The organism is Streptomyces sp. NPDC000878 (genome assembly GCF_053599695.1).
Genome location: NZ_JBSFMT010000053.1, coordinates 1 through 57,671, shown reverse-complemented (window position 1 = coordinate 57,671; position 57,671 = coordinate 1). Strand labels below are relative to the sequence as shown.

General features: G+C 70.4%; 40 protein-coding genes, 1 tRNA gene and 1 pseudogene (1 of these 42 running past the window's edge). 25 read left to right on the top strand and 17 right to left on the bottom strand.

Annotated elements, in window-relative coordinates:
• The 12 genes from ACWDR4_RS34755 to ACWDR4_RS34700 all read left to right on the top strand — a co-directional run.
• Window positions 1–1,551, top strand: the 3' portion of a protein-coding gene (locus tag ACWDR4_RS34755; RefSeq protein WP_450414333.1) for a DUF5682 family protein. Its footprint begins 2,442 nt before the window's first position; the window shows 1,551 of its 3,993 coding nt (coding positions 2,443–3,993); its start codon lies beyond the left edge, outside the window; its stop codon occupies window positions 1,549–1,551.
• A complete protein-coding gene (locus ACWDR4_RS34750; protein ID WP_450414332.1) occupies window positions 1,548–3,443 on the top strand; it encodes a hypothetical protein in 1,896 nt (631 codons plus the stop codon). The genes ACWDR4_RS34755 and ACWDR4_RS34750 overlap by 4 nt, the downstream gene beginning before the upstream one ends.
• Before the next feature lie 193 nt (window positions 3,444–3,636).
• Window positions 3,637–3,864 (top strand): hypothetical protein, encoded by a 228-nt coding sequence (locus ACWDR4_RS34745; RefSeq protein WP_450414330.1) that lies wholly within the window; start codon window positions 3,637–3,639, stop codon window positions 3,862–3,864.
• 79 nt (window positions 3,865–3,943) lie between these two features.
• Window positions 3,944–4,177: a hypothetical protein gene (locus ACWDR4_RS34740; RefSeq protein ID WP_450414329.1), complete on the top strand. Its 234-nt coding sequence runs from the start codon at window positions 3,944–3,946 to the stop codon at window positions 4,175–4,177.
• 79 nt (window positions 4,178–4,256) lie between these two features.
• Window positions 4,257–4,433 carry a hypothetical protein gene (locus ACWDR4_RS34735; RefSeq protein ID WP_450414328.1) on the top strand — a complete coding sequence of 59 codons (177 nt, stop codon included), beginning with the start codon at window positions 4,257–4,259 and terminating at the stop codon, window positions 4,431–4,433.
• Window positions 4,434–4,780: 347 nt separating this feature from the next.
• Window positions 4,781–5,014: a hypothetical protein gene (locus tag ACWDR4_RS34730; protein ID WP_450414326.1), complete on the top strand. Its 234-nt coding sequence runs from the start codon at window positions 4,781–4,783 to the stop codon at window positions 5,012–5,014.
• Between the two features lie 298 nt (window positions 5,015–5,312).
• Window positions 5,313–6,098 carry a class I SAM-dependent methyltransferase gene (locus ACWDR4_RS34725; protein WP_450414324.1) on the top strand — a complete coding sequence of 262 codons (786 nt, stop codon included), beginning with the start codon at window positions 5,313–5,315 and terminating at the stop codon, window positions 6,096–6,098.
• Window positions 6,099–6,107: 9 nt separating this feature from the next.
• Window positions 6,108–8,000 (top strand): ABC transporter ATP-binding protein, encoded by a 1,893-nt coding sequence (locus ACWDR4_RS34720; RefSeq protein ID WP_450414323.1) that lies wholly within the window; start codon window positions 6,108–6,110, stop codon window positions 7,998–8,000.
• Between the two features lie 96 nt (window positions 8,001–8,096).
• Entirely contained in the window at window positions 8,097–10,001 is a 1,905-nt protein-coding gene (locus tag ACWDR4_RS34715) for an alpha/beta fold hydrolase (protein ID WP_450414322.1), read from the top strand.
• On the top strand, window positions 9,982–10,563 hold the full coding sequence (locus tag ACWDR4_RS34710) for a hypothetical protein (RefSeq protein ID WP_450414320.1): 582 nt from the start codon (window positions 9,982–9,984) through the stop codon (window positions 10,561–10,563). Before ACWDR4_RS34715 ends, ACWDR4_RS34710 begins: the two co-directional genes overlap by 20 nt.
• Window positions 10,560–11,456, top strand: a complete 897-nt coding sequence (locus ACWDR4_RS34705) for a M23 family metallopeptidase (RefSeq protein WP_450414318.1) — start codon at window positions 10,560–10,562, stop codon at window positions 11,454–11,456. Before ACWDR4_RS34710 ends, ACWDR4_RS34705 begins: the two co-directional genes overlap by 4 nt.
• Window positions 11,453–12,952: a phytoene desaturase family protein gene (locus ACWDR4_RS34700; RefSeq protein ID WP_450414317.1), complete on the top strand. Its 1,500-nt coding sequence runs from the start codon at window positions 11,453–11,455 to the stop codon at window positions 12,950–12,952. Before ACWDR4_RS34705 ends, ACWDR4_RS34700 begins: the two co-directional genes overlap by 4 nt.
• A gap of 168 nt (window positions 12,953–13,120) precedes the next feature.
• On the opposite strand, the gene ACWDR4_RS34695 is transcribed toward ACWDR4_RS34700, so the two are convergent.
• From ACWDR4_RS34695 to ACWDR4_RS34685, 3 genes are all read right to left on the bottom strand, one after another.
• Window positions 13,121–13,309, bottom strand: a complete 189-nt coding sequence (locus ACWDR4_RS34695; RefSeq protein WP_450414316.1) for a DUF397 domain-containing protein — start codon at window positions 13,307–13,309, stop codon at window positions 13,121–13,123.
• Between the two features lie 225 nt (window positions 13,310–13,534).
• The gene (locus ACWDR4_RS34690) at window positions 13,535–14,392 is read right to left on the bottom strand and encodes a helix-turn-helix domain-containing protein (RefSeq protein ID WP_450414314.1); all 858 of its coding nucleotides are present in this window, start codon (window positions 14,390–14,392) and stop codon (window positions 13,535–13,537) included.
• Between the two features lie 457 nt (window positions 14,393–14,849).
• The gene (locus ACWDR4_RS34685; RefSeq protein ID WP_235477808.1) at window positions 14,850–15,611 is read right to left on the bottom strand and encodes a GOLPH3/VPS74 family protein; all 762 of its coding nucleotides are present in this window, start codon (window positions 15,609–15,611) and stop codon (window positions 14,850–14,852) included.
• Between the two features lie 206 nt (window positions 15,612–15,817).
• Between ACWDR4_RS34685 and ACWDR4_RS34680 the strand changes: the two genes are divergently transcribed.
• Window positions 15,818–18,727 (top strand): D-alanyl-D-alanine carboxypeptidase, encoded by a 2,910-nt coding sequence (locus tag ACWDR4_RS34680; RefSeq protein ID WP_450414312.1) that lies wholly within the window; start codon window positions 15,818–15,820, stop codon window positions 18,725–18,727.
• A gap of 78 nt (window positions 18,728–18,805) precedes the next feature.
• Here the strand turns inward: ACWDR4_RS34680 and ACWDR4_RS34675 are convergent, their stop codons facing one another.
• From ACWDR4_RS34675 to ACWDR4_RS34660, 4 genes are all read right to left on the bottom strand, one after another.
• The gene (locus tag ACWDR4_RS34675) at window positions 18,806–20,545 is read right to left on the bottom strand and encodes a hypothetical protein (RefSeq protein WP_450414310.1); all 1,740 of its coding nucleotides are present in this window, start codon (window positions 20,543–20,545) and stop codon (window positions 18,806–18,808) included.
• A gap of 273 nt (window positions 20,546–20,818) precedes the next feature.
• Window positions 20,819–21,718 carry a MerR family transcriptional regulator gene (locus ACWDR4_RS34670; protein ID WP_450414308.1) on the bottom strand — a complete coding sequence of 300 codons (900 nt, stop codon included), beginning with the start codon at window positions 21,716–21,718 and terminating at the stop codon, window positions 20,819–20,821.
• A 77-nt stretch (window positions 21,719–21,795) separates the two neighbouring features.
• A complete protein-coding gene (locus tag ACWDR4_RS34665) occupies window positions 21,796–22,311 on the bottom strand; it encodes a glutathione peroxidase (RefSeq protein ID WP_450414307.1) in 516 nt (171 codons plus the stop codon).
• A 9-nt stretch (window positions 22,312–22,320) separates the two neighbouring features.
• Window positions 22,321–23,319 (bottom strand): ArsR family transcriptional regulator, encoded by a 999-nt coding sequence (locus ACWDR4_RS34660; protein WP_450414305.1) that lies wholly within the window; start codon window positions 23,317–23,319, stop codon window positions 22,321–22,323.
• A 91-nt stretch (window positions 23,320–23,410) separates the two neighbouring features.
• Here ACWDR4_RS34660 and ACWDR4_RS34655 point away from each other — a divergent pair, with 91 nt between their 5' ends.
• The 3 genes from ACWDR4_RS34655 to ACWDR4_RS34645 all read left to right on the top strand — a co-directional run bounded on the left by ACWDR4_RS34655 (window position 23,411) and on the right by ACWDR4_RS34645 (window position 28,332).
• Entirely contained in the window at window positions 23,411–24,700 is a 1,290-nt protein-coding gene (locus ACWDR4_RS34655) for an MFS transporter (protein WP_450414303.1), read from the top strand.
• On the top strand, window positions 24,687–26,657 hold the full coding sequence (locus ACWDR4_RS34650) for an ABC transporter ATP-binding protein (protein WP_450414301.1): 1,971 nt from the start codon (window positions 24,687–24,689) through the stop codon (window positions 26,655–26,657). The genes ACWDR4_RS34655 and ACWDR4_RS34650 overlap by 14 nt, the downstream gene beginning before the upstream one ends.
• Before the next feature lie 181 nt (window positions 26,658–26,838).
• Complete coding sequence (locus tag ACWDR4_RS34645) at window positions 26,839–28,332, top strand: hypothetical protein (RefSeq protein WP_450414299.1); 1,494 nt, start codon at window positions 26,839–26,841, stop codon at window positions 28,330–28,332.
• Between the two features lie 89 nt (window positions 28,333–28,421).
• On the opposite strand, the gene ACWDR4_RS34640 is transcribed toward ACWDR4_RS34645, so the two are convergent.
• On the bottom strand, window positions 28,422–28,943 hold the full coding sequence (locus ACWDR4_RS34640) for an FG-GAP-like repeat-containing protein (RefSeq protein WP_450414345.1): 522 nt from the start codon (window positions 28,941–28,943) through the stop codon (window positions 28,422–28,424).
• Between the two features lie 617 nt (window positions 28,944–29,560).
• Window positions 29,561–32,011, bottom strand: coding sequence for a DNRLRE domain-containing protein (locus tag ACWDR4_RS34635; protein WP_450414297.1), 2,451 nt, complete (start codon window positions 32,009–32,011; stop codon window positions 29,561–29,563).
• A 491-nt stretch (window positions 32,012–32,502) separates the two neighbouring features.
• On the opposite strand from ACWDR4_RS34635, the gene ACWDR4_RS34630 reads away from it, so the two are divergent.
• Window positions 32,503–40,575 carry a polymorphic toxin-type HINT domain-containing protein gene (locus ACWDR4_RS34630; protein WP_450414295.1) on the top strand — a complete coding sequence of 2,691 codons (8,073 nt, stop codon included), beginning with the start codon at window positions 32,503–32,505 and terminating at the stop codon, window positions 40,573–40,575.
• A gap of 5 nt (window positions 40,576–40,580) precedes the next feature.
• On the top strand, window positions 40,581–40,850 hold the full coding sequence (locus ACWDR4_RS34625) for a hypothetical protein (protein ID WP_450414293.1): 270 nt from the start codon (window positions 40,581–40,583) through the stop codon (window positions 40,848–40,850).
• An 83-nt stretch (window positions 40,851–40,933) separates the two neighbouring features.
• Here the strand turns inward: ACWDR4_RS34625 and ACWDR4_RS34620 are convergent, their stop codons facing one another.
• Together ACWDR4_RS34620 and ACWDR4_RS34615 are read right to left on the bottom strand one after the other, a co-directional pair.
• Entirely contained in the window at window positions 40,934–41,959 is a 1,026-nt protein-coding gene (locus tag ACWDR4_RS34620) for a hypothetical protein (protein WP_450414292.1), read from the bottom strand.
• 410 nt (window positions 41,960–42,369) lie between these two features.
• The gene (locus tag ACWDR4_RS34615; RefSeq protein WP_450414290.1) at window positions 42,370–42,699 is read right to left on the bottom strand and encodes an HD domain-containing protein; all 330 of its coding nucleotides are present in this window, start codon (window positions 42,697–42,699) and stop codon (window positions 42,370–42,372) included.
• Window positions 42,700–43,007: 308 nt separating this feature from the next.
• On the opposite strand from ACWDR4_RS34615, the gene ACWDR4_RS34610 reads away from it, so the two are divergent.
• Window positions 43,008–43,370 (top strand): hypothetical protein, encoded by a 363-nt coding sequence (locus tag ACWDR4_RS34610; protein WP_450414288.1) that lies wholly within the window; start codon window positions 43,008–43,010, stop codon window positions 43,368–43,370.
• A 394-nt stretch (window positions 43,371–43,764) separates the two neighbouring features.
• Here the strand turns inward: ACWDR4_RS34610 and ACWDR4_RS34605 are convergent, their stop codons facing one another.
• The gene (locus tag ACWDR4_RS34605; protein ID WP_450414286.1) at window positions 43,765–44,130 is read right to left on the bottom strand and encodes a beta/gamma crystallin domain-containing protein; all 366 of its coding nucleotides are present in this window, start codon (window positions 44,128–44,130) and stop codon (window positions 43,765–43,767) included.
• A 338-nt stretch (window positions 44,131–44,468) separates the two neighbouring features.
• Here ACWDR4_RS34605 and ACWDR4_RS34600 point away from each other — a divergent pair, with 338 nt between their 5' ends.
• On the top strand, window positions 44,469–45,890 hold the full coding sequence (locus tag ACWDR4_RS34600) for an ATP-binding protein (RefSeq protein WP_450414284.1): 1,422 nt from the start codon (window positions 44,469–44,471) through the stop codon (window positions 45,888–45,890).
• Between the two features lie 7 nt (window positions 45,891–45,897).
• On the opposite strand, the pseudogene ACWDR4_RS34595 reads toward ACWDR4_RS34600, so the two are convergent.
• Window positions 45,898–46,945, bottom strand: a pseudogene (locus ACWDR4_RS34595) (saccharopine dehydrogenase family protein).
• A gap of 98 nt (window positions 46,946–47,043) precedes the next feature.
• Between ACWDR4_RS34595 and ACWDR4_RS34590 the strand changes: the two are divergent.
• The 4 genes from ACWDR4_RS34590 to ACWDR4_RS34575 all read left to right on the top strand — a co-directional run bounded on the left by ACWDR4_RS34590 (window position 47,044) and on the right by ACWDR4_RS34575 (window position 52,836).
• Complete coding sequence (locus tag ACWDR4_RS34590) at window positions 47,044–48,021, top strand: helix-turn-helix domain-containing protein (RefSeq protein WP_450414283.1); 978 nt, start codon at window positions 47,044–47,046, stop codon at window positions 48,019–48,021.
• 123 nt (window positions 48,022–48,144) lie between these two features.
• Window positions 48,145–49,842, top strand: coding sequence for a cellulase family glycosylhydrolase (locus ACWDR4_RS34585; protein ID WP_450414281.1), 1,698 nt, complete (start codon window positions 48,145–48,147; stop codon window positions 49,840–49,842).
• Window positions 49,843–50,000: 158 nt separating this feature from the next.
• Window positions 50,001–51,137 carry a Clp protease N-terminal domain-containing protein gene (locus tag ACWDR4_RS34580; protein WP_450414280.1) on the top strand — a complete coding sequence of 379 codons (1,137 nt, stop codon included), beginning with the start codon at window positions 50,001–50,003 and terminating at the stop codon, window positions 51,135–51,137.
• 154 nt (window positions 51,138–51,291) lie between these two features.
• A complete protein-coding gene (locus tag ACWDR4_RS34575) occupies window positions 51,292–52,836 on the top strand; it encodes a hypothetical protein (RefSeq protein ID WP_450414278.1) in 1,545 nt (514 codons plus the stop codon).
• 154 nt (window positions 52,837–52,990) lie between these two features.
• Here the strand turns inward: ACWDR4_RS34575 and ACWDR4_RS34570 are convergent.
• Both ACWDR4_RS34570 and ACWDR4_RS34565 read right to left on the bottom strand, forming a co-directional pair.
• A tRNA-Arg gene (locus tag ACWDR4_RS34570) sits at window positions 52,991–53,063 on the bottom strand.
• Between the two features lie 278 nt (window positions 53,064–53,341).
• Window positions 53,342–53,971 carry a hypothetical protein gene (locus ACWDR4_RS34565; protein ID WP_450414277.1) on the bottom strand — a complete coding sequence of 210 codons (630 nt, stop codon included), beginning with the start codon at window positions 53,969–53,971 and terminating at the stop codon, window positions 53,342–53,344.
• 440 nt (window positions 53,972–54,411) lie between these two features.
• On the opposite strand from ACWDR4_RS34565, the gene ACWDR4_RS34560 reads away from it, so the two are divergent.
• A complete protein-coding gene (locus ACWDR4_RS34560; RefSeq protein WP_450414275.1) occupies window positions 54,412–54,585 on the top strand; it encodes a hypothetical protein in 174 nt (57 codons plus the stop codon).
• Window positions 54,586–55,031: 446 nt separating this feature from the next.
• Here the strand turns inward: ACWDR4_RS34560 and ACWDR4_RS34555 are convergent, their stop codons facing one another.
• Both ACWDR4_RS34555 and ACWDR4_RS34550 read right to left on the bottom strand, forming a co-directional pair.
• Window positions 55,032–56,399, bottom strand: a complete 1,368-nt coding sequence (locus tag ACWDR4_RS34555) for an aldehyde dehydrogenase family protein (RefSeq protein ID WP_450414273.1) — start codon at window positions 56,397–56,399, stop codon at window positions 55,032–55,034.
• Window positions 56,399–57,499 (bottom strand): phenazine antibiotic biosynthesis protein, encoded by a 1,101-nt coding sequence (locus ACWDR4_RS34550; protein WP_450414271.1) that lies wholly within the window; start codon window positions 57,497–57,499, stop codon window positions 56,399–56,401. The genes ACWDR4_RS34555 and ACWDR4_RS34550 overlap by 1 nt, the downstream gene beginning before the upstream one ends.
• Between the last annotated feature and the right edge of the window lie 172 nt (window positions 57,500–57,671).

Here is a 57,671-nt window from a genome sequence, read left to right as displayed (position 1 = left end):
CCCCTGCTGGACCGCATCGGCGAACTCACCGACCAGGCGTTCCTGGACCGCCTGCCCGCGCTGCGCGGCGGCTTCGACACCCTCTCCCCGGCGGCCCGCGACCGCCTGCTGCTCACCGTGACCGAACGCCTCGGCGACCGGCTCGACCTCACGCTGGCCGCCCCGCCCGAACTCATCGCCCTGTGGACCGCCGCCGACACCGCCGGGCTCGCCGCGCTCAACGCCCTGGGCCTGCCGGTACCGGCGGCCGACGCGGCCCTGAACGCATCCGAAGGCGGACGCGGATCGGCGCAGTCGGCCGAGACCGCCGGAACGGCACCCGAGCGCACCGAGCCGGAAGCCGCGAAGGGAACACCCGCGGATGCCGGGCCCGCGCCCGGAGCCGTGTCCGCAGCAACCAAGGGCGCCGCACCGGCACCGGCAAACGCGGCGGAGCCGCGCCTCGCTCCCACCGACCGGTGGCGGCTGCTGCTCGGCCGGGAGACCGACCGGCTCCCCGCCGGAGGCCGCCGTTACGCGCACGCCCTCGACGAGTTGTACGGGGCCGGGCGCGGCGAGGGTGCCACCGACCTCTGCGACGGGTCCGGTGGCGGCCAGGAGGGGTCCTTCCCCACCGCCCGCGAATGGGCCGCGGAACTCGACGCCCTGTTCGGGGCCGAGGTCCGGGAGGAGGTCCTCGGCTGGGCCGCCGGCACAGGCCGCACCGACGTACTCGCACAGCTCGACCCCGACGCCGTACGCCCCTCCGTCGAACTGCTGACCTCCGTCCTCTCCCTCGCCGGAGGCATGCCCGAGCAGCAGCTCGCCCGGCTCCGGCCGCTCGTGCGCCGCCTGGTCGACGAGCTCGCCCGCGAACTCGCCACCCGGCTGCGACCCGCCCTGACCGGGCTTGCCACCCCGCGCCCGACCCGCCGTCCCGGCGGCAGGCTCGATCTGCCCCGCACCCTGCGGGCCAACCTCGCCCACACCCGCCGGCTCGACGACGGCCGGACCGTCGTCGTTCCCGAACAGCCGGTCTTCAGCACCCGGTCCCGACGCGAGGCCGACTGGCGGCTGATCCTCGTGGTCGACGTGTCCGGCTCGATGGAGGCCTCCGTCATCTGGTCGGCACTGACCGCCGCCGTACTGGGCGGCGTACCCACCCTCTCCACCCACTTCCTCACCTTCTCGACCCAGGTGATCGACCTGACGGACCGGGTCACCGACCCCCTGTCCCTCCTCCTGGAGGTACGGGTCGGGGGCGGCACCCATATCGCGGCCGGGCTCGCGCACGCCCGCTCGCTGGTGACCGTGCCGAGCCGGACCCTCGTGGTCGTGGTCAGCGACTTCGAGGAGGGCTACCCGCTCGGCGGGCTGCTCGGAGAGGTACGTTCCCTGGCCGCGTCCGGCGTCCACCTGATGGGCTGCGCCGCCCTGGACGACACCGGAGCCCCGCGCTACTCGGTGCCCATCGCCCAGCAACTCGTCGCGGCCGGAATGCCCGTGGCAGCCCTCAGCCCACTCGCTCTCGCCCGCTGGGTGGGCGACCGCCTCCGCGGAGAACCCCGATGAACGACCGACTCCCGCCCGTCACCCCGGATGTGGTCGCCACCGCCGTGGAGAGCCTGACCTCCCGGCTGCGCAAGAAGCTGGACGCGGCGATCGAGCAGTACGCAGCCGTGCGCGCCGCGGCCGACGGCGACACCGTCTCCGTCAGCTGCGGCGAGGACGCCGTGGTCACCCTGGCGCCCGGCCCCTCCGGCACCGTCACCACCGCCGAGCAGGCCCGCTGCACGTGCCTGCTCGCGCCGCGCTGCCTGCACCGGGCCGCCGTCCTCGGTGCCTGCCCGGTCGCTGACGCGGAGACCGCGACGGCGGACAGCGCGGCCACATCCGCGCCCGAACCCGTCGCGGCGCCGGAAGCCCCGGCGCAGGCGACCGCCGCCCCCACCTCGGCCCGGACCGAGGACGGCGGCCCGGTACGGACGGCGGCATCCGGCCTGTGGACGGCCGCCGCGACCGTCCTCGCCGCCGGGGTGCCCGCCGCCGGCGCGGTGCCCCAGGCCGAACTGCTGCGGGCCGCCCACACGGCCCGACTGGCCGGCCTGCACCGGGCCGAGGCCGCCGCCCTGCGCGTCGTACGCGGCCTGCGGAGCGCCCGAGCCCGGCACGACAGCCACCGCCTGGCCGACCTCGTCGCCGATCTGCGCGAACTCCTCCTCACCACCCGCCTGCTGGCGGCAGCCCACCCCGACCCGGCACTGATCGGCACCGCCCGCCGTGGTTACCGGCCCGGCGACGGCGCCCTGCGCGTCCACGGGGTCTGCCGCGAGCCGGTGATCAGCGCCACGGGTTACGGCGGCGTGGTCACCCACCTCATCACCGACGACGGCCGCTGGTTCTCCGTCGCCGACGTCAAGCCCGGCGGTCCGGCCCGCGCCAGGGGCGCCGCCACGGCCCCGGTCTCCCTCGGCCCGGCCGCGCTCAACCACGCCCAACTCGCCCGCGGCGGCCTGCTGATCACCGGGGCCACCGTCTCCCCGGACGGCCGCCTCGGCTCCGGCAAGGGCGTCCGGGCCACCCCCCTCACCGGCCTTGCCTGGTCATCGGCCCCCTTGGCCGCCCTGTTCGCCCGCCCACTCGCCGAGACCGTCGCCGAACGACTTGCCACGGCCCCCGACCCGTATGGCCGGAACGGGCGGACCGGCGAACCGATCGGCTGCGACCTGCTGGTCGTCGGCGCCTCCGGCGACCACCTCCTGGCCCACGAACTGCCCGCCGCCAACGGCCCCCTCGTCCGCCTGGCCCCCGCCAACGCCCACCCCGACCTCGCCCACACCGCCAACCTCAGCAGACTCGCCTCCCGCCCCGGCCTCCGGATACGTGTGGTCGGCCGGCTCGACCCCGACCGGGCCGCCACCCTGCACCCCCTCGCCGTCGGCCCCGTACCGGGCACCGAAGCGACACTCCGCCTGCCCTCGGAGTGGCTGGGCCGCGCCGATCTCGGCTACGACCGCATCCAGGGCGCGCATCTTCCGCCCCCCGACGCCGGCCCGCCCGCCGAAGCACTCACGCCGTCCCCGCCCGACCCCCTGGCCGACTCACCGCTGTGGCGGGTGCGGCGTCTGGTCGAACTGGCCGTCGCCGGAGGCCGCGGTGCGGTCGCCGAGCCCGCCCGCAGCGGCGATCCCGGCCGCGACGGGGCTTCGCTGCGCCGTACGGGATTCCACTCCGCGGCCGACCTGGCCGCGGCACTCACCGCAGCGGCCGACCGCCGCACCCGCGACGTCTTCGGCCGGCTCGACGAAGCCGACCCCGACCGTTACGCGTCGGCCTGGCTTGCCGCGGCAGTCCATCTGGCGAGCACCGAACGGGCTTTGGTCCAAGCCACCTGGCGCATCCGCCAGGAAGCGCCGGCGGCATCGGTGACACCAGGCGGAGGGACGAACACGCGCGGGTCCTGAGCTGCGTACGAGTCGCGTACGAGTCGCGTAATTCTACGGATGGTACGTCTCGTGCGGGTCTGTGAAAGTCATTGCGAAGACGCGTTCACGACAACTCCGCAGCAGATTCCCGCGGCCTTCGCTGCCGAGGTCGTGACACACCAGTCACGCGTACAGGGCTTGTCCTCCCACCCCACTGAGGAAAGGAACCCCAATGACCAGCATCTCTGATCGCATCAACGACGTCTCACCGCAGCTGTTCGGTGAGTTGACGCTGACGCGCGGAGCCCGGCACCTGTCGGATCTGACTCCCGTCATGGCCACTCCCGCCGCCTTCGCCGCCGGAGTGGCCGTCAGCGTCGCCGCGTACGGCGCCGGTTACGCCGTCGGGGCCATCGGCGGGTGCGGCGGTGGCCCCCAGCCCCCCAAGCAGGCCTTGTGAGGCACGACTGAGGCCGAGTTGTCCGGCGATGGCGCGGCCTGACCGCCGGGATCACCTTGACACGACGTTTGGAGTTTTCATGTCCGTTCTGACAGAGCACGTGAACACCAGTAGCGCGCTGGCCGAGTTTCCGCTGCGGGCCGACCGGGCCCGGCAGTTGGGTGAGCTCGCGCCGGTTCTCGCGACCCCTGCTGCCGCTGTGGCCTTCGCCGCCGGAGTGGCGGTCGGGGTCCAGCTCACCGGGGCGTTCGGCGCCGGCGTCGCCGCCGGCGGGTGCGGCGGTGGCCCCCAGCCCCCCAAGCAGGCCTTGTGAGGCACGACTGAGGCCAGGTTGTCCGGCGGCGGCGCGGCCTGATCGCCGGGATCACCTTGACACGACGTTTGGAGCTTTCATGTCCGTTCTGACAGAGCACGTGAACACCAGTAGCGCGCTGGCCGAGTTTCCGCTGCGGGCCGACCGGGCCCGGCAGTTGGGTGAGCTCGCGCCGGTTCTCGCGACCCCCGCTGCCGCTGCGGCCTTCGTCGTCGGGTGCGGCGGCAGCATCAAGCCCCCCATCCCGACCCAGTGACGCACGACTGAGGCCGATGCGACCCACCGGGCCCGGTAGACGGGCCCGGTGGGTGGGCGAATTCGCGCCGGTCCAGATCTGCGCATGCCGTGCGTGGTTCTACGGACGGCACATCTCCCGCAGGTCCCAACAACGTGTCCGAGGATCTGTTCGGCGACGTGGACAGCGCCCAGGATTCCCGCGATTTGTCTGCCCTGGCCCTCTGATGGCGAGTTCTGCGGCTTTCGCCGCCGAGGTCGTGATCGGTGTCATGGACTGCACCGTCCACGGGCCGTTCTGACGGCAGTGACACAGCGGGCACGCCCACACAGGTGTGCCTTCCCCCGAACGCCAGGAACGGAAGCCCGATGACGACTATCTCTGATCGCATCAACGACGTCTCACCGCAGCTGTTCGGTGAGTTGACGCTGACGCGCGGAGCCCGGCACCTGTCGGACCTGACTCCCGTCATGGCCACTCCGGCCGCCTTCGCCGCCGGTGTGGCCGTCAGCGTCGCCGCGTACGGCGCCGGTTACGCCGTCGGCCTCGCCGCCTGCGGTGGCGGGGGCGGCGGCGGCATCACCCCGCCCAAGAACAAGTGACGCCCAACTGAGGCCGAGGTGCCAGGCGGTGGCGCGGCCTGATCGGTGAGCTCGCGCCGGTTCTCGCGACCCCTGCTGCCGCTGTGGCCTTCGCCGCCGGAGTGGCGGTCGGGGTCCAGCTCACCGGGGCGTTCGGCGCCGGCCCCGCCGGCCCCGCCGGCCCCGCCGGCGGCGACAACAGGACGAACTGAGGCGCCACGGGAGGGTGCACGACGGACGGTGTGCCCTCCCGTGTTCCTCGGCAAACGGAGTTCGCCGCTGGGCGATCTCCGAAACCATTGCCTATCGAGCAGGCGGTATGAGCGACATTCAGGATCTCGGGTACGGGCGTCAGTTCGCCGACTTCTACAACCAGATCTTCCCGCCGGGGGACGACACGGCGAAGTGGCTCGCCGGTCTCCATCCCGGGAACGGCGCGCCGACACTGGAACTCGGCGTCGGCACCGGACGCATCGCTCTGCCGCTGGCGGAACAGGCCGGTGAGGTGGTCGGCGTCGACTCCTCCCCTCAGATGCTGGAGGTGCTGCGCGGCGCCCTCGCCCGGGAGCCGCGGCCGGTCACCGCGGTGCACGGCGACATCCGGAGCTACCGGAGCGAGCGGAAACACGGGCTGGTCTACTGCGTCTGCGGAACGTTGTCGATGCTGCTCGACCCTGCCGAGCAGCAGCGGGTGCTGGAGAACTGCGCGCTGGCTCTCGCACCCGGCGGCGCGGTGGTCATCGAGACCCACAATCCGGCGTTTGTCGAGGCGATGCACGAGGGACGCCTCCGTGACACGTTCTTCGTCCCCTGCGGGGAGGACGTCGGCCTGCAGTCGTACTCGGCCATCGACCCCGCCCAGCAGATCTGGCACCTCTCGCACATCTGGCACCAGGGCGGCAGCACCCGGCTCGCGTCGGAGACCAGCCGGCTGACGACACCGACCGAGATCGACACGTACGCCGAACGTGCGGGGCTGCGTCTGGAGGCGCGCTACGGGGACTGGCAGGGGTCGGCCTTCACCGGTACCGAGCCCATGGTGATCGGCGTGTACCGAAACAAGGACGAACAGGTCGGTTCCGCGGTGTCGGACCAGGAGCGGTGAGGACACCCGATGGCAAGTACTTCACTGAGCACCGAGGCCCCGGAGACCGAGCCGGTCAAGGACGAACGGGACACGGGTGCGCACGAGCGGCAGACGGGTGTGGACGCCACCGGCACCGCCCCGGGGGACGGGCTCTCACTGCGGGAGACGTTCACAGCCTTCCGCGACTATGTCCGCCCGCACTGGCGGGAGGTCGCCCTCGCGGGCGGGCTGCTGGTGGGGGCGGGGGTGCTCGGCCTGCTCCAGCCACTGGTCGTGGCGGACCTGCTCACCGCGTACGCCCAGGGCCAGGAGGTCACGCCGGACCTGCTGAAGCTCGTCGCACTGGTGCTGGTGGCCGCGATCGCGCTGGCGGTCGGTGACTTCCTGTTGCTGCGTGCGGCCGAGCGCGTGGTGCTGGCCGGGCGCCGTGGGCTGGTGCGCCACATATTGCGGCTCCCGATGGGGGCCATGCGCCAACAGGCGCCGGGTGATCTGCTCTCCCGGGCCGCGGGAGACACCTCGTTGCTGCGGCAGATAGTCACGCAGACCTTGATTCAGGCCCTCACCGGCCTGGTGATGATCATCGGCACGCTGGTGATGATGGCGATCGTCGACGCCGTGCTGCTCGCCATCACCGTCGGCGTGGTCGTGGTCCTCGGAACCGTGGTCGGCGTCATCATGCCGCGGATCCGGCGGGCTGCGCTGCGTGCCCAGGAGTCGGTGGGCATCATGGGTGCCGCCCTGGAGCGCGCGCTGAGCGCGTTCACCACGGTCAAGGCCTCCGGCGCGGAGGAGGTCGAGGCCGAGCGCGTCGACGAGGCGGCACGGGACGCGTACGACGAGGGCGTCGTGCTCGCCCGCTGGGGCTCGGTGGCGGGCACCACGGCCGGGCTCGCGATGCAGGCGGCCTTCCTCATCGTGCTCGGCGTGGGCGGGGCGCGGGTCAGCAGTGGCGCCATCTCGGTGGCCTCGCTCATCTCGTTCCTGCTGTACGTCCTCTATCTCGCGCAGCCGGTCATGTCGCTGACCGATGTCGGTACGTACTTCCAGGCCGCGCGGGCCGCCGTACAGCGCCTGGCCGAGGTGACCCGGCTGCCCACCGAGCCCGTGGACCCGGACTCTTCGCCGGCACTGGCCGCCAACGGTCCACAACCACAAGGGACCCGCCTCCCAGGGGCGACGAGGGAACTGGCCCCGCTCGTCTTCGAGGACGTCTCGTTCACCTATCCCGGCCGGACCGCTCCCGCGCTGGACGGCTTCTCCCTCGAAGTCCCGGCCACCGGCCTCAGCGCGCTCGTGGGTCCTTCCGGCGCCGGCAAGACCACCGTGCTGAGTCTCATCGAGCGCTTCTACGACCCGGACCGGGGCCGCATCCTGCTCGACGGACGGGACCTGCGCGACTGGAGCCTGAAGGATCTGCGCGCGGGCATCGGCTACGTCGAACAGGACGCGCCGGTGATGGCCGGCACCCTCCGCGACAACCTCGCCTATGCCGCACCCTCCGTCGGCGACGAGGAACTCCACGCGGTCCTTGAGACCACCCGGCTCCAGCCGCTGCTGGAACGGCTCGGCGGCGATCTCGACGCCGAGATCCAGTACCGCGGCACCTCGCTGTCCGGCGGCGAACGCCAGCGCATCGCCATCGCGAGAGCACTCCTGCGCCGTCCGCGACTGCTCCTTCTCGACGAGGCGACGTCGCAACTGGATGCCCTCAACGAGGCCGCGCTGCGCGAGGTCGTCCAGGAGCTGTCCACCCGTACGACGGTGCTCGTCGTGGCGCACCGGCTCTCGACCGTGCGCTCGGCCTCCCGTATCGCCGTGGTCCAGGACGGCGGGCTTCGAGCCGTCGGCACCCACACCGAGCTGCTGCGCGACGACCCCCTGTACGCCGAGCTCGCTTCGCACCAACTGCTCGGCTGACAGCGGCACCCGCGGCACAACACCGCATGTCCGCCCGCAGGGACCGGGCCCCGGTCCCTGCGGGCAAGCCCCGACGACCCGAAAGGAACTCACCTCATGGCGCGATTGCCGAAGGTGATACGTGCCGTCCTGTCACCGCCGTCCGTGAGCCGGGCCAAGGCCCTGTCGCTCAGCGAGCGGCTGAGCGCGACGACACACCTTGTGGCGAGCCTGGAATATCTGAGGACGGAACGCGACCGACGACACGGCGGACTGAACAACTGGGAGGTCAGCCGGGAAGCGTTCGTGACCTGGTCCCCGCTGGTCGGCAAGGTGCTCGATCTCGCCGCCCGTCCGGACGCCACCCGCGTTCTGCATGTCGCGCGAGTAGCCGCCGCGGCGGCTCTGCTGGCGCCGCTTCCGCGCGGGCCGCGCATCGCCGCGAACGCCGTGCTCTCAGGCACCTCGCTGCTGCTGTACCCGCTCAACCACTACGGCACCGACGGCTCCGACCAGGTGTCCTTCCTGGTCCAGTCCGTCACCACGGTCGCCCGGATCGGCGAGCGGAACCCGCGGGTCGTCGACGCCTGTCTGTGGTTCGTCGCGCTGCAGTCGACGCTGTCGTACGCCGTGTCGGGCTGGGTCAAGGTGGCCAGCTCGACCTGGCGCAGCGGCAGGGCGCTGCCCGGGGTGATGCGGACCCTGACCTACGGGGACCGCACCGCCTGGGAACTGGCGCGCCGCTACCCGCGTGCCGCGCACGCGGTGTGTGCCGGCGTGCTGGCTCTGGAGTGCGCCTTTCCCGTCGTCTTCCTCGCCAAGGGCCGACCGGCCCCGCTGATGGTGGGGTCGGCGGCGGTCTTCCACCTCGCCAACGCCCGCTTCATGGGGCTCGGACGCTTCCTGTGGTCGTTCGTCTCCATGCACCCGGCCGTGCTCTACGCCGCCGGCCCGCGCGAGCGCACCGTGGTGGACGGCCGGGTGGAGCGGCGTGACGACGCCCTGCCGGTGCTGGCGCTCGGGCTCCTGGCCGCCGCGCTGGGTGCCCTGCAGGTGGAGAAGGGCCGCCAGAACCGCAGGGTGCTGCGGGGCAGGGAGGACGAGCAGGAGTTCACCGCTTCGTCCGGGAACACGCTCGCCTACCGGCGCACCGGTCCGGACGATGCGGCGGACGACGGCACACAGCCGGTCGTCATCCTGGAGAACGGACTGGTCGCGACCGCCGAGCACTGGGAGTGGATCGTACGGGGGCTCTCGGAGCGGTTCCCCGTCGTGACCTACCACCGGGCGGGCTACGGCCGCAGCACCTACGCCGGGTCCGAGGACGAGGCGTACAGCCTCGATACCGCCGTGGACGATCTCGTCGACCTGATCGGGCACACGGCGGCCGGCCGCCCGGTCGTCGTGGCCGGCCATTCGCTGGGCGGCTATCTGGCGCTGAAGGCGGCCGGCCGGCTGCCGGAGCAGATCGTCGGAGTCGGTCTGCTCGACTCCAGCCATCCCGCGGAGCTCCAGCGCTCGTCCCGGCAGGCGCGGGGCCAGGAGATGTTCAGCAACTCGCTCTCCGTCATGACCACTTCGCTGAAGCTGGGCATGGGAGCGCTGCTCAGTCACCCTGCTTGGGTCGACCGGCTGCCCGAGGAGGTACGAGGGCTGTTGGTGGCGCACTACCGGGACTCGCGGATGTGGGCGGCCGGGCGCCGTGAGTGGCGGGCCGTACAGGAGGAGTTCAACTCCTTCGACGGGAAGCTGCCGGACTCCGGTGTCCCGTCGCTTGTCATCACGGCCGGGCACACCGCCTCTCAGGATCCGGTCCAGAAGGAGCTTCATGCGGAGTTCGCCGCGGCGGCGGCGCACTCCGCGCATCACGTCATCGACGGCGCCGACCACGACTCGGTGCTGACGGACCAGGGGTTCGCGGAGCGGGTCGTCACATTGATGGCGGACTTCGTCGTGGACCTCGGCTCAGGCGTGGCGAAGACCGCGAAGGAGGAGGACTCCCATGGCAACCCCGCGAATTGAGGGCGGCCCGGTGCCGGCGGGGTCGCGCGGAGCCGTCGGTCTGCTGGTACTCGGCGGGCTCGCGGTGTGGTTCGGCGCGACCGCCGCGAGCCAGTATCCGCACAGCTCTTTCGAGCGCGTCCGTGACCGCGACAGGACCGGACTGCTGATCCCGAACTGGAAGTTCTTCGCCCCCGAACCGGCTCAGCACGACTTCCATGTGCTGCATCGCGTGCTGACGGCGGACGGCAGCCAGACCTCCTGGGCCGAGACCACGCGGATCGCGCCCCGGGCCTGGGCCCAGGTCCTGTGGTTCCCGCACCGGCGCCGGGAGAAGGCACTCTTCGACGTGTGCGCCGAGCTGATCATGCTCATGAACAAGCCAGGCCTGGATGTGACACGGTTCCCCGTGTACCGGTTGCTGCGGGACTTCGTCGCGCTGGCCGTGCGGGAGACGTACGACGGTCAGGAGCCGCCGCGGGGGTTCCAGTTCCTGATCGCCAGACACACCGGACATGATCAGACCCACGAACCCGACTACGTGTTCCTCTCACCGTTCGTCGCGACGGAGGAGGCGGCGTGAGCGGCGTGAACGGTGTGCGGGATACCGCGGACATGCCGCAGCCACTGCCTGCCTGGTACCGGATCAACGCCCGGGTCAGGGGGGTCTCCACCGTGCTGGGTCCCGTCGTGCTGGTCACCGGTGTGCTGGGCCCGTCGGTGCTCCCTTCCGTGGTCACCCCGGGGCCGGCGTCCGGCCTGCGGGTGGCCGGGTGGGCGGTGCTGGTACTGGGGCTGGCTCTGACGTTCCTGCCGACCGTGCCCCGGATCGTGTCACGCTCCGTGGGAGCTCCTGTCACCGGCCGCTGGTCCGCCGTCAACAGCCCCAGGACCAGGGTGCCGAGTCATCGCACGCACGCCTACGGCCAGACGTTCGCGGTCGACCTGGTGTACGAGCCCGAAGGCCGTTCACGCCCGGCGTTCGGCGAAGGCCCTGGCTTCCGGCCGCCGGAGGACTTCCCGGCCTTCGGCGAGGAACTGGTGGCCCCGGGCGACGGCCGGGTCGTGACGGTCCGGGACCGCGCAAGGGACCATCGCAGCCGCTCGACCCGGCAGGCGCTCGCCTACATGATCCTGGAAGGCATGGTCCGGGAGCTCGCAGGCCCCCGCCACATACTCGGGAACCACATCGTTCTGGACCTCGGGGACGGCACGTACGCGGTCTTCGCACACCTCCAACGCGGGTCGGCCACGGTTCGCCCCGGCGAGACGGTCCACCGCGGCCAGGTGATCGGCCGGTGCGGCAACTCCGGCAACTCCAGCGAACCGCACCTGCACTTCCAGCTGATGGACCACCGCCGGCCGCTCGTCGCCGCCGGACTGCCCTTCGTCTTCACCGAGGTCAGCGTCGACGGCGGGGAGCCCGGAGAGGATGTCCCCGCAGACGGCCAGACCATGGTCGCGTCGGGCAGGTGAGCTCGCCATGTGACAGGTGGCCCGGGGACGGGTCCAACGGCGAGGTGGACGCCGTCGTCGTCGGCGCCGGGCCCAACGGGCTGGCCGCGGCGATCGTCCTCGCCGGGGCCGGGCTGGAGGTGGTGGTGTACGAGGCGGCGCCCACCGTCGGCGGCGGCGCCCGCACCGCCGAACTGACCCTGCCCGGTTACCGCCACGACGTGTGCTCTGCCGCCCACCCCATGGGCCTGGCCTCGCCGTTCTTCCGCGCGTTCGACCTCGCCGCGCACGGGGTGGAGTTGGCGCGCCCCACGGTGTCGTACGCCCATCCGCTCGACGGGGGCCGGGCAGGGCTCGCCTGGCGGGATCTGGACCGTACGGTCGAGGGGCTCGGGCGGGACGGCGCCGCCTGGCGGTCGCTGCTCGGCCCGCTGGTGGACCGCTGGCAGGGGCTGGCCGGTGTCGCCATGTCGGACCTGCGGGGCCTGCCGCCGGACCTCGGTACGGCGGTGCGCCTCGCCCTGCGCACGGCGGAGCAGGCCTCACCGCTGTGGGGAGCGCGCTTCCGCGGGCCGCTCGCGCCGGCGCTGCTCACCGGGGTGAGCGCGCATGCCGTCGCCCCGCCGCGCGCTCCCGTCCCGGCGGCGGTCGGGCTGGTGCTCGCGGCTCTGGGACACGCGGTGGGCTGGCCGATCCCCATCGGCGGCAGCCAGACCATCGTGGACGCGATGGCCGCCGAACTGCGCCGCCGCGGCGGGCGGATCGTGACCGGCCGGCGCATCGGCAGCCTCTCCGAACTGCCGCGTGCCCGTGCGGTCCTGCTGGACCTGGCCCCGGCCGGGCTGCTGCGGATCGCCGGGGACGCGCTCCCCGGCCGTTACGCTCGCCGGCTGCGGGCCTACCGGCACGGCGCGGGCGCCTGCAAGGTCGACTTCGCGTTGTCCGGTCCGGTGCCCTGGCAGGCGGCGGGCTGCGAACTCGCCGGCACACTGCACCTGGTGGGCTCCCGCGCGGCGGCGCTCGCCGTCGAACGTCAGGTCGCCGCCGGCCGGCACCCCGAACGGCCGTACGTTCTCGCGGTCCAGCCCGGCGTCGTCGACCCGACGCGGGCACCGGCCGGCCGGTACACCCTGTACACGTACGCGCATGTGCCGCACGGCTCAACGGTGGACATAGGTGACACGGTGACCGCGCAGGTGGAGCGTTTCGCGCCGGGCTTCCGCGACCTGGTGCTCGCCCGCAGTGTCATCCCCGCCGCCGGTCTGCCGGAGCACAACCCCAACTACGTCGGCGGCGACATCGCGGGCGGCGCGCTGTCCGTGTGGCAGACGGCGATGCGGCCGGTGCCGAGCCGCGATCCGTACGCCACACCGCTCCCCGGGGTCTACCTGTGCTCGGCGTCGACCCCGCCGGGCCCGGCCGTCCACGGCATGTGCGGACTGTACGCCGCGAGGCAGGCGCTGCGGCAGCGCTTCGGCATCCCCACCGATCCGTTGGAGCTGGTACGAGGGCATTGACGTACGGCGGACCGGGCAAGGCCGAGCCCCCTCGGCTAGGACGGCGGGCCAGTCGAGAGGGCTCTTCGGTGGTGCTTGTGAAGTTGTTCTACTGCTTGCTCTGCTACTGCTTGTTCTGCTTCTCGCTCTGCTGCTTGTACTGCTGCGTGGTGATCGTCGTGAGTGGTGCTACTTCACCGACGTCACGAACGAGTTCCACGCGGCTGCGGGGAACGAGAGGGTCGGGCCCTCGGTGACCTTCGAGTCGCGGACGGCGAGCGCCGAGACGGTGGGCGACTTGACCTCGACGCACGCGCCGTTGTTGTTGGAGTACGAAGACTTCGTCCACGTGTCCGTGGCGCCCTGAGGAATTGCCATTTCTGCTCCGGTAGTTCAGATGCCGAGTTGCTGTCGCCGCACCACGGTTGCCCACGGGGCACGCGGTGCGGTTTGCGCCAACCTTTGGTGATCGTTGGCGTGATCGACGCTACTCGTCGCCGCTCTCGTTCGGAGCAGTCGTTCACTCGACCGGGTGGCATATTCCAGATAACCTTCCGCCTGGCCTTATCCAGGTGTACGATCCGCCGCTTCCGCCCGGTCGGCTCAGCGCGCGTACTCCTTCGCCACATCCTGGATGAGATGAAGGGACTGGTCCACGTTCAGCGCCTGGGCCCGCAGATGCTCGTACATCACCGTGTATTTCTGCACCTCGTGAGGCTTCTCCAGGTACAGGTCACTGGTCACGCCCTCGATGTACACCACGCTCGAATCCGCGGCGTCGGCGAACTCCAGGATGGCGTACTGGCCGTTGATGCCGGGGTGCGCGCCGACCCCGAACGGCAGCACCTGCACGGTGACATGCGGGAGTTGGGACATCTCCGCGACGTGCTCCAGCTGCTCGCACATCACCCGCTTGTCCCCGACGACCCGGCGCAGGGAGGCCTCGTCCAGGACCACCCACAGCCGCAGCGGGTCCGTCTCCGCGGTGATGCGGTCCTGGCGCCGCAGCCGGACCTGGACGCGTTTCTCGGTCTCCTCCGACGAACTCTCCGGTGAGCCGCCCCGGATGATGGCCTCGGCGTACGTCCGCGTCTGCAACAGGCCTGTGATGATCTGGGGTTCGTAGACGCGCAGCGACTCCGCGTCCGTCTCCAGCCCGATGTACACGCTGTACGGGACATCCCCGAACGCGTGCCACCAGCCCTGCTGCCGCGAGTCCTTGGCCATCTCCATCAGGGAGTCGACCATCCGCTTGTCCTCGACCTCGTACACTCCGCACAGGTCGCGGACGTCACGCTGGCTGATGCTGCGCCTGCCGTTCTCCAGCCTGCTGATCTTCGACTGGGAGACCAGCAGCCGCTCGGCGACCTGCTCGGCCGTCATGTTCTTCTCCTCGCGGAGCCTGCGCAACTCCTGGCCCAGCCGGCGTCGCCTGACGGTGGGATTGACGTTGGACGCCATGGGACGTGCACCTCCGGCTGCGTGCCTGTACGTGGCTTGCCACTATCCGTATCTGCTGTTGAGCAGACTGCCACCAAGGTGTGTCGTGCCGCTGGAAAACTGCGGATATCCGGTGGTCAGTCGGTGGATATGCGTCCGGTACAGGCCAGTTCGGCGGATTCCGCTTGTCCTCCGGCCGCTTCCCGGCTCCGGCGGCGTCCCGTATATGCCCGACGTCATGTGCCGGGGGAGGGTACGGGGGTACGTCCTGACGCCGGACATGCGGCCGCGCGGGGCGGCGAGGGCCGTTTCGGTCGTCCTCGCGGACAGCCTTACGGTCCTCACCGCCCCGCGCGGGCCAGCGGCTCCCGAACCGGTCTTGGGGACTGCGGTGCGGCGCTGTTGAGGTCCTGCGTGGTGCGTCGTGCGTGGTGATGCGGGTGCCTCGCGGATCGGGTGTTCGCCGTGGGACTGCGGCTCAGTGAGCCACGGCGCGCGCCATGGATCCGCGATGCTGGTGCGGCTGCATCGGAACACCGCGAGCGGGTTCCGGTGCGGACCTGGCTCCGGGGGCGGCCTGACGGCCGGCCGGTGCCGGGCTGCGGCGCGGCTGGGCCGCGACGCCGTTCTGCACGTCCATGACAGCGTGGGCCACCAGTCCGCCCATGGGGTCGTGCCGGATCAGGTCCCGCAACCGGGAGCGGGACGAACGTCCCTCGTTACCCGGATACAGGTGCTTGCCGAGACCGACCGCATGGGCCAGCGCGGCGAGCGCCGCCGTCCGCGGGTCCGGCGGAACGCCGGTGCGGATGGCAGTGTCCAGTCGGGCTCTGATCTCCCGGCTGATCTCCGTGTCCGTCGCCTGATAGCGAGTCGTCGGAAGCACCCCGCACATCTGTCCCGCCACGGCATGCACCATGCCGCACCGCTCAAGATGCGAGAGGTAGGTCTGACGCAGCCCCAGGCGGGGCCCGCCAATCCAGTTCACTGCGCGTACGGGTGCTCCGCGTCGGCGAAGCAGTTCCAACGCACAGTCCAGTGTTGGATCTCCAGTCGGCCGTGGTACGACCACGGCGATACGATCCCCGTCCGGGGCTATCCGTCCGGCCAGCGCCAGCTCCACTAGCTGTGCTCCGGCCAGACCGAGGTCGAGCGACTGCGGCTGTGCGGTGGTACCCGTGGCCGGGTCCAACGCCAGCAGAAGAAGCTCTTCCGGAATTGATCTGCGGCTCCTGCCCATCCATGCCTCCCCGCGTGGATGAATGACAGGGTGACCCCTCTCACATTCATCTGTCGAGAGGGCGTGACCGGTTCGTAGTGGAACCAGTAGGTATGTCGTTCTCGTCTACCGCAGGAGTCAAGGCTGCGCACAGGACACTGGTAGGCGGTTCGGACAGTGTCGTTCGGGCGGCGTTTTGACGGTTCACGGTTCGGTACACACGCACGGTGAGCGTGCGACGCATGGAGGAGGCATCGGTGGCGGGCGAGTTCCCCGACAGGTCGAAGCAGCGCGAGTCGTCGGAAGAACCGACGTCGGGGAGCGCGGGTCCGGTTCCCGGGGCCAGGGGTGAATCAGGCGCCGGGGCACGCGACCCACGGCTCGCGGTGGCCCGGGACAGGGAATCCACGGCGCGAGGTGGCGTGGACACGGCGACCAGGGTGTTCTCCCGCCCGCCGCTCCCGGCGGAAGCGGACGGGGGCGACGCCGACGCCGACGCCGACGCGAGTACGGCGGACACGGCCCCGGAAGCCGGGAGCGAGCCCGCGGACACCGCCCCGGCCGGCGGTGGCACTGACGGGACGGGCAGCACCCGGCTGCGTGCGGCCGTGGCCGCGTGGGTCGCCACCGCGGACGAGGGCGAGGGCGAGGGCGAGGGCAAGACGGAGGGCGAGGGTGTCGAGGGTGCCGCCGAGAAGGCCGCCCCCGATGCGGACGCCGATCCGGACGCAGCGGCCGACGCCCCTGAGGGCGCCGAGGAGCCCGCGACGGACGCCACCGGCGACGCCGGGCCCGACGACCCCTCCGAGGCCGCCGACGAGGCTCCTGGGGGCGCCGACGGGGCCTCCGGTGATTCCGACGAGGACTCCTCTGAGCCGGAGAGCGCCCAGGAGAGCGAATCGGAGCCCGGAACTGAACCGGAGCCCCGGCCCGAAGCCGATGCGGAGCCCGAGGGTGCGGCGGAGCCGGACGCGGAGGCCGAGGGCGCGGCCGAGCCGAAGCCGGACGCGGGCGCGGCGGCCGAGCTGAAGCCGGACACGGAGCCCGGGGACGCGGCCGAGCCGAAGTCGGGCGTGGAGGGCGTGGCCGACTCGAAGGCCAAGCCGGGCGCGGAGCCCAAGGGTGCGCCCGAGTCGAAGCCGGGCGCGAAGCCCGGGGGCGCGGCCGAGCTGAAGCCGGACGCGGACGTGGACGTGGCGGCCGAGTCGAGGCCGGGCGTGGAGGGCGCGGCCGACTCGAAGCCCAAGCTGGACGCGGGCGCGGCGGCCAAGCCGAGCGCGGAGCCCGAGAGCGCGGCCGAGTCGAAGTCGGGCGCGGAGCCCGAGAGCGCGGCCGACGCGAGGTCCAAGTCGGACGCAGCCGCCGACGCCGAAGCCGAGAGTGACGCCGATGGCGGCGCTGCCCCGGCCCCCGCCCCGAATGCCGACGACGACCCGCCCTCCAAGCCTCCCGTCGGCAACCCCCCCGTCGACCAGCCCACCGCCATCTTCAAGGCCGTACGCCCGCCCGTCGCACCCCCCGTCGACCAGCCGACGACGATGCTCAAGCTGGGCGATGTCGCGGCCAGGGCGGCCGGGAAGTCCACGAGCGACACGAGCGACGCGAGCGACACGGGTGCCAAGGCCGGCGCGGGTGCCAAGGATGCCAACGGTGAGTCCGTTGCTGAGCGCACCAGCAAATTCGTAGCCCTGAGGCAGCTGGAGGACCCGGCCACCCGGAAGCCGCCGCCCGCCGCGCCGCCCGCCGTCGAACCGGCGAAGGCGCCCACCGCCCAGCCGCCCAAGGTGCCCGTCGCCGATGCCACCGCCGCGATCCCGCAGGTCGGGCCCGAGCGGACGACGCAGCAGCCGTTGCCTCCGCTGCCGCCGCTGGATCTGCTCGCGGAGCTGACGAACACGCCGCCGCCCCCGAACACCGCGGTGCGGACGATCGCGCGCCGGATCAAGATCTGGACGCCGCTGGTCGTCCTGCTGGCGATCGTCTTTGCAGTCGTACAGGCGGTGCGTCCGCTGCCGACGCCCGAGCTGACGCTGACCGCCGAGGACTCCTACACCTTCGACGGGGAGGCCGCCGCGCTGCCGTGGCCGTCCGAGGGGCAGGGCTGGATGGACGTCAACGGCATCGGGACGATGGGGAAGTTCGGCGAGCAGAAGCCCGTCGCCATCGGCTCGGTCGCCAAGGCCATGACCGCGTACGTCATCCTCAAGAGCCACCCGCTGAAGTCCGGCGCGGCGGGTCCGAAGATCACCGTGGACGCGCTCGCGGAGAAGGAGGCCGGCTACTGGAAGGACGGCGAGTCCACCCTCACCACCGTGAAGGCGGGTGACGTCCTCACCGAGCAGCAGGCGATCTCGGCCATCATGATCCCGTCGGCGAACAACATCGCCCGTCTGCTGGCGCGTTGGGACTCCGGGACCGAGACGGCGTTCATCAAGAAGATGAACGACACCGCCAAGGAACTCGGGATGACGAACACCACGTACACCGACGCCTCCGGGCTCAAGGAGACCACCGTCTCCACCGCCGAGGACCAGGTGAAACTGGGCAACGAGCTGGTGAAGATCCCGGCCTTCGTGGACATCACCAAGCTGCCGGTCTGGTACGACCCCACGGGCAAGAAGTGGGACAACTACAACCGTCTCGTCCCCTACAACGGCGCCATCGGCATCAAGACCGGCACCACCACCGCGGCCGGCGGCAACCTGCTCTTCGCCGCCACCAAGGAGGTCGGCGGCGAGACGGTCACCGTCGTCGGCACGATCCTCGGCCAGCACACGGCGCCGATCATCGACACCGTCAACGCGGTCAGCAAGACGGCGATGATCGCCGCCCGGGACGCGCTGCTCTCGTCGAAGATCCTGAAGAAGGGCGACGTCGTCGGGTACGTCGACGACGGGCTCGGCGGGCACACGCCGGTCGTGCTGTCGAAGGACGTCGCGGCGGTCGGCTGGGCCGGGATGAAGGTCGAGCTGTCCTTCGCCGCCGCCGACGACCTGCCGCACTCCGCCAAGGCGGGCACCACGGTGGGCACCCTCACCGTGGGCGACAGCAGCGGCGGCGCGGTGAAGGTACCGGTGCAGCTCCAGACGGACCTGGCCGAGCCCGGCTTCGACAAGAAGCTGACGCGGGTCGGCTGAGCAACCGTACGGACCACCCACACAGAGGAGCGCCCGCCCCCGTCGTACGAAGGGGGCGGGCGCTCCTCTGTGTCCCCGCTAATTCTTCGCGTCCTCTTTTTCCTTTTCTTCCTTTTCTTCCTTCTCGCACTGCAACGTCGTCTCCTGGGACGGCCCGCCGTACGCGGAGCTGATCCGGATGTCGCCGGGCTGCTCCACGGTCAGCTTGGTGAACTCGCCCTCGTCCGTCAGACAGCCGTTCTCCGCCCACAGCCAGGGCGAGTACGCGATCCGTACGGTCACCTCGCCGGCCTTCGGCATCCGGACGACGAGGTTGGCGCCGTCGGCGCTGACCACGGAGGCGGGCTTGTCGACCAGCGGGGTCGCGTTCTTGACCCGGTAGATCTTCCAGTTGGCGTCCTCCCAGACCGGCTGGAGATAGCTCGGCCCGCTGGACACCAGGGCGTGCTCCAGCTTCGCCGGGCCGTCCGGTTCGCCGTTGACGAGGACGACGAAGCCCACCGCCCACTGGGAGAGCCAGGCCTTGTAGGCGGAGGCGGAGAAGCCGCCCTCGGGCTCCTCGGTGCCGCCGTGGCCCTCGTAGAAGAGCCGGCCCCGCTCGACGTCGGCCTGCCGGTTCCAGCCACGGGCCATGTTGATGTACGGGGCGAGGATGGCGGCCTCGCGGTGGTCGCGGGCCGGGACGACCTCGACACGGGTCTGCTCGGCGCCCAGCCGCTTCAGCTCGTTCACGACACCGTCCGTCTTCACGGCCCACTCCGGCACCGTGGTGTTGGTGACGATGTCGGCGATCGTCTTGCCGGACAGCCAGCTCACGGCGACGGCCATGGCGAGCCCCAGGGCCACCATGCGCCGCCGAGCCGTGAACCAGGGCAGGGGCAGCCGGGGCGCGACAGCCGGGGTGGCACCCGCACCCGCCCCGGCCCGCCGCTCGGTGCGGTACATCATGATCGCGAGCAGCGTCGCCGGGGCCGCCAGCTCCGAGAGCCGCTCGACGTTCGTACCGATCGGGGTCGGGATCAGATAGCAGAGGACCACGCCGGCCGCGTACACCGCCGCGCCCAGCCGCAGGGTGCGCCAGGCGCTCGGGGCCGTCAGGACGACGATCGCGCACAGCACGACCGGCGGCCATATACGGGCGAACGGCATCGGCTGCTCGCCCTCGAACGGGAACAGCAGCGTCGTCACGCCCACGACGGCCACCGGGGGCACCAGCAGGGCCGCGGCCCGGCCCCAGTCGCGGGACAGGAAGTAGGCGGCGCCGACGACGAGGACGAACAGGCCGGCGACCGGGCTGCCGGTGGTGGCCAGCGTCGCGCACAGGGCGGCGGCGCCGAGATGCCGGGCGCTGCGCCCGCTCACCACCGCGAGCACGGCCGCCATGGCGAAGGCGGTGCCCAGCACGAACGTCGAACGCCCCGAGATCACCTGGCACCACAGCGAGAAGCCGACCGCCATGGCCGGCCACAGCGGCTTGCGCACGCCCGTGCGCGCGACGAGTTCCGCGCCGAGGACCGTGGCCGTGACCCCGGACAGCATGGTGGTCGCGACGACCCCTATGGCGGCCATCAGGTACGGGGACATCAGGCTGTAGTTGGCCGCGTGCAGACCGCCGTACCAGAACAGGTTGTATGCGGAACCCGGGTACATCTTCGCGAACTCGGCCCACGCCACCTGGGCGGCCAGGTCGCCGCCGCCGGTCGCGAACACGGCCCACCACACGAAGTACAGCGGCACCGCACAGGCGGTGACCGTCAGGGCGACCCGGTGGCGCTCGTGCCACACCTCACGTGCCTGCGTGGGCTTGTCGGCGCGCATGGCAGGTCTGCGTGGGGTCAGCTCGGCAAAGGCCACTGCAATTCCGTTTCGGTTCGGCTCGGGCGCGCGCACGTGACTGGCAGGTGTCTGTCCGGTGGAGGTCTTTCAGGGGTAGACGCTAACCGTCCCCCGGGAGTTGGCTGACAGGGCCCCATGTGACCAGGTGGTGACCGGGGCATGACGGAATAGAGCCCCATCAGCTTGAGACGGTTCCCGGGCGGGCGCGACCGGATAATTCCGGCCGCGCCCTTCAGGACATCTCCGGCACAGTCTTCAGGGTCGGACGGGAAACGCGATGTCGCACACCGCGTCGTCCGGCCCCGCCGCCTCCCAGTCCGCGAAGTACACCTCGCGGCACGGCCCCGTCGCCTCGATCCCCTGCTCCGACATCCACCGCTCCACCGCCTCGAACGCGGCGATGATCTGCGGATGTGCCACCTGAGCCTTGCTGATCCGCGTGTACGCGAGCCGCCGGGCCGGTTCCACCCGTACCGCCGTCCCCCGGCCCCGCCCGTGCGCCTCGGCCCAGGCCCGAGCGGCGGCCTCGTCGGCGACCGGGACGCACGCCTCGGCCGGACCGTCGCTCTCCATGGACACCTCGGAGTGGTAGACGACGAACGGCGCCGCCGTCACACCCCCGCACTCCCGGGCGCCCGCCTCCAGCCGCCCGAGCGACGCCCCGATCCACGCGGGCAACTCATCCGCGAGAGTGTGCCGCGTCTCCGTCAGCACCACCCGCTCGGGTACGTCCACCGTCTCGACCGCGAACTTCCCGTACAACTCGTCCATCTCGTTGCTCCTCCCGGACAGTCGTCCACGGAGGTAGTCGGTCAGGGTGCGCCGGCTTGCGTGCCGTGCCTCGGCGTCCGCCCAGTAGGCGGCGAGCCGGTCGGCGGCGGCCGGTCCGTCCCGCTCGACCAGCTCCACCAGTTCGCCGATCAGGGCGAGCGGCATGTCCAGCTGGCGCAGCAGGGCCACCAGGCGGGCGCGTTCGGTCTGCGCCGCGCGGTAGTAGCGGTAGCCGTTCGCCTCGTCGACGTGCGCCGGGGCGAGCAGCCCCAGCCGGTCGTACAGCCGCAGGGCCTTGGCCGAGAGCCGGGCCCGGGCGGCGAACGCGCCGATGGTGAGCAGCTCGTCGTCCCCGTTCACGTCCACTCCGACATCCTCCGTCACCGGGCACGGTCGGCCCGGTGACACAGGACGTTCGCCCTTGCCCCAGGGACAAGGTCAACCCGGTTGTGTCGCGAGGGTCAGCCGAGGGCCTTCTCCAGGGCGCCCACCAGTTCCGCCGTCTCCGGCTCGGTCTGCGGGGAGAAGCGGGCGACGACCCGGCCGTCGCGGCCGATCAGGAACTTCTCGAAGTTCCAGCGGATGTCGCCGGTGTGGCCCTCGCCGTCGGCGAAACCGACGAGGCGGTCGTACAGGGTGTGCCGGGCGTCCCCGTTGACCTCGATCTTCTCGGTCATCGGGAAGGTCACGCCGTACGTCGCCGAGCAGAACTCGGCGATCTCCTCGGAGCTGCCGGGCTCCTGGCCCATGAACTGGTTGCAGGGCACCCCGAGCACGGTGAAGCCCTGCTCGGCGTAGCGGGCCTGGAGCTTCTCCAGGCCCGCGTACTGCGGGGTCAGACCGCACTTGGAGGCGACGTTGACGACGAGGACGGCCTTGCCCGTGTACTGGGCGAGGTCCGCGGAACCGCCCGTGAGGGCACCGATCTCGACGGCGAGGGGGGAGTCGGAGGAAGGGGAAGTGGCGTCAGTGGTCATAAGCGGATGCTAACTCCGGTAGGTGTCGGGCCCGGGCCCCGCCCCCGAAGCCTTGACCAAGACCTCACCGGCCGCCGTACGCGAGTACAGCACCGACCGCCCCGCCCGCCGCCGCTCCACCAGCCCGGCGTCGAGCAGTACGCGCAGGTGGCGGCCGACGGAGCCGAGGGTCTGCCCGGTCAGGGCGGTCAGCTGGGTAGTACTGCGGGGTGAGTCCAGGAGTACGAGCACGGTGCTACGGGCGGGCCCGAGGAGCGCCCCGAGAGCGGCGGACGGCGCCGTACGCCCGTCGCGGTGCTCGGCCAGCACCCCCGCGCAGGGGTAGATCACGGCGTACCGCTCCGGCTCCTCCCACGCCACCCACCCGGCCTTCGGCGTCACGGGTACGAAGACCAGCTCGGCGCCGGCGATCTCGCGGGGCGGGTTCGCGTACAGGTTGATCTGGAGCCGGTCGCCGCCGAGCCAGCGCGTGCCGGGCCGCAGCGCGTCCAGGACGGCCGCCCAGCCGACCTGCCCGACCCGCGCAGTCCGCGCGACCACATCGGCTTCGAGGATCCGGCGTCTGCGGTCCCAGTACGGGCGTACGGCGTCCTCCCATATGGAGGTGAGGAGAGTCGCCGCGCGTTCCGGAAGGTCGTCCCGGTCGGCGAGGGCGGCGGGGAGCGGGCCGGGGTGGGAGCGGGTGAGGTGGTCGCGGGCGAGGGCGGGGGCGGTCGTACGGATGCGCGCGACGGCCTCCTCGAACGTCTCGCCGTACCGGGGGGTGGGGGTGAGGAAGTCGGCGGTCCAGGTGTGGCCGAGGCCGGCGCGGACCAGGAGGGCGGTGGTGGGGTCGTGCGCGAGCCGGTGGCGGTACGCGGGCAGATGGGCGGTCAGCCAGGCGCGCTCGCCGGGGTGCGAGGCCGCCCCGAGGTGCAGCAGCCGCAGGCTCGCGAAGGTCTCGGCGAGGGGCGAGACGACGAACCGGCTGCGGGCGAGGGTGTCGGCGTCGACCTGCCACCAGCCCATGCCAGTACCTCCGTCGGTGTCCGGGGGAGGGGATGTTTCGCGTGTGCGCGAAACAATAACGAGGGCCGGACGCCCCTCGCAGACTCCCCGCATGCGCAGCTACTCCGCCCTCTTCCGCACGCCCGAATTCACGCCCCTCTTCCTCTCCACGGCCCTCAGAACGGCCGCCTCGACGATCGGCGGCCTGGCCCTCGCCACCCTCACCTACCGCGCCACCGGCTCGCCCCTGCTCTCCGCGCTGAGCATGTTCGGCCCCCAACTCGCCCAGGTGGTGGGCGCGACGACCCTCCTCTCGGCCTCCGACCGCCTGCCCCCGCGCGCGACCCTGACGGGCATCGCGCTGGCCTTCGCGCTCGGCACGGCGGCGATGGCGACCCCGGGTCTGCCGGTCGGCGCGCTCTTCGCCCTGCTGTTCGTCATGGGGCTGATCGCGTCGCTGGGGGCGGGCGTCGGCTGGGGTCTGCTGAACGAGATCCTGGCCAAGGAGGGCTATCTGCTGGGGCGTTCGGTCTTCAACATGATGAACGGGCTGATGCAGATCGCGGGTTTCGCGACGGGCGGTGTCCTGGTGGCGACCCTCTCGCCCCGCACCACGCTCCTCACCTCGGCGGCCCTCTACCTGGCGGGCGCTCTGGTGACCCGCCTGGGCCTGACCCGCCGCCCGCCCCGCCTCTCCGGCCGCCCGTCGATCGCCCAAACCTGGCGTACGAACGCCCAGTTGTGGTCGGCCCGCCCCCGCAGGCTGACCTACCTGGGCCTCTGGATCCCCAACGGCCTGGTCGTCGGCGTCGAGTCCCTGTACGTCTCCTACGACCCCGGCTCCGCGGGCACCCTCTTCGCCTGCGCGGCCCTGGGCATGCTGATCGGGGACGTGACGGTCGGCCGGTTCGTGCCGCCCCGGGTGCGCCGCCAACTGGCCGTACCGCTCCTGCTGTTGCTGGCCGTGCCGAACCTGCTCTTCGCTTTCGGCCCGGGGGCGTGGGTGGCGGCGCTGACGGTCTGCGTGGCCTCGGTCGGCTACGGCGCCAGTCTCGTCCAGCAGGAACGCCTGATGTCCCTCACCCCGCCCGAACTCTCCGGCCACGCCCTGGGGTTGCACTCCGCCGGCATGCTCACGATGCAGGGCGTGAGCGCGGCCCTGGCGGGCACGATCGCCCAACTCACGTCTCCGGGCGCGGCGATGACGGCGATGGCGGCGGGGTCGGTGTGCGTGACGGTGGGGCTGGTGGTGGCGGGGCGGCGAGCGGAGCACGGCAGGCCCGAGAACGAGTGCGCCACGCCCACGGCGCGGGAAGAACTGGGCGTGACCCATACGCCTGGGCCGCGTGGGCGCGACTCGACCGGCTTGCCAAGGGGGACCCACTCGGATGACGACGCGTGACGAACGTACGGAGAAGACGGCCGAGGACGACCCCGGTTCCGACGGTGTCTCCGAGTCCGAACGGCTGTTGTTCGGGGGGCCGTTGCGGTACGACATGGGGTTCAACCAGCATCAGGGGTCGTTTCTGGAGCTGGGGCTGCGGACCATGGTCGCGCGGATGCCCCGGCTGATCGGCGCCACCATCAGGCTCGCCCACCGCGCCGACCCGCGCGCCCTGCGCCGGGTCGCCGTCGCCGAGCTGGGCGGGGGAGTGGCGCAGGCCGTCGGGCTCGTGGCCGTCAGCCGGGTGCTCGCCCAGCTGCTCGGCGGCGGCGACACCGCCGACCGGCTGCGGGACGCCGTACCGGCGCTGGTCGTCGTCGCGGTCGCCGCGCTCGTCGGGGCGCTGTTACGGTCCGCGTCCACCGCCGGGACCGGGCGCCTTGAGCCCAAGGTGTTCCGGGTGGCGACCGAGGAGTATCTGGAGCGGGTGGCCCGGGTGGAGCTGGCCGCCGTCGAGGACGAGGAGTTCCACAAGCTGCTCGACTCCGCCCAGTGGGGCGCCGAGTCCGCGCGGCGCATGATCCGGTTCTGTACGTCCGTGATGACCGCGACCATCGCGCTGATCGCCGCCGCCGGTGTGCTCACCGTGCTGCATCCGGCCCTGCTGCCGCTCCTCGCGCTGATGACGCTGCCCAGTGCGTGGAGCGCGCTGACCATCGCCCGCCGGCGGTACGTCTCCTTCCACACCTGGGTCCAACACGCCCGCGCGGGGCAGCTGTTGGCGCGGCTGCTGATCGACACCGAGGCCGCGCCCGAGGTGCGGGTGCACAACATCGGGCCGTTTCTGCTGCGGCACTTCCGGACCATGGCCGAGACGGGGGAGCGGGAACAGACCCGGCTCGCCTCGCTGGCCGCCCGCACCGGGCTGATCGCCTCCGGGTGGACGGGCATCACGACCGCCGGTGCGTACGGCGTGCTCGGGCTGCTGTTGTGGACCGGGGCCATGGATCTCGCTGTCGCCGGTACGGCCGTCATCGCCATCCGGACCGGGTCCGCCAACCTGGAGGCGCTCGTCGTCCAGCTCAACTACCTGTACGAGGAGAGCCTGTTCGTGGCTGATCTGGAGCGGTTGTGCCAGGAGGCGGACCGGCGGCTCATCCCCGAGACGGGCGTCCGGCTGCCTGCCCACATCGACTCCATCCGCTTCGAGAACGTCTCCTTCACCTACCCGGGCACAGCCAGCGAACCCGCCCTCGACGCCGTGAACGTCACCATCCCCACCGGCCGGATCGTCGCGCTGGTCGGCAACAACGGCAGCGGGAAGTCGACCCTGGCCAAGCTGCTGTGCGGGCTGTACGCGCCCGACGCCGGCCGCATCCTCTGGGACGGGCTCGACTCCACCGAGCTGGACCGCACCGACCTCTTCGACCGGATCGCGGTCGTCGCCCAGGACTTCTACCGCTGGCCCTTCACCGCCCGCGTCAACGTCGCCATCGGCCGCCCCGACGCCCCGCACGAGGACGAACTCCTGCACGCCGCCGCCGAGTACGCGGGCGCCGACGAGACCATCGCCGCCCTGCCCCGGGGCTGGGACACCCTCCTCGCCCGTGGCTACAAGGGGGGCCACCAGATCTCCGGCGGCCAGTGGCAGCGCCTCGGCATCGCCCGCGCCCGGCACCGCGACGCCCGCATCCTGGTCGTCGACGAACCGACCAGTGCCCTGGACGCGGAGACCGAGCAGCGCGTGTTCAACCAGATCCGCAGCCTCGCGGCGGCGGGCCAGACGATCATCCTGATCACCCACCGGCTGCACAGCGTCCGGCACGCCGACGAGATCTACGTTCTGGAACGGGGCCGGGTCGCCGAACACGGCACGTTCGACGACCTGATGAGGACCGAGGGCGAGGGGCCGGGACTGTTCCGGCGGATGTATCTGGTGCAGTCCGAGCAGTACCGCCTCGACGGCGAACAGTGAGCCGGGGAGTGATCCACATCACCGGCGTGTGATGTGAAGAAAGTGAAGGAAACGTGCCTCGGGGGGTGCGTGGGGCTGGCATGCTCATGCGTGGCTACTGAGGGGTAACCATTCGTGTTCCGCACCAACCCCCGTGCCCCGTCCCCCAGTTCGATCAACTCGATCCCGAGGACCCCCACGCGTGCACAAGCTCACCAGACATGCCTTACTGGCGTCCGTCACCGTCGCCGCCCTGCTCACCACCGGCTGCTCCGCAAGCTCGTCGACGGACGCGGAGAGTGCGGGCGCGGCTGCCGCCGAGACCCCGGCCGCCACCGCGACACCGGAACAACTCGCCGTCGTACAAGCCCCGTTGGGCAAGTCCGCACCGACCGCCCTGGCCACCCAGGACGCCACGGAAGCGGGCGCCGCGGCGCGGAAGTCGTCGCTCAAGGTCGCCTCGTACGACAGGAAGAGCGGGCGGGCGGTCATCGCCGCCAAGTCGGCCACCGTGACCCCCTCTTCGCCCGCATCCCCCTCCGCCACCTCTCCCTCCGCCACCTCACCCTCGCCCTCCGCGTCGGAGACGACCGCCGCCCCCGTGGCCGTCGGTGACGTCATCGCCAGTGCGCCCGCTCCCGGTGCCCCGGACGGTCTGCTGGCCGAGGTGACGAAGGTCGTCGGTGCGGACGTCAGCGGCGGTACGGAGGTCATCACCAAGGCCGCCGAACTCAGCTCCGTACTCGGTGAGTCCAAGGCCGAGGGCGAGGTTCCGGTGGACCCGGCCGCCATCGAGGTCGAGCCGCTCGTCGAGGGTGTGAAGGTCTCCTGGGCGAAGACCGGCGACCTCACCTTCGGCCCCGAGGGCGCCAAGCTGCCGCTGGGCAGCCTGCGGATCGACGTGGGCGCCGCGATCGCCACGGCCGAGGGCGCTCCCGCCTCGGCGGCGGCCTCCGTGGAGGGCTTCGTCCAGCTCGCGCCCGAGGTCGCCTTCTCGTACGACGGTTCCGGCAGCGGGACCGGCTCGGCGCCCGGCGGTGCCTTCCTCGGGCTGACCGGTGACTGGGCCTCGCAGTGGTCGCTGAAGGGCCGCGCGGCCGGGACCACCACGACCGACGGCAAGCCGCTGCGCATTCCCTTCGCGCAGCTGCACGCCGACCCCGTGATCCAGGCGGGACCGGTCCCGATCGTCGTCAACCTCGACCTGGTCTGCTACTTCCAGGTCGACGCCGACGGCACGGTGACCGTCGACGTCGAGCAGGACCTCAAGGGCGACTTCCGCGTCGGCGGCACCTTCTCCTGGAGCAAGGGCTGGACGCCGGTGAGCGAGTCCGCGATGACGGGCACACCGCTGGACGTGAACGTCACGGCGACCGGTGACGTCAAGGCGTCGCTGGGTGCCGAGGCGTCGATCGGTCTGTACGGCACCGTCGGTGTCAGCGCCGACCTCGCCCCGTATCTCCGCGTGGAGGCGGACGCGGTCGCGGAGGGGTCGAGCGACGGGACGGGGTCGGTGAGCGGCTCCTGGGCGCTGTACGGGGGCGTGGATCTCTCCGGCGCCCTCCAGATCCAGCTGACCATCTTCGGCACGCCGATCTTCCAGCACCGGATTCCGCTGGGGGAGTTGCACGAGGAGTGGCCGTTGGCGAAGGGCGAGGCGACGGCCTCGACGGTGTCGGCGACGCCGGCTGGCTGACGTACACCCGTAGTCGAACGACGAGGGGCCCTTCCGTCCGGTACCGGAGTACTGGACGGAAGGGCCCCTCGGCCGTTTACCCGTGAGGGTCAGCCCAGTCGCTTCACCGTCGTCCATCCGTCCGCGTCCAGCGTGTCCGGGGACGCGTCGTTGGCGGTGGCGGTGCCCGCGAACAGGAGCAGGGCGCCGGCGGTGTTGGTCGCGATCATGTCCGGGATGCCGTCGCCGGTCAGGTCCGGACTGCCGTACACCAGCGGGTGGTTGGCGACCGTGAACGTGGTGGCGCCGTAGACGTCGTCGCCGTCCAGGCTGCCGGCCGACGTGCCCAGGCTGCTGAGGACCGTGCTCACCCCGTCGCTGCCGAGGATGCCCTTGCGCAGCACGATGTTGCCCGCCGCGGACCGGTACGTCATGTCCATCGCCTTGTCACCGTTGTAGTCGGCGATGGCGACGAAGTCCCGGTCGGCCCAGGACGTGGTGGTCATCTGGGTGGCGGTGGTGAAGGCGCCGCCCGTGTAGCCGGAGAGGATCCACAGCTCGGCGCCGTTGACCCCGCCCGCGACGAACAGCTCGGGCCGGCCGTCGCCCGTGAGGTCGCCGGCCGCCTTCATCTCGGACCAGGTGGACGGGGCGGGCATGTTGGCGGGCAGCCGTACCTCGACGCGTTCCCTGACGTTGACGGCGCCGTAGCCGTCACCGGGGTAGATGAAGAGCCGGTTGTCGGGGGTGCGGATCACCCAGTCGGTGACTCCGTCGCCGGGCGCGAAGTCGCCGTTGTGGGTCACCAGCGCGTACGCGGGGGCCACGCTGTCGGCGTTCCAGATGTGCGGGGCGGTGCCCGCGTCCCGCAGCAGCGTCCCGTTGTCGTGGGTGCCCCAGGAGCTGACGTTCCACTTGCCGTTCTGGTCCGTCGTGTTGATCCAGAGGTTCCCGGCGGCGGTCACGTGCGCGTAGTCCGGGGAACCGTCGCCGTTGAGGTCTCCGGCGGCGTCGGCGGTCGGGCGCGGGGTGACGTAGAAGGTGTGCTTGTACGGGTTCGGCGAGATGTTGCCCGCCGAGTCGACGGCCTTGACGTAGAGGGTGTTGGGGCCGGCCGCCGGGGGCTGGAACCCGGTGTAGTTCTCCGTCGAGGTGATGGCGGTGGTGCAGGTCGCCGCGCCCGTGCCCTGCTTGGTGCCCGCGCAGGCGTAGTAGTTGTACGTGGTGTTGTTGACGGAGAAGACGAACTTCACGATGTCGGTGTCGGCGCCCTTGGTGAAGGTGAAGTCACCGGCGGTACCGAACTTGACCGTGGACCAGACCTCGCCGTTGTTGTCGTTCTCGGTGTCGGCGGGGAACTGCGTCGACGTGACGTTGGTGGGCGAGTCGGGCAGATCGCTGTCGTAGGCGAAGCGGCACAGCCCGGCGCCGCTCGTGGGCGACCAGGCGCTGCTGACCTTCGCGTCCCAGGACCGCACCCGCCACACGTACTGTAGGTGTTGGCCAGAGTGAACTTGTCGGAGCTGAGCTTGACCGAGGCGGTCTCGCCGTCGTCCACCGAGTCGGAGAAGTACTTGTGGGTGGCCTCGTACGACCCCTCGCGCCAGACCTCGAACTCCAGCTTGGCCAGGTCGCTGTCGGGGTCGGTGGCCTTGGCGCTGATCGTCGGAACGGTCTTGCCGAGGCTGATGTAGGGCGACGCGCTGGTGTCGCAGTAGCCGGGGCTCATCGTGACCGAGGTCGGCAGGCCGGGCTTGCGGTTGTAGGTGATGGCCACCGACGGCGAGCCCTCGCCCTCGGCCTTGAACTTCTTCCAGGAGTACGTGTCCGTCTCCAGGCTCGACGCCGAGCCGGTCGGCGCGGAGGAGGAGGTCGAGGCCACCAGACCGATGTTGAAGGAGGTCCAGCCGTTGTCCGCGGCCTCCTGGGCCAGCGAGGTCACGGTGAAGTTGACGTTCGTGTCGGGGCAGGAGCTGTTGGACTTCCAGCCGTACGCGAACGACTTCGAGGTGATCTTCCGGTTCCAACTGGGCTGCTTGTTCCAGGTGGTCGAGCTGGAGAAAGTGCCGGTGCGCCACACCTGCATCGTGCGCTTGCTGCACGACCAGGAGTGGGTCTCCAGGACCTTCAGGGTGGCGCTGGAGACGTCCGCGTTCTTGATGTTCTTCTGGAGCTTGAGCTTGAAGAACGACCGGGCGGTGCCCCAGGTGTCCCGCTCGAAGCCGACGCGGGCTTCCTTGGTGTCCTGGTTGTAGTTGGCGCCGTCGTAGAAGCTGGAGCTGGGGAACTTCTTGTAGGCGGTGGTCCAGTTGGACCGGGTGGCGGTGGTGGAGGGGTCCAGGAACAGCGGGTACACCGGGGCCTTGGCACCGGTCCGGTCGAGGTAGTCGCTCGGCGGGTCGATGGTCAGGACGCGGCTGACCTGGTTCAGGGATGCCCCTGCGGTGGTGGCGTGCGCGCCCTCGCCGGGGCCGTTCACGGCGGGCAGCGCGAGGGTCTCGTTCGCGGCGGCGGCCGGGAGGGCGTAGGCGGCGGGGTCGATGTCCGCGCCGGCGAGCTGGGAGTCGGAGTCGTCCGACGAACTTCCGGAACTCCCGGCACCGTCCTCCGGGTTGGCCTCGGCGGACTCGTCCGCCTCCGAGGTCCAGGCCTCGACGTCCTCGGTGTCCTCGTTGCTGCCGGTGCCGGCGTCCGGGTCGGTGGCCGGGGTGTCGGTGTCGTGGGTGCCCGCCGAGTCCCACAGGAACGGGGTGGGCGAGACGGAGACCTCGTTGCCGTCCTTGTCCTTGCCGTGCACGACGTCGGTGGACGGGTCGAGGGAGAAGGCGAGGGTGGGCGAGGTGAAGCGGTAGCGGGGCGGGTCGGCGGCCAGCGCGGCGGCGGCTTCCGGGGTGTGGATGACCAGGACGTGGGTGTACCCGGTGTCGCGTGCGGTGAGCATCAGGTCGACGTCCGGCAGCACGCCCTCGTACAGCGCCCTGTTGTCCTCGACGACCGGCTCGGGGAGCCCGCCCGGCCACTCGACCTGGATCTCGTGGCCCTCGGCGGACATCGTCAGGAGCGGCGTCCAGGCGGGTTCGGCGTCATCGGCGACGGTGTCGGCGGAATGCGTGCCGTTTACCTGGAATTCACCTGAGGAATTCGAGCCGTTCGCCCTGGCAGTAGTGGTGAAGGCCGCATGATTTGCCGATCCTTTACCGGAAAAACTCGCGTTGTTTACTTGTGAGTTTCCTGTGGACGGGGTGAAGTCCGAGTCCCCCGAAGTGAAAGTGACGGGATACGGGCTGTTTGCGGTGGTCCACCCGGACTTTTCCTCGCGCAGCGAGACATCGACCGGCGCCCACTTCCCCCGGGCGTTCTTCGCCCGTACCGGCGCGACGGAGGCCGTGTAGGTGAAGGAGCCGTCGGGATTGGCGAACGTCTGGGAGAACTCGTCGGTCAGCGCGGCCACTTCGACCTTTTTGCCGGTCTTACGGGCCTTCTTCTGAGCCGCGTCCTCGGCGCTGACCTCGCTCTTCGCCGCCTTGGCCTTCGCGCCCGCCGCGGGCGACCTCTCCGTGGCCGGCCCGTCGTCGCGCAGGGCCAGGACGGTGGCACCGCCGGCCAGCAGCGCGAGGGCGACCGCGGCGGCGACGCCGCGTCGAACTCCCCGTCTGTCAGGGGGCGTTGGTGCAATGTCATGACTGTCGTGGTCGCTCAAGGGACCCTTCTCCCGTTGTCCTTGGGTCAGGCTTGAACGCACGACCCCCCGTTTTGGACGTGTGGAGTATGTGCAAGCCACCCCGGCGAGATCAACACCCCTGTGAAGCCCGGGAGTAGGAGGGGTGTAAGTGACTGAGGGGTATGGCGATTCTTTGCTGTTCTTTGTCAGTTTTTGGGGCGTGACATAGCTAACACAAACTTATCCGGCCTTGACGCGGATCTTCACGAGGCGTCAATTTCATCCCGTCATTGATCACCATGTGCCATCGCTCTGAACGTTTCCGTCACCCGGTGACTCGGACGTTTTCTGGATGGCGTGCGGCACGGTGATACGGGGAAACGGGGAAAGGTCGGTCCGCCATGCGCGGGGGCTTGTCGTGGTGCGGCAAAGGTTGGCTGACGGAGAGATCACCACGTGATCGGCTGTTCCGCCGAAGAGCGCGACTCGGAGTCGTCGCCGCCGTTTTCCTCGCCCTCAACGTCGCCTCGTTGCAGGGCGCTGTGGCGTTCGGCCCCGACAACGACGCCCGTACGACGGTCGAGCTGGACGACCTCCAGGCGACGGACGCCGTCCCGGTCGACGAGACCAAGACCGACAAGCTGGAGCAGCTCGAAGCGCCCGCGCTGGAGAAGCTGACCGACTACACCCCGGCGGCCGTGGTCCAGGTCCCCGAGGCCGTCGACGTGACCGCCCCGGTCGCCGACGTCACCGCGGGCGGCACGCCCAAGCCGGTCGCCGCCTCCACCGACGGCACGCTGACCGTCGGCGTCACCGCGCCCACGGACGCGACGCAGGCCCAGGCCGACTCCCTCGAGGGTGCCTGGAACGTCACGGTCGAGCCCGAGGCCGACGCGGTGGCCGCCGGTACGCAGGGCGTGCTGCTCCAGGTCGACGCCCCCGACACCGCCACCGGTGACGCGGTCATCCAGATCGACGCGACCCGCTTCGCCGAGACGTACAGCGCGCAGTGGCTGGACCGCCTGTCCTTCGCCCTGATGCCGGCCTGCTACGCGACGACGCCGGAGGAAGAGGCGTGCTCGACGGGCATCCCGGTGACCACCGCGGTCGAGCGCACCACCGACGAGGTGACCGTCTCGGTCGACGCGGGCGGCGACGACTCCGGCTCGGAGGCGGACCCCGGTGAGGACGGCGCGACCGACGAGACCTCCGACTCCACCGACACCACCAAGGACATTCAGGAGACCCTGCTCAACCTGACCGTCGACACCGCCGCCCTGGCCTCGGTGTCCACGGCCACGTCGACGAGCGCCTCCACGGCCGCGAGCACCGACAAGGGCTCGGTCAACTCGGCGGTGTGGCGCGGCGAGAGCCAGTCCGGCGTGCAGCAGGTGGCCGACTCCGCGGGCGGCCTGCTGGTCGGTACCTCCTACGGCGCGGGCTCCGGCGGCGACTTCGCCGCGACCCCGCTGTCCTCGGCGGGCACGTGGTCGCAGGGCGGCTCGTCGGGCGCGTTCACGTACGCGTACACGATGGCGGGCCCGCAGGTCCCGTCCGGCCCGTCCCCGAACGTAACCCTGAGCTACAACTCGCAATCGTCTGACGGCCGTACGTCAGGCACGAACAACCAGGTGTCCTGGATCGGCGAGGGCTGGGACTACAACCCGGGCGCGATCACCCGCACGTTCGTGGGCTGCGCGGCGGACACCGCCGACGCGAACAACGACAAGCACTTCACGGGCGACCAGTGCTGGGGCTCGAACAACGCGGTCCTGACGCTGAACGGCACGACGACCGAGCTGGTCTTCGATGACGACGACGATGTGTGGAAGACCTCGCGCGGCGACAACACCCGTGTGGAGCTGCTGACTTCGGCCGACTACACCCGTATCACCGGCATCGCCGCCTCCAACAACGGTGACAACAACGGGGAGTTCTGGCGGGTCACCACCAGTGACGGCACCCAGTACTACTTCGGCATGAACCGCCTGCCGGGCTGGACCTCCGGCAAGGAGGAGACCAAGTCGGTCCTGAACGTGCCGGTCGCCGGCAACCACAGCACCGACCCGTGCCACGCCACCAAGTTCGAGGACTCCTTCTGCGACCAGGGCTGGCGCTTCCAGCTCGACTACGTCGTCGACCTCAACGGCAACGCGATGTCCCTGTGGTGGCACAAGGAGACCAACGCCTACGCCAAGAACAACAAGGAGGCGAAGGCGGTCGAGTACGACCGCGCCGGCTACCTCTCCCGCATCGACTACGGCCAGCGCGCGAACACCCTCTACTCCACCGAGCCGCTGGGCCGGATGAAGTTCACCGCCCAGGAGCGCTGCTTCGAGAAGGACGGCGACAACACCTGGGACTGCTCCACCACGAGCTTCGACTCGAAGCAGTCGTACCTGACCCGCCCATGGTTCGACACGCCGGCAGACCTGGCCTGCAAGACGAACGCGAAGTGCTCGACGTACGCCCCGACGTTCTGGTCGCGCAAGCGCCTGGCGACGGTGACGGCGTGCGCCCAGCGCGAGCAGGGCGTGAAGCTGACCGAGTACAACTCGGCCGACGACACGGGCTCCCGCAACGCCTGCGGCATCGACGACGACACGTACGGCACCACCGCCCTCTCGAAGGTGGACTCCTGGAGCCTCGCCCAGTCGTTCCCCTGGGGCCTGACGGGCGAGTACACGGCACTCTGGCTGGAGTCGATCACCCGTACCGGTTACGCGGTGGACGGTTCGACCGACCGCCTGAACCCGGTGATCTTCGGCCGCAACAAGCTGGTGCTGCCCAACCGGGTCAAGAAGGCCACGGGTGACACGGACCCGTTGTTCGGCCGCCTGCGCATCCAGGACGTGGTGTCGGAGTACGGAGGCCGCACCCACGTCACGTACAAGGCACCGGAGGACGCCTGTGCGTCCGGTGCGAACTTCCCCGCACCGGACAAGAACACGCTGCGCTGCTACCCGGCCTACTGGCACGCGGACGGCGAGCTGACCGACAAGCGCATCTCGTGGTTCCACAAGTACGTGGTCGAGTCGATCACGGAGTACCCGCAACTCGCGGACGCGACGGACGTCACGACGACGTACGAGTACGACACGAACACGACCGACAAGACGGTCGGCGCCCTGTGGGCCAAGAACCAGGCGGAGTTCTCCCGCCCGAAGACCCGCACGTGGGACGACTGGCGCGGCTACCCGGTGATCACGACGATCTCCGGCGTCCCGTCGGCACCGGACGGCAGCGTGGCGTCGAAGTCGGTGACGCGCTACTTCCGGGGCATGAGCGACGACGTGCTGGACGACAGCACGCCCAAGGACTCCAGCGACGACGTCAAGCGCTCCTTCAAGGTCCAGGACGTCACGGGCACGGACATCGCGGACGACCGCAAGGCGTACGCGGGGATGGTCGCGGAGTCGCTGACGTATCCCGACTCGGGTGCGGCCACGACGTCGGGCTGGCTGTCCCGTACGGTCAACTATCCGGATGCGCCGGTGCGGTTGGCTACGCGGAATCGCACGGACGGCCCGGACGTGGTCTCTGAGCGCGTCACCCTGGGCAAGGTCAAGACCGTCACCAAGTCGTCGGGTACCCGGCCGGGGGACTCGGCGACGCTGCGGACCACACTGACGGAGACCGACTACGACTCCTACGGTCTGCCGACCGAGGTTCGTGAGTTCGGCGACGTGGCGAAGTCCAACGACGAGTCATGCACGCGTACGTCGTACGTACACAACAACTCCGGTGCCGTCGACAGCGTCTATCTGGTCGGCCTGGTCAGCCAGACACTCACCACGACCGGTACCTCGACCTGTTCGACCGATCTGACGGCGGCGACAGCTTCGACGCTGCTGTCGGGTTCGCAGGTCTTCTACGACAGCGCCACAACCCTCACCGCCACCCCCTCCAAGGGGCAGATCACCAAGACGGTGACGCCGGCGACGGCGGGTACGGTCTGGGATTCGGCCACCCCCGAGTCGCGCACGGAATACGACGAGTTCGGCCGGGTCGCGAAGGTCACCGACGCGACCGGGCTGGCGAACACCACCACGTACACACCGTCCTCGGGCCAGGTCTACGAGATCAAGACGGTCCAGGGCACCAAGGTCGAGAGCGGCGTCGAAACCGGCCTTGTCACGATCACCAAGGTGGAGCCCGGCCGCGGCGCCACCCTGACCTCGAGCGACCCCAACAGCCGCGCCACGTCGTACGAGTACGACGCGCTGGGCCGTACGACGGCAGCCTGGGACCCGACCCAGCCCGCCACGGACGACCCGACCGCGCGCTACAGCTACAACACGGCCGACGGCAAGCCGGTGTCCGTGGTCACCGAGTCACTCAAGGACAACCCCAGTAGTTCGTTCGGCGACGGTGTGTACACCGCCTCGACCACGATCTACGACGGCCTGGGCCGCGAACGCCAGTCCCAGACCCCGGCAGTCGGCGGCGGCAAGCTGATCACCGACACCTTCCACAACGCGGCGGGTCAGGTCAGCTTCACCCGCAACGCCTACTACATGGGCGGTGACCCCGGCACCGACCTGATCGTCCCCGTCTCCGAGTCACTCGTCCCCAACGCGACGACCTACACGTACGACGGCCTGGGCCGCGTCCTCACCGTCACTCCCGTCCAGCACTCCTTCCCGCAGACGGGTGAGGATGCGGTGGACGGCAGTTCGACGGTGAAGACCACGGACCGCCGCACCCGCTACCAGTACGGCCTCGACTACACGATCGTCCGTCAGCCGAAGGGCACGCCCGGCTCCCGGGTGTGGACGGACGCGCTGGGCCGTACGGTGCAGCAGGACACGTACAGCGACACGGCGCTGACCGAGGCCGGCGCGATCAGCACGACATACGCGTACGACCTGCGCGGCGACATGGTCACGTCCACCGACGAGGTGGGCCACACCCGCACCTGGAAGTACGACGCGCTGGGCCGCGTCACCGACACGACCGATCCCGACACCGGCGCCACCCACACCGCGTACGACGCCTACGGGCGGGTGGACACGGCGACGGACGCCCTCGGGCAGAAGGTCTCCTACAGTTACGAGCGCTACAACCGTGTGTCGGAGATCAAGTTCACCGCGGCGGGCGCGACTTCGGGCACCGCGGTCCAGTCGTACGTCTATGACTCCGCCCCCGGTGGCAAGGGCCAGCTCGCGTCGGCGACCCGCTACACCGACGGCAAGGCGTACACGTCCTCGGTCGCCGGCTACACGGCCGACTACCAGCCGACGTCGATGACGCTGAAGCTGCCCGACGGCACGACCTCGGGCACAACCACGGACGGCTTCAAGACCGAGTACACGTACAACTACACGTACAACGACGACGGTCAGCTGGAGAAGTACACCACCCCCGAGGTGGGCGGCCTCAGCGCCGAGTCCGTCATCACCCGCTACAACGAGGCCGGGCTCCCCACCACCCTCTCCGGCCAGGACTGGTACGTCTCCGAGACGTCCTACTCGCCCTACGGCCAGGTGATGCGCTCCACGGTGGGCGAGGTGGGCCACCGGGTCTGGCAGGACAACTCCTTCGACGAGTCCACCGGCGAACTGCTCACCAGCAAGCTCGTCCGGGAGACCGCGACCGACACGGCCACGATCACCGGCAACACGGTGAGCAGGCGCGCCTACGCCTACGACCCCTCGGGCAACATCCTGTCCGTCTCGGACAAGATCGGCACGGGGACCACGGACCAGCAGTGCTTCACGTACGACGCACTCGGTCAGCTGACGACCGCGTGGACCACACCGGGCGGAGCGTCCTGCACCGCATCCGGCAAGTCGACGGCCGAGCCGGTGTACTCGGACGGCAAGGTCAACGTCTCGTCCAACAACGACGGTTACTGGCAGTCGTACACGTACGACGTGCTGGGCAACCGTGAGACGAAGACGGTCCACAAGGCCGACCCGACGGTCACCTCCGGGGTGGTCGACACCAAGAACGACGTCGTCACGGACTACAACTTCGGTACCAACAGCGATGACACGAAGAAGAACGACCAGCCGCACACCCTGACCACGTACGACACCATGTACAAGACGGCGGCCGGTGCCGAGGTCAAGACCCGCTCCACGCAGACCTACGACGCTGCGGGCAACCTCAAGGAACGCACCACGGGCGGCGACACGGCCCAGGCCCTGAAGTGGAGCTGGGACGGCCAGATCGAGTCGGTGACAGGTTTCGGCCCCGACGGCTCCGGAGCCTGGGTGGGCGCGTCCGACATGTGTCTGGACCTGTCGGGTGGCCACCCCACAGCCGGCAACGTCCTTCAGGTCTATGTGTGCAACGCGTCCAAGGCACAGAACTTCCGTCTCAAGGCCGCCGACACCAACAACGACGGCACGGTCGAAGACCCGACGATCGGACAGTTCATAGCGGCGGGCGCCTGCGCACAGCCGAACGGCACGGCCGCGGGCGCGGCCGTCCTGGTCCAGGTCTGTGACAACGCCTCGACGGCGCAGCGCTGGCAGACCCTCAGCACCGGTCTGATCAAGCACGTCGCCACTGGCCTGTGCATGTCCGCCGCGGCGCTCACCAACAGCACCGACCTGACCCTGGCGACGTGTTCGGCGTCGGCGACGGGTCAGGTGTTCAAGCCGGCGTCACAGACGACGTACGTGTACGACGCCCTGGGCAACCGCCTGCTGGAGCGTTCGAGCGCCGGTGCGGTGCTGCACCTGCCCGACACGAGCGTCTCCCTGACGGCCACGGGCAAGCTCCGCTCCGCCGAGCGCTCCTACTCGCTCGGCGGCGCCCCGACGGTGACGCGCTACCGCGAGACCAGCTCCACGACCGGAGCCTCCGAGCAGGTGTTCGCCCAGGCGGTCGACCACAACGGCACCCCGCTCGCCGAGGTGCGGTTGGACGGCGGCCAGTCGGTCCGCATCACCAAGAAGGATCCGTGGGGCGTCGACCGCACCGCTGAGACGCCGGCCCGCTCGGACACGACATTCGCCACCGGCGACGACGACAAGGCAGCGGGCCTGGTGCACCTGGGGGCGCGGGAGTACGACCCGTGGACGGGCCGCTTCATCACCGCGGACCCCGTGCTCGATTCGAGCGACCCGCTCCAGGCGAACGGCTACTCGTACGCGAACAACAACCCGGTCACACATGCGGACCCGAGCGGCCTCACATCGACGGCGTCGAGCTTCGACGCGTCGATCGCGGCGCTGGACGCGAAGATCGCGGAATACCAGCGGACGCTTTCGAGGTCGATCGGCGATGTGATCCTGTCGGTCGGCTGGGCGGTGTTCAAGGAGTTCATCGGCTGGAACGACGTGGTCGGCTGCTTCTCCCAGGGTGACCTGTGGGCCTGCGGCAGCCTCCTGATGGACGCGATTCCTTGGACCAGCATCTTCTCCAAGGGCAAGAAGATGTGGAAGGCCTTCGAGGCGACGCTGAGCGCGGTGAAGGCCTGGCGTGTGGCCAAGGCGGTGGCCGAGTCGGGGCTGAAGGCCGCGAAGGCCGCCAAGGCGGCGCTGATCAAGGCGAAGAAGGCGGCGGAGGCCGCTGCGGCGGAGGCGAAACGGAAGGCTCGCGAGGCTGCCAAGGCTGCGGCGGAGGCTGCGAAGAAGAAGGCTCATACCGGGTCCAAGGGGGCCCGGGGCAACCCAGTTCAGGTCCAGGCCCGTAAGACGTCCCAGTCCAAGGGATCGTCGGGTGGCGGCCGGGCGGAGTCCAAGTCGGGCGGGAAACGGGGCGATTCGGGCCGGGACGATTCCGGCAAGGACGATTCGGGTGGCGACTCCGACGGCGGCTCGGACTCCGGCTCGGGCGGCGGCTGCAAGGACGGCGACCCGGTCAACAGCTTCACACCCGACACCGCTGTCCTGATGGCCGACGGCTCCACCAAGGCGATCAAGGACGTCAAGGTCGGCGACCAGGTCATGGCAACCGACCCGGAGACGGGCGAGACCGAGGCCGAGGAGGTCACCGCCGAGATCAAGGGCGAGGGCATCAAGCACCTTGTCAAGGTCACCATCGACACCGATGGCGAAAAGGGATCGAAGACCGCAGAGGTCACCACGACCGACCGTCACCCCTTCTGGGTGCCGGAACTGCGGGAATGGATCTACGCGACCGACCTCCAGGCCGGCGAGCAGCTCCGGACGGCCACCAGTTCCCTGGTCCGCATCACCGCCGTCGAGCAGTGGACCACGCTGCAGGCCACTGTCCACAACCTCACTGTCAGCAACCTGCACACGTACTACGTGGTTGCCGGGTCCGAACCGGTTCTGGTCCACAACTGTCCTTCGGCCGGTGGTGGCAGCTCCAACGCCAAGCCGGAAGAGACCATCCGGATGCGGCACTACACGAACGCGGCTGGCAAGCGGGGCATCATGGAGAGCAAGGTCATCAGGGCGAGCGACCAGAACAAGGTCTTCCTGCTTCCCGCGAAGGGCAAGCCGTACAGCCCGCGTGACGCGGAGGACACACTGGGTATCCGTAAGGGCCGAGGCAACGTGGTCCTCGAGTTCGATGTCCCGGTCAGCAGGGTTCGGGCGCGGCACAATTCCAGGATGAACATCACTGAATGGGTCGCCGATGGTGATCTCGCGGTGGACAACATCAGGGTGGTGAGGGGGTGACCGACGTGGCGCGGACAGTGCAGGTCGAACTGGCGGGCTTCACCGATCTGTACCGAGATCTGGAGAGCTACGTGGTGTCTCTGGACCGGGTGCTGTCGAGGATCGGTGCGGGCGACGACCCCGGCATTCTTGTGGACTACGTGGTCGAGCACGGCCTTCCCGCGCGACTGGCACGGGATCGCAGATTCGTGATCGACTCCCTGGAGAGCGTCATCGGGGCAGAGGCCGTGGAGGAAATCGCCGAACAGGTCAAGGTGTACGGCGACCCCGATTAGGAACGCGGCCCCGTCGAGAGTCTGACGGGACATCGAAGAGCCAAGGGCTCACCAGCGGCAGCGCTGGTGAGCCCTTCGGGCGTTCAGGCGGCTGCCGTGGTTGTCCGTTCGTACGCCTCAGGCGCGCTGAGGCACGCGCATCCCGGCACGCACCTGCGCGGCCAGGGCACGGCCGGATCGGGCCGGCGCGCCGACTGCCCAGGCGCTCCAGGCCCGTTCCTGTCCAGGCCACGACAGCCCCGGCACAGCCCACCGGGCAGCGCCTCCGGCCGCCCCGGCACCCCACAGTCCGTGCACTCCATCAGCAGACTGCGCCGGGGCCCGGGAGTCGGCGGTACGACAGCCCGCTCGGGCGGCATCTTGTCGACCAGCCGCCGCCGGACGAGCGCCCGGGGCGAGTGCACGGCGTCCGGAAGTCCGGCGAGGAGTGCGTGGGTGAGGTGCTCGGGAGACGCGCCCCGGGCCACCCACTCGGCGGCCAGCTGTTCCAGGGCCGAGCAGTCGGCGGCGGACAGGGCGAGACGCGGTTCCTTGAGGCCGAGCCGGGCGAGGGTGTCGTACGCGGCGGAGGGGACCGAACTCTGTTCGGGGCGAGGTGAGTTGGGGTTCCGGGACGGTACGGCGTCGGAGGCTTCCGGGTCTTCGTCGGCGTCCGGCGGCTCCTGGGCGTCTGCCTCCTCCGAGGTTGCCGTGGGCGCCCCGGGAGCCACGTCACCCCTGAGGAAGCCGGCCCACCATTCGTTGTCACGTGCGGTACGCGACCAGTAGGTGTGGAAGACCCACCGAGTGCCGCTCGCCCCCTCACCGGACGGGACCTGGCTACGCACCCGGCGCAGATGCCCGGCCACCCCGAGTTCGTTGAGGGTGGTGCGCACGGCCGCCTGGCCGTAGAGGGGCTGCGCCTTGGCGATGGTCTTGGCGTCCATGGCCGCGTTCTCGCAGAGCCGGTCAAGGAGGCTCGCGAGGTAGGCGGCGCGGGCCGGGAGGTGGTCGAAGTCGCCCTTCCGGGGCGGCGACTGGTCAGGCGCGGAGCGCTTGCCGTAGCCGGGTTTGGCCGGGGGATGGGCTGCGGGGTCGGGCAGGGCAGCGATAAAGTCGTCGTACGCCACGAGATCTCCTACTGGATCTTGTCGGTCAGACCCCGGCGGGTGTTGGTAGCACCCGACCGGGGTTGTTTGTTGCCGCGAACGCTAGACGGTCACCACGGCGCGTCGCAAGCCGGTCACGAAAAGTCACATCCGCTGGTATGGGCGGCAGTTGAGGCGCGAGCGCGGCCCGCGCCAAGACCGGGGGAGGGTGGGAGGGTGGGTTCAACTTCCCGCCCATTCCATACAAAAGGGGCTCGGATCTCGGCGCCTGGAGCTTGGGGCTCAGGCTTCGCTGGGTTGCGGGTGCGAGGGGGCGGGGGAGCGAGGGAGACGGTGCGGACATCGACTCGGGCACGGGAACTCGGGTCCTGAACTCCGAGCCCCGAGGGCTTCCCCCGTCAGCCCCGCTTCTCCCCGAGCGCCGCCCGCAATCACTCCAGCGACCCCGTAGCGAGCACCGCATCGGCGAGTTCATTGGCCGACTTCGTGACGAGCCGCCCCCGGCTGTTGTCGATCCAGCGCTGCGCGTTCTCGTACCCCTGGGCCTTGTACTCGACCCCCTGGATCATGCACTCCAGCTTGTCGGCGTCCCGGGCGGGGTCGGCGCCTTCGACCTTCGCGAGCAGCGCGGTACGCCAGGAGTGCTCGGCCACCGACTCGGGGTCGCGTACGCCGGCCATCCACCACCCGGTCCGCCTGGTCTGCTTCAGCGCGCCCGCCTCGTACAGGAACCACGCCACCGCGGACAGGTCCTCAGCCACCGTCGGACTCCTCTCACGCCTCGGCGAGGCGGATCGCGTGCCGGATGTTCTCCAGCTCCCGGCGCCCGCGCGCCGACAGCTCCCGGCTGTCCAACATCACGGGCGGCCCGCCGTCAGTTGTCGTCGACGCCACCTGAACTGCCGCCGCCCGGCACGGGATCCCGTCAGGACCCGAGTACGTCCATGAGGTGGTCGTCGAGGTCGGCCACCCACTCCTCCCGCCGCCACGGCCGTAGCTCCTGCCGCGCCCGCCGGAGCCGGATCGCAGGCACCCGACCGCCCGTCGCCGTCGCCCCGCTCACGCACTCGTGCAGCAGATCGGCCGCGGCCCTCGGTTCCCCGAGGCGGATGCGGGCAAGTGCCTGGTCGGTCCGGACGATCGCGCGCTGCACCTGCTCTCGCGGCGCGGAAAGTGCTGCCGCCGAGCGCGCGAACCGATCCTGCGCAACCGCCGCATCACCGACGTACAACTCGCAGACGCCTTCGAAGCCACGGAGGTACGCGGGCGTGAACGAGGTCGGCGCGGGGTCGTCGGCGTGGTCGGCCTCGATGTCGACCTGAACGACGAGAAGTACACCTCGTACGACAAGTTCTCCGCTTCAGCAGGCGGCGACACGGTGCACCTGCATGTCGAGTGCCCGCCGAAGGCCGGCCTGTCGGCGCGCGGGTAAGAAGCGCTTGCGCCAAAGGCCATCCTCCCGTCCCTGCCGGCCCCGCGCAGCCGTCGCGCTGTGCGGGGCCACCCCTGTCTCTGCGAAAGTGCGCCCATGCTGACCGCAAGGCGACCTTCCAGGGCCCAGCGGTCGCCGTTCGGGTCGGGCAGTGGAGCGGCTGGGCGTTCGCCTTCGAGCGGGGCGACGACGGCACGGTAACGGCCGTGGAACTGTGGGTCGTTGACGGTGCGTGGGCGCGGTCCGAGGGCGGGACCCGTACGACAGGCCGGGCCGCGCCTGCCAAGCGAGCAGGCACCGGTCGTGGAAGGGCAGGGCTGCGGCAAGCGGCCATGTCGGCCAGGGACGGCGACCTAGCAGGACCGCCGTCCCGTACGGCCGGTCAGCCGGTGCTTCAGAGGATCCTGACCTTGTTGATGCTGACCCCACCGGGGTGGTTCGGCCAGGTCATGACGGTCCACTTGTTGATGCCCTGAGCGGGCTGCCAGCTTCCGTCACCGAGCCACTGGACGCGGTTGTTGCCCGTCGAGATCCGGGTGACCCACCAGTTCGTGGAGATCAGGTTGGCCTCTCCGGCGTTGGCGTAACACCGCATCTGCGAGCTCTCGCCGGGCCGGTGGATGGTGATCTGCAGGAAGTCGGTCCTGCTGCACGTGCCTTCGTTGATCGCGAACGCGCTCGTCGCGCCGACGGTGAGTGAGGCCGTCACCGCGACGGACGTGAGCGCGGCCAGGACCGCGTGTCTGGCGATTTGCTTCATGGGGGGTTGTCCACCTTCCAGGAGCAGAGGCGGAGCGACCCTTCGGGACGAACTCGCCTCGCGTGCCACTCCGTTGAGGCGATCTTCTTCCGCCGCCCGGCCACTGACCAGCCCGAGGAGGCGGAGCTGCCCGAAGATACGGGAGGTCTGCCTGGCGGGCCATCGGCTACTGCCCGGGGAAGGAGCGGTGGCCGAGCATGCTGGGGGACGTGGTGCACGCGAACGGGGAGAGTCGGGCACGGCCTCCTTGAGGAGCCGCTTCTGCGCAGGGCCGTGGGCGAGATGGTATCGACAGAGATAGTATCGATATCGATACCATTGTCTACGGGAGTGTTCTCATGCGCCGCTTCATCGGCAGGGACCGCGAGCTGACCGTGCTCTGTAACGCCCTGCAAGCGGTCGGCGATGCCGCCGGGGCACCCAAACCAGGCCAGTGCATCCTCATGCGGGGCAGGCGCCGGGTCGGCAAGTCCAGCCTCGTCGAGGAGTTCCTCCGGCGCACTGAGACCCCGTACCTCTTCTTCACCGCGGCCGGCGGTACGGCGGAGGACGAGCTGACGGAGTTGCTCGACGCCGTCGCCCGGTCCACCCTCCCCGACCGGGAACTGTTCTCGGAGGAGACCCCGACGCAGTGGAACGCGGCCTTCAGGCTCCTCGCGGAGATCCTGCCCGACGACCGCCCGAGCGTGGTCGTCATCGACGAGGTGCCGTTTCTCATGGACCGCATCGACGCCTTCGAGGGCATGTTGCAACGGGTGTGGGACCGGCTGCTCAGCCGTAAACCCGTACTCCTCCTTCTCGTCGGCTCCGACCTGTCGATGATGGAGGCACTGAACAGCTACGACCGCCCCTTCCACCAGCGCGGCCGGGAAATGGTCGTGGGCCCGCTCGACCCGGCCGACATCGGCGAGATGCTCGAACTGGAACCCGCAGCCGCCCTCGACGCCGCCCTGATCACCGGCGGCCTCCCGCTGATCTGCGCGGAGTGGCGGCCCGGCGCGGACGTGTGGGAGTTCCTCCGTGACTCGCTCGACAACCCGATCTCGGCGCTGCTGGTCTCCGCCGAGCGTTCACTGGCCGCGGAGTTTCCGCCGCAGGCGATGAGCGGGGAAGTCCTACGGGCCATCGGTACCGGCGAGCGGACCTTCACCAACATCGCGCGCGCCGCCGGCGGCATCTCCCACACCACCCTCACCCGGGCCACGGACGTCCTGACCGGCAAAGGCGTCGTGGCGGCCGAACTGCCCCTCTCCCTACGGCCGTCGAAGGAACGCCGCTACCGAGTCGCCGACCCGTACCTGCGGTTCTGGCTCGCGTTCCTGGACCCGCACATGGCGGAGATCGAACGTGGGCGAGGGGACCTCACCCTGAGCCGGATCAGGGAGCGATGGACGACCTGGCGGGGCCGCGCGATCGAGCCCCTGGTCCGGGAATCCCTCGCCCGACTCCTGCCGGACGGCGTCCTGCCCGCCGCCCCGGCGATCGGCGGGTACTGGACCCGCAGCAACGACGTCGAGATCGATCTGGTCGGCGCCGACCGGCAGCCGGTCGCCAAGCAGTTGCTGTTCCTCGGCTCGGTCAAGTGGCTGGAGAACTCCGCGTTCGACAGCCACGACCTGGCCGCACTGCAGAAGCACCGCGCGGCGATCACCGACGAGCCGGTACCGCTCGTGGCGGTCTCCCGCAACGGGGTCAGCTGTACCGGGCTCCAGGCGGTGTACGGTCCCGAGGAACTCCTCGGTGCCTGGCGCAGGAGTTGACGGGCGCCTACCGAAGCACTTCGACCGAGATGTGCGCCGACAGAGCGCCCAGGAAATCGGTCGCGTCGAACACCGCCCCCGCCGACACCACCCCCACCCCCCCGACCCCGCCCCGCCAACACCCACCCCACAGCCTCCACAGCCAACGGCGCACTCACCGCGTAAATATCCCGCCCCCGAGCCACTGCCCGCCGCTCCACCCCACCAGCGCGTACGACGACATCGACGACGAACGTCTGCGCGGACCGCCCGTCCTCGTCGACCGCGACCGGTGCCGGGGTGTCCGGTGCGGACAGCTCCTTGGCCGCGTCCGCCGCCATATAACCGCGCACCTCGGGAATGGCCAGGTGGCTCGGGACAGTCACCACATCCGCCATCGAGAACTCGCCGATCACCTCCCGGGTCCCCATCGGCTCCGGGAAGGACCACTTCAGGGTCGGGAGCGCGTCGTCGTGGTACTTCAGCCGCCCTCCGCTGTAGCGGACCCGGCGGCCGTTCCTGCGGTCGCGGGAGACGGCGCCCGCGGTGCGCGTCCCGGCGGTGGGGTGCCAGCTGCTCAGGCCGTACGCGATGTGCGCCTCGTCGGCCGACGTCCAGTCGCCCATCGCCGCGGTGACCAGCAGGTCGCTGAGGCCGCCGAAGAAGGCCATCGCCGGGATCACGACGGCGTTCGCGGCCCGGGCACGCTCCGCGAAGTGCGTGAACGTGTCGAGGTTGGCCTCGATCTCCGCCGCCACGTCCACATACGGGATCCCGGCCCGCAGCGCCGCCTCGATCACCGGCGCGGCGGTCACCGCGAAGGGCCCGGCGCAGTTGATCACGGCGGCGGCACCGGCCAACGCGCGGTCCAGCGCCGCCGGGTCGTCGACCGAGGCCGGGCGGGCGTCGAGTCCCGGGGCGTACGACGCGGCCAGCGCCCGCAGCTGCTCCGGGTCCCGGCCGGAGACGATCGGGACGTACCCCCGTTCCAGCAGCTCCGCCACCACGAAGCGCCCGGTGTGCCCGTACGCACCGAACACCACAACCGTCTGCCCTGATCCCGATACCGATCCCATGTCTTCTCCCCGTCGCGTGTCACGAACTGCTGCCATCCTGACCGCGCCGCCCGACCCGCACGAGTGTCCGGAACGACACACCCCGTACAGTTCCGGACATGGAAACCGGCACCGCCACCGCCACTGGCACCGTCGCTCTCGCCCTCACCGACGGCATGCTCCACTTCGAACTGGCCATCGCCTACGAGGTGTTCGGCGCCGATCTCTCCCACCTGGTCGCCCCCTGGTACGACGTCGCCCTCTGCGGCCCCGGCCCCGTCCGCGCCGGCCGTTTCCTGCTGGAGCCCGACGCCGGCCTCGGTCAACTCCCGTACGCCGACACGGTGATCGTCCCCGGCTGGGCCGACGTCGATCAGGCGCCGCCCGCCGAACTGGTCGACGCGGTGCGTGCCGCCCACGACGCGGGAGCGCGCGTCGCCTCCCTGTGCACGGGGGCGTTCGTGCTGGCCGCCGCCGGACTGCTGGACGGGCGGCGCGCGACCACGCACTGGGCGCACACCGACGTCCTCGCCGCCCGCCATCCCCTCGTCGAGGTCGATCCGGACGTGCTGTACGTCGACAACGGCAGCGTCCTCACCTCCGCCGGCAAGGCGGCCTCGATGGACCTGTGCCTGCACCTCGTACGCCTCGACCACGGCTCGGCGATCGCCAACACCGTCGCCCGCCGTCTCGTCGTACCCCCGCACCGGGCAGGCGGACAGGCGCAGTTCGTCACCGCGCCGGTGCCCGCGCAGGACGACCATCCGCTCGCCGAACTGTTCCCCTGGGCGATCGAACGGCTCGACCGTCCGCTGACTGTGGAGGACCTGGCCCGCCGGGCGAACATGAGTTCGCGCAACCTGGGCCGCCGCTTCCGGACGATCACCGGCACCACCCCACTCCAGTGGCTGCTGACCCAGCGCATCCGGCGCGCGCAGGAGCTGCTGGAAGCCACCGGCGACAGCGTCGACGCCATCGCCGAGGCCGTCGGCATGGGCACCGCCACCACCCTGCGCCGGCACTTCAACCGCACGATCGGCGTGCCCCCGGACACCTATCGTCGGACGTTCCGCAGCGCGCGATCCGCTGCCGGATGACGCCCAACACCTTGACGTGTCCCTGTCGCGGTGGGTTTATGGGAGCGCTCCCACGTTTCCGCTGATGCTGAAGTTTCTTGGCGCTCACTTTCTGGAGTCGCAGTGAGAACAACGAGAAGCACCATGGCAAGAAGTGCAGGAAGCACCACGCGAAAGAGCCCCTTAACCGTCCTGCTCGCCGCGCTGACCGCTTTGGTCACCCTCCTCGGCCTCCTCCTGGCGCTGGCCCCAACTCCCGCCCAGGCGCAGGCACATGAGGTGGCGGCCGAGCCACCCGCCACCCGGGCCACCGGCATCCACATCTCCAACGGCCGTCTCCTCGAAGGCAACGGCAACGATTTCGTGATGCGGGGCGTCAACCACGCCCACACCTGGTACCCGAACCAGACCCAATCCCTCAGGGACGTCAAGGCGTTGGGCGCCAACAGCGTCCGCGTCGTCCTCGCCGACGGTCACCGCTGGACCAAGAACAGCGACGACGACGTGGCCGCCGTCGTCGCCCAGTGCAAGGCCAACCGCCTGATCTGCGTACTGGAGGTGCACGACACCACCGGCTACGGCGAGGACGCCGCCGCCGGCACGCTCGACCAGGCGGCCGACTACTGGATCGGCCTCAAGAGCGTGCTCGCCGGCCAGGAGAACTACGTCATCATCAACATCGGCAACGAGCCCTGGGGCAACACCGATCCGGCCGGCTGGACCGCCCCCACCATCGCCGCCGTACAGAAACTCCGCGCCGCCGGCTTCGAGCACACGATCATGGTGGACGCGCCCAACTGGGGCCAGGACTGGCAGGGCGTCATGCGCGCCAACGCCCGGGCCGTGTACGACGCGGACACCACCGGCAACCTGATCTTCTCGATCCACATGTACAGCGTCTTCGACACGGCGGCCGAGATCACCGACTACCTCAACGCCTTCGTCACCGCCGAACTCCCCATCCTCATCGGCGAGTTCGGCGGCCCCGCCGACCAGTGGGGCGACCCGGACGAGGACACGATGATGGCCACGGCCGAGCAACTCGACCTCGGCTACCTGGCCTGGTCCTGGAGCGGCAACACGGACCCGATCCTCGACCTGTCGATCGGCTTCGACCCGACCCAGCTCAGCTCCTGGGGCCAGCGCATCTTCAACGGCGCCAACGGCATCGCCCAGACGTCCCGCGAGGCCACGATCTACGCCGGTACCGGCACCGACACCCAGGCCCCGACCACCCCCGGCACCCCGGCCGCGTCCGGGACGACGGCCACCTCGACGACCCTGACCTGGACCGCCGCGACGGACAACGTGGGCGTCGCCGGTTACGACGTCGTACGAGTGAGCAGCGGCGGTACGGAGACGACAGCCGCCGCCTCCACCACCAGCACGGTCACGGTGACGGGCCTGACGGCGGCCACGGCGTACACCTTCGCCGTGTACGCCCGTGACGCGGCCGGCAACCGTTCGCCCCGCTCGGCGACGGTGAACGTCACCACGTCCCAGGGCGGCGGCACCCCGGGTGTCAGCTGCTCCGTCGCCTACCGGGTCGTCGGCGACTGGCCGGGCGGCTTCCAGGGTGACATCACCCTCCGCAACACGGGCACCACCGCCCTGACCAACTGGACGCTGGGCTTCTCCTTCGCCAACGGCCAGACGATCAGCAACATGTGGGGCGGCACACCCACCCAGACGGGCGCCGCCGTGAGCGTCGTACCCGCCTCCTACACGGCCACGATCCCGGCGGCGGGCTCGGTCACGGTCGGGTTCATCGGGGTGAAGGGGGCGGTGAACGCGGCACCGACCGCCTTCACCGTCAACGGGACTGCCTGCGCGACCAGTTGATCCGCGTCGGCGGCACGGGGGCGGTGTTCCGTGATCGGGACGCCGCCCTCGCATTCCGTCGCTTGAGCGGGCCCCTGTATCCCCTATCCACAGATGGAGAAGGAGATCCACCCCTGGTGCGATGCGATCTCCACCCGCCGTCGGGGAGGCTGGATGCCATGACCGGCAAGAAGCGCGAAGACAGCATGGAAGCGATCATGGAGCCCGACTGGAAGACCGTGGGCATCCTGGGGGCCGCTCGGGGCGGCGCGCTGGCGACCGACGGGGCGGCCATCGGCACCGAGCACCTGCTCGCCGCCATCACCACGTCCAAGGGGGCCGCGCGCGAGGCACTCGCCGACGAAGGGGCGACCCAGACCGCGCTGTTGGCGGTGATACGGGGCCGGATGGGCCGGGACGACGCGTGGAGCGGTGCCGACGGCGCCGGGGGAAGCGTCGGCGCGCAGGACGTGCTGGGGGAGGACGGAGACCGGCGCGACCGCTTCACCGGTGCCGCGGCCGGGGCGCTGACCGCGGCGATGGGGCAGGCACGACGAGAGGGCGCGGCGAAGTTCGGCGCGGTTCATCTGCTGCGGGCGTTGCTGGCGGAGGACAACCGTGCTGGGGACAACCGCGCGGTGGAGTTGCTGGGCGTCTGCGGGACCTCCCCGCAAGCCGTACGCGACCGCCTCGACAGTGGCAGCAGCGATGGCAGTGGCAGCACCGGAGGTGCCGGCGGCCGGGAGGACGGCCTAGCACCCCACCTGCACGCCACCCGTGACGTACTGCTCGGCCGCGCCCCCTACCGTCATCTGCCCCTCTGGAAACGATGGCTGGTCAAGAGCGCCGGGAACAACCTGGCGTCGAAGCCCGCCTGGTGGGCCGGAATGGAGACCTACGAGCAGGCGCGTCGCCTCGGGGACAGAGCGGTGGGCACCGAGCATGTCCTGCTGGCGGTCCTGGCCACCCACGAGGTCGCGCTCCGGTACCCGCATCTGGCGGGGGAGAACGCTCCCGCTCCCGACACCCGGTACGAGGGCGGGGAGCGGCTGGTCGGCCTGGGCATCGACTACGCCTCGGTCCGCGACGCACTGACCGGCGACCGCGTCCGCCTGACCACCGACGCACGCTCCGTCCAGTGGTACCTCGACGAGGCCACGAGCCCGGGTCCGGGCCCGGGCCCGGAGGGATCGGCCGACTCCGGCGGCGATTCGCCGGTCGACCCGGGCACGGGCCCTCTGGTCGAGATCCTCCTGAGGGGGGAGACGCGGGCCCGGCAGATCGTCGAGGCGCTGACCGCCACTTCCGGTGCCTGACAGGGCAGTTGGCGCGCGTAGCGCCGTACGAGCGCAAGGGGAGAAGGGTGGAAGGGGGGAGGAGGCAGGACAAGACGAGTGGCGGCGGGCAACGTCGTGAAAGAGTTCGAAAAAGCTTGTCCGGTACGCCGCCGTTCCAGCAAGATCGTTGATCGTGCGCCCTGATGAACTCAACGCTCCTGAACGGCAGTTGTGGGACTCCTTCTCCCAAGGACGCACCGTCGACGTGCGGGACGCTCCGGCGTCGGCGCGGGCGGAAGAAGCGGACGAAGAGGAAGAGGCGGTCCGGGCCGATGTCGTCGCCGCGCTGCTGCTGGGCGCCGGCCCCGAAAACGCTCCGGGCGACCGCCCCGCGCTGCGCCTGACCGGCGCGCGAATCACCGGCCGCCTGGACCTCCGGTTCGCCGAGATCGCCGTACCCGTCGTCCTGACCGACTGCCGCTTCGACGAAGCTCCGCACTTGCAGGGTGCCCGGACCCGCGAGCTGGTGATGACCGACTGCGGTCTGCCCGGTCTGGTCGCCGACACGGCGCAGATCGACGCCCGACTGGTGCTCTCCCGCTGCCGGTTGACGGGCCCCCTCGTCCTCACCCGCGCCCAGATCAACGGCGACCTGGACCTGCGTGACACGACGATCACCGCTCCCGGCGGCGAGGCGATATCCGCCGCCCGCGCCACGGTGAGCGGCGACGCGCTGTGCGTCAACCTGACAGTCGACGGAGGATTCCGCCTCTCCGGGGCGTCCATAGACGGCGAGTTCGCCCTCGACGGCGCCGCACTGCGCAACCCCGGCGGTCACGCCCTGGACGCCTACCACGTCCGGATCACCGAGGACTTCACCTTCCACCCGGGGTTCAGCGCCGAGGGCCGGATCATCCTCTCCGGTGCCACAGTCGGCGCGGGCCTCGGCTTCTGCGGCGCCCGACTGAGCAACGCCGGTGACATCGCCCTGGAAGCGATCGATGTCACGGTCAGCCGCAACATCGACCTCGGTCGTGGCCTCACGGTCGAGGGCGGAATCAAACTCGACGGCACCCGCATCGGTACGGAACTCAGCTTCCGCGACGCCACACTCACCCACCCCGACGGCACCGCCCTGTCCCTGCGCGCGCGACCCAGGCCAGGGAGACCGACCTGCGCACCCGGCGCCCCATCGACGGCACGGTCGACGCACGCAACGCCCACCTGGGCACGCTGTGCGACGCCCCGGACACCTGGCCCGCCGACCTCCGCCTGGCCGAGACGACGTACGACGCCCTCGCGGTCCCCCTCCCGGCAGCCGAGAGAGTCCACTGGATCAGACGCACCGGCGACGGCTACCTGCCCCAGCCGTACGAGCAACTGGCCGCGGCCTACCGGAAACTGGGGCACGAGGACGAAGCGCGCACGGTACTGCTCGCCAGACAGCGCCACCGTCGCACGACCCTCGCCCCGCACATCCGCGTCTGGGGGTACGTCCAGGACGCGGCCGTCGGCTACGGCTACCGCCCCCTCCGCGCCGGACTCTGGCTGCTGGCCCTGCTCGTCTGCGGCGCGCTGTACTTCGGCCCGCATCCCCCGGCCCCGCTCGAAGCGGGCAAGGCACCGCAGTTCAACGCCGTCTTCTACACCCTCGATCTACTGGTACCGATCATCACCTTCGGCCAGGAAGCCGCCTTCGCCCCCCGGGACAGCGGCCAGTGGCTTGACTACACACTGATCGCGTCCGGCTGGATCCTGGCCACGACGGTCACGGCCGGAATCTCCAGGGCGATCAGCCGCCAGTGACCGACCCGGCACTCACTGGGCCCCCGACAGCGCAAGGGCCCTCCCGTCTCTCGGACGGAAGGGCCCTTGACCTGCGACTTTCACTGTGCCCTCGGCAGGATTCGAACCTGCGACACCGGCTTTAGGAGAGCCGTGCTCTATCCCCTGAGCTACGAAGGCGGGGCTCTGTGGGAAAACGTGTGGGACATTGCGGGGATGTCCGCAAGGTCCTATTCAGTCTTCCACGGGAGCCGGGCAGTGCGCTGCCTGCCGAAGGTTGCGCACAGGCGTCAGTGTAGCGGGTGAGCCTCGCCGCTGACTGAGGGTGTCGATGGCTGGTGTGGCCGGCTCGGGGGCTGGCTGCTGTGGCTCCGTACATGGGGACCCGTCGGTCGCGGTGCGAGTGGCCGAGGGAGGAGTTCGATGACTCGCTGTCTTCGCGGAAGCCGAGGAGTCGGTCACCGTGGTGCGTGCCCGGTGGGATTTGCCGGAGGTGCTCGGTGCGGTTGAATCGTCTGCGCTTCGTCCTGGGGTCGATGGCGCGGTCGTCTTCCGTCTCGTATACGGGGATCAGCTCGGTATGCGGCCCATTGCGGCACGGGATCTCGATTCGGTGACAGAAGCGCCATCATCTTGCACTTGCACTGGTACTTGGTCAGGGGGTGCGGATTGATTCCGTTGTGTTGCCGGGTGAAGACGATGAGGCCTCTACGGATCAGCGGTGCGCGGTGCTTGCCGCGCCAGGCGGTGTCGAAGCTGGCGGCGATGACTCCGGGGGCGCGGTCCGTCCCGCTCGGGATCCTCTTCCGGGGATCGGCGGCGGGCGCTGTCGGCGTTGAGGATGAAGCGGTTGTGTCATGTTGCTTCCTGGCGCACGGAGAAAGAGACGATCTTCTTTCCATGGACAATTCGGTCGCCTCCTTCCATTCGGATGCCGGCGTCGTGATCGACGCGGTGCCGTCGCCGTTGATCGTCTGGCTGCGATGCGGGCGGAGCCAATCGCCGCGTTTCTTCTTTTCGGAGAGCAGGCCGTGGGTGATGGCCTGGCTGATCCAGGCGTTTCTGCTCGCTTCGCGGAATTCGTGCACGGCGGGGCGGAGCTTCTTACCGTGGAAGTCGTTCCACTGGTGGAGCGAAGGGCCGTTCTCGGGGAGTGCGTCTGCCTCTTCATTTCTTGGCTGGCGTGCGTGCCGCCGAGGTGGAGGACGGGCTCACTCCTCGCCCTCCTCGACGGGCGAGGGCCGCCACTCGTATCCGGCGAGGCGGGCGGCGGCGTCGAGCGAGGACAGGCCGAAGCGGAGTGCCACGTCGGCGATCTGGCCGGTTGCGGCCAGGGTCTTCGCCGCGGTCCAGCTGGAGACGTCGCGGGGGCGGGCCGGACGTCCGCCCGGTGTGGTGCCGCTGGAGCGGGCGGTCTCGCCTGGTCGCGGACGAAGTCGGCGCGCGGGCGCAGGACTTCGCGGGCCCAGTCGTTGAGGGGGCAGTAGCGGGCGGTGATGCGGGTGGCGCCGAGGGGCCAGACGCGGTTGTGGCCGAAGTCGAGGTCCGTGGTGAGGGTGAAGCCGATCTCGGCGGTGTGCTGGCCGGACAGCAGCAGGCCCAGGACGGCGGCGTGCCGGGTGTGGGGCATGCCGCGTTCGGAGTGGAAGCGCAGTTGGTCGATGTCGGCGTCCGTCAGGTGCCCGGCGGGAAGCCGTGCTGAGCGCGGGATGGGCGGCAGGTGGATGAGCGGGGCCTGGGTGCTCAGGCCGAGGGCGCGGCAGGCGGCGAAGAGCGCGTCGACGGCCGACTTGCGCACACGTCGGGTGCTGTCGGCCGGGACGGGGGTCACCTGTCCGTGGCGGTTGTGTCCGGGTGCGTCGACGAAGGACTGGGCGACAGCGTCGGCCGACAGCACGGTGAGCGCGTCGGTCAGGCGGGCTTCGCCGGCCGGGTCGGTGAGGGTGAGCTGCCGGCCGCGCAGCTTCGTGATCGTGTACGTCCCGCTGTCGAAACGAACACGGTCGCTGACGGTCAGCCGAGTGGGCCCCTCCCTGACAGCCAAGGCTGTCAGAGGGCTTCCTGCCCGCCCCACCCACTCGTCCGCGGTGCGGTCCTGGCTGAGATGACCTCGGTTCGTGGAGTGATCCGGACCGCTCCGGTGGCGGCTCAGCCCCGAATGAATCCCTTGGTCCGCATGAGGAAGTGCGCGAGATATCCGTCATGCGGGATACCAGTGTCCGTCCAATAGGTCGGGTGGTCACCGACGTAGACGTTGGCGATGGACGGCTCGTCCACGAGCGCGTCGATGAGCCGCTCGTCCTTGGTGTGAACGCCCAGAACAAGGGTGTTGCGCAGAGGAGCGATTCCCGCCTCACGTGACCAGGGGGCGACCCACACGCAGGGGAAGGGCAACTCGACACCTGCCCTCGGGTCGTCCGGGTGCTCCAGCTGGTGCACCACCGGGCGGAGCACGGCGCTGCCGTCACCGAGTTCCTCCACGAACCCGGCTCCCCCCAGATGAGCCCGTGCACCCGCCGCCTTGTCCAGCACGAACTTCTCCAACGCCCGCGCGACAGTGGACGCTTGCACCGGGAGCACAGCCTTCTCGTCCTCGGGGGGAAGGTCGGGCAGGAGGGCAAGGCGGTCGGCGATGGCCTCGGCCACGGGCGCCGGGTCACCCTCGACGAGAACAGCGGTGGCGTTCACACAGCCGGTGCCCCCGTGGTGGCTGATCGAGTCGACGATGGTGTCCAGGTGCTCAAGCCAGTCCGTCTCCGCGGTGAGCAGGATCTTCGAGCGGCCGGGATTCAACGGCAGAACGAGCGGGTCATCGGCGTACTGGCGGATCACCTCGTCGCTGCCGTAGGCCAGGTCGGCGCCCCGCAGCAGGCCCTCGGCGGCAGCGTGGTCAGTAGGCAGCAGCACCACGTGGTCATCGCCGAACCCGGCCATGCGCAGGGCCGTCACCAGCCGGTGCGGGGTGAACGGCTCGCGTCGCGATGGCCGCACCGCCACCCGATAGCCCAACGCCAGGGCCTCCGGCCACAGCGTGTGGGTGCCGGGGTGGTTCCCGGCGGCATGCACGGCGAAGACCTCCCCGCGCCGGGACCACACGGCCCTACCCACGCGGGTGAGCGGATCGCGCCAGTCGCCGGCCGCGCCCCAGGGCCGAGCATGCTGCAGGTTGTTGTACAACTGCTCGGTGCGGCGCATCGCGGTCGCGGTGGCGGCCCGCACTACCTGGATCGGTACGCCGCCCACCCGGCTCACCGCGTGCTCGTACTCCGCGACCGTCTGGCCGTTGATCGTGCCGGTGGCGAACAGCCGCCCGGCGTGGGCAATAGCAGCGACCCGCTCGTCCAGCGGAAGCGGCGTCGCCCTGCGCAGCGCCGCCATGGCGCGGTCGACGTACACCGTCGGCGCCAGGCTCAGCTCAGCCATGGGCCGTCCACTGACATCCGCCACCGTGGCCCGGTTGCGGGAGCGGTAGGGGCCGGCGGGGCCGAGCACATCCAGCTGGAGCAGTTCCGCCATCAGTAGACCCCCTCGACAACTGCCGTGTTTTCGAAGTGGGAGACGGGAGCGATGTCAGCGACGGCATCGCCGATGGAGCCGGGCAGCGGCTCGACGCGGGTGGCCAGGTCCCGTTCGAGATTATTGGGGAGGAAGAGCGCCTTGGAGACGTGGTTCATCACTACCTGCCCCCGTTCTCCGTAGGGCACCGGTCGGCGGGTTCGCGGGTCCACCACCGAAAAGGTCACGTACGGCGAAAAGGTGTCGAAGACACAGGTGTCCTCCTCGCCCGCAGGCACGCGCTGACCGGCGATACCGAGAATCATCGTGCTGCCGTAATGGCCGTACAGAACGAGGCCGGGGAAGATCTCGGTGCGGTACAGGTGATGGGTATCCGGGTCGAGCTGGGTGCCGCCCCAGCGGATCGCACGTACCTTCTCATTGACGAGCGCAACCAGTTCGTCGCGCCGCACCAGCCGCTCCAGCAGCGCGGGAGTGATGGTCAGCACGCCGATGTCCTGAGTGCGCAGCACGAACTCCGCCTGGTCGACGACGTGTTCGGCGTAGGAGTCGGCCTCGTCCTTCTTGCCCGCTGCGATCAGCTTCTTTACCCAGCGTGGGTCCAAGTCGACCTGGAAGCCGTGACGTCCGTACGTGGCTGCCGAGCGCCGGAAGATCTCCCCGACGATGTGTGGGCCGGACGGTACGAGCCCGAGCCAATCGACGTCGCGCGGGAAGCCGTGTTCGTCGAGGTTGGCGTTACTCCAGGCGATCAGGCGGTCCAGCCAGTCCCGGGGACACACCACGCGCTTGGGCGCCCCGGTGGTGCCGCCGCTCTCGTAAACGCCCGCGATTTCGGGAGTTGGTCCGTACCCTCGGGGGATCAGCGCCTGGGCCGATACCTTGCGCATCTCGTTCGCGACGTTCGGGAAGAGCCGCAAGTCGTCGAAGGTCCTGACGTCCCGACGCGGGTCGAAGTCAAGCGACTTGGCCCGCTCGAGCCAGTAGGGCGATCCGGTATCCGGGTGGAAGTGCCACTCCAGAACGGCCTGGAGGTACTCCTCCGGATCGGGCCGGGTGTCGTACGGGAGGTCCAATACCGGGTTGGCTGTGGTCGACACGGTTTCTCCTTGGGATGGCGCGAGGTGGGAAGCGGCCGCACCACATCACTGAACGGGGGGAACCCCCATTGCTGACTTAGCCTCGCCGTTTCGGTTGGGGTGATGAGACGTCGTTGATCGTCAACTGTCGCGTGGGCAGGGTGTTTTCACCGCTCGGGCATGGCGGCGTCCC

Bases quoted from the DNA above. Each gene is read 5' to 3' on its own strand.
- ACWDR4_RS34745 (WP_450414330.1), top strand. From the start codon at position 3,637: ATGACCAGCATCTCTGATCGCATCAACGACGTCTCACCGCAGCTGTTC.
- ACWDR4_RS34750 (WP_450414332.1), top strand. From the start codon at position 1,548: ATGAACGACCGACTCCCGCCCGTCACCCCGGATGTGGTCGCCACCGCC.
- ACWDR4_RS34605 (WP_450414286.1), bottom strand. From the start codon at position 44,130: ATGAAGCAAATCGCCAGACACGCGGTCCTGGCCGCGCTCACGTCCGTC.
- ACWDR4_RS34710 (WP_450414320.1), top strand. From the start codon at position 9,982: ATGGCAACCCCGCGAATTGAGGGCGGCCCGGTGCCGGCGGGGTCGCGC.
- ACWDR4_RS34640 (WP_450414345.1), bottom strand. From the start codon at position 28,943: ATGAAGGCGGCCGGCGACCTCACGGGCGACGGCCGGCCCGAGCTGTTC.
- ACWDR4_RS34735 (WP_450414328.1), top strand. From the start codon at position 4,257: ATGTCCGTTCTGACAGAGCACGTGAACACCAGTAGCGCGCTGGCCGAG.
- ACWDR4_RS34740 (WP_450414329.1), top strand. From the start codon at position 3,944: ATGTCCGTTCTGACAGAGCACGTGAACACCAGTAGCGCGCTGGCCGAG.
- ACWDR4_RS34690 (WP_450414314.1), bottom strand. From the start codon at position 14,392: ATGGCGTCCAACGTCAATCCCACCGTCAGGCGACGCCGGCTGGGCCAG.
- ACWDR4_RS34665 (WP_450414307.1), bottom strand. From the start codon at position 22,311: ATGACCACTGACGCCACTTCCCCTTCCTCCGACTCCCCCCTCGCCGTC.
- ACWDR4_RS34555 (WP_450414273.1), bottom strand. From the start codon at position 56,399: ATGGCGGAACTGCTCCAGCTGGATGTGCTCGGCCCCGCCGGCCCCTAC.
- ACWDR4_RS34655 (WP_450414303.1), top strand. From the start codon at position 23,411: ATGCGCAGCTACTCCGCCCTCTTCCGCACGCCCGAATTCACGCCCCTC.
- ACWDR4_RS34650 (WP_450414301.1), top strand. From the start codon at position 24,687: ATGACGACGCGTGACGAACGTACGGAGAAGACGGCCGAGGACGACCCC.
- ACWDR4_RS34600 (WP_450414284.1), top strand. From the start codon at position 44,469: ATGCGCCGCTTCATCGGCAGGGACCGCGAGCTGACCGTGCTCTGTAAC.
- ACWDR4_RS34685 (WP_235477808.1), bottom strand. From the start codon at position 15,611: ATGGGCAGGAGCCGCAGATCAATTCCGGAAGAGCTTCTTCTGCTGGCG.
- ACWDR4_RS34675 (WP_450414310.1), bottom strand. From the start codon at position 20,545: ATGCGCGCCGACAAGCCCACGCAGGCACGTGAGGTGTGGCACGAGCGC.
- ACWDR4_RS34720 (WP_450414323.1), top strand. From the start codon at position 6,108: ATGGCAAGTACTTCACTGAGCACCGAGGCCCCGGAGACCGAGCCGGTC.
- ACWDR4_RS34590 (WP_450414283.1), top strand. From the start codon at position 47,044: ATGGAAACCGGCACCGCCACCGCCACTGGCACCGTCGCTCTCGCCCTC.
- ACWDR4_RS34730 (WP_450414326.1), top strand. From the start codon at position 4,781: ATGACGACTATCTCTGATCGCATCAACGACGTCTCACCGCAGCTGTTC.
- ACWDR4_RS34580 (WP_450414280.1), top strand. From the start codon at position 50,001: ATGACCGGCAAGAAGCGCGAAGACAGCATGGAAGCGATCATGGAGCCC.
- ACWDR4_RS34715 (WP_450414322.1), top strand. From the start codon at position 8,097: ATGGCGCGATTGCCGAAGGTGATACGTGCCGTCCTGTCACCGCCGTCC.
- ACWDR4_RS34725 (WP_450414324.1), top strand. From the start codon at position 5,313: ATGAGCGACATTCAGGATCTCGGGTACGGGCGTCAGTTCGCCGACTTC.
- ACWDR4_RS34585 (WP_450414281.1), top strand. From the start codon at position 48,145: ATGGCAAGAAGTGCAGGAAGCACCACGCGAAAGAGCCCCTTAACCGTC.
- ACWDR4_RS34660 (WP_450414305.1), bottom strand. From the start codon at position 23,319: ATGGGCTGGTGGCAGGTCGACGCCGACACCCTCGCCCGCAGCCGGTTC.
- ACWDR4_RS34695 (WP_450414316.1), bottom strand. From the start codon at position 13,309: ATGGCAATTCCTCAGGGCGCCACGGACACGTGGACGAAGTCTTCGTAC.